Below are 57,076 nucleotides of genomic sequence, written 5' to 3' on the forward strand. Positions count from 1 at the left end.
CATCGTGCCCGTAACTGACGTGAATGGCCTGACCATTCTGGACCGTGACGAATACATGCGCCCCGGCACAGACATGCAGTCGCTTGGCGGCCTGAACCCAGCGTTCCAAGCCATGGGCGAAACCATGCCCGGCTTTGATAAAGTCGCACTGATGAAATACCCGCACCTTGAGCGGATCAACCACATCCACCACGCTGGTAACTCATCCGGTATCGTGGACGGTGCGGCTGGTGTCTTGATCGGTTCCAAAGAATACGGCGAAGCAATGGGGATCAAACCTCGCGCTGTGATCCGTGCCACTGCGAAAATCGGCACAGACCCAACCATCATGCTGACAGGCCCAGTGCCCGTGACAGAAAAAATCATGAAAGACAGCGGCATGTCCATCAGCGACATCGACCTGTTCGAAGTGAACGAAGCATTCGCATCCGTTGTTCTGCGCTTCATGCAGGCGTTCAACGTGGACGACAGCAAGGTCAACGTGAACGGTGGTTCAATCGCTATGGGTCACCCCCTAGGTGCCACTGGCGCGATCATCATCGGCACCCTGCTGGACGAGCTTGAACGCACTGGCAAAGGCACTGGTCTTGCCACGCTTTGCATCGCATCCGGCATGGGTGCAGCCACAATTATTGAACGCGTGTAAGGGGCCACTGTTATGACTGACTTTACAATGAACAAAGGCGCTGACGGCGTCGCAATCATCACTTGGGACGTTCAGGGTAAATCCATGAACGTCATGTCCATGGAGGCTTGGCCCGTTCTAGACGGCCTTGTTGACGACGCGCTGGCCGACGATGCAGTCAAAGGCATCGTGATTACATCCGGCAAAGACACATTTGCTGGCGGTATGGACCTGAACATCATCGCAAAGATGAAAGAAAGCGCTGGCGACAACCCTGCCAAGGGTCTGTTTGACGGTCTGATGGGCATGCACGCCGTCCTGCGCAAAATCGAACGCGCAGGCATGGACCCAAAAACCAACAAAGGTGGCAAACCTATCGCAGCCGCCCTGCCCGGCACTGCGCTTGGCATTGGTCTGGAAATCCCGCTGGCCTGTCACCGTATCTTTGCGGCTGATAACCCCAAAGCCAAAATCGGCCTACCAGAAATCATGGTTGGCATCTTCCCCGGCGCTGGCGGCACAACACGTCTGTCACGCAAGCTGGGCGCAATGGGTGCATCGCCCCTTCTTCTCGAAGGCAAACTAAACGACCCTAAGAAAGCCAAAGCAGCTGGGGTGATCGACGAAGTGGTTCCTGCTGACGAACTGCTGGACGCAGCCAAAGCATGGGTTCTGTCAGAGCCTAAAATCGTGAAACCATGGGATGAAAAGGGCTATAAAATGCCCGGCGGTGCGCCGTACCACCCTGCTGGCTTCATGACCTTTGTTGGCGCATCCGCAATGGTCAACGGCAAGACCCAAGGCGCATTCCCTGCAGCCAAGGCCCTGCTGTCTGCCGTCTACGAAGGCGCATTGGTCCCATTCGACACAGCGCTTAAGATCGAGGCACGTTGGTTCACCAACATCCTGATGAACCCATCTTCATCTGCTATGATCCGCAGCCTCTTCATTAACAAAGAAGCGCTTGAAAAAGGTGCGAACCGCCCAGACGTCGCAGACCAAAAGGTCAAAAAGGTCGGCATCATCGGCGCTGGCATGATGGGCGCAGGCATCGCGCTTGTTTCTGCATTGGCTGGCATTCAGGTTGTCCTGATCGACAGCACACAAGAGGCCGCAGACAAAGGCAAATCCTACACTACGTCCTACATGGACAAAGGGATTTCCCGCAAAAAAGCGACCGAAGAGAAAAAAGAAGCCGTGCTTGGCCTGATCAACGCGACAACAGATTACGCCGCACTGAGCGGCTGTGATCTGATCGTTGAAGCCGTGTTCGAAGACGTGGGCGTCAAAGCCGAGGTCACGAAAAAGGTACAAGCTGTCGTCGGACCTGACTGCATCTTTGCGACCAACACATCGACCCTGCCAATCACTGAACTTGCTAAGGCATCGAACGACGCTGAAAAGTTCATCGGCATCCACTTCTTTAGCCCTGTCGACAAGATGCTTCTGGTCGAGATCATCAAAGGCAAAGGAACTGGTTCCGTGGCTGTGGCCAAGGCGCTCGATTTCGTGCGCCAGATCCGCAAGACACCAATCGTCGTCAACGACGAACGGTTCTTCTATGCGAACCGCTGCATCATTCCATACATCAACGAAGGTATTCGGATGGTGAAGGAAGGTGTCGAACCTGCGCTGATCGAAAACGCGGCGAAACTGCTGGGCATGCCGCTTGGTCCGCTTCAGCTGGTCGACGAAACCTCTGTTGATCTGGGCGTGAAAATCGCCAAGGCGACAAAGGCCGCTATGGGCGACGAATACCCAGATGGCGAAGTCGACGAAATTCTGTTCTGGATGTTTGATCAAAAACGTCTGGGCCGCAAATCTAACAGCGGGTTCTACAGCTACGACGACAAAGGCAAACGTACCGGTCTTTGGGAAGGTCTAGCCGCGCAGTACCCTGTTGCAGACGACCAGCCTGAACTGACCACAGTGCAGCACCGTTTGATGTTCGCTCAGGTACTCGAAGCTGTCCGCGCGCTTGAAGAAGGCGTGCTGGAAGACATCCGCGAAGGTGACGTTGGCGCGATCCTTGGCTGGGGCTTTGCGCCTTGGTCTGGTGGCCCGTTCAGCTGGCTGGACATCATCGGCACACCATATGCGGCAGAACGCTGTGACCAACTGACGACCGAATTCGGCCCACGGTTCACAACCCCTGCCCTGCTACGTGAAATGGCGGACAAGAACCAAGAGTTCTACAAGCGCTTCGCTGCCGCTGAAAAAGCTGCTTAAGACAAACGGCGCATCCTGTTTTTACAGGGTGCGCCAACCCAGTTGGGTTTTGCCCGCCTACTGGTGATTACCGACATGACAATACGTCCGCCCCGCGATATTGTTTTGAAAAAAGGCAGTTCGGGCAATGACAGCACTTGATAAATATGAGCGGCTGGAATGCGACGGCTTGTGGCGCGCTGACAGCGATGCGCAGCGGCGCGACGTCGTCATTTCCTTTGGCAACGCGACACTGGTGATCGCGGATGGCGCAGGGCGTCCGCTGACCCACTGGTCGCTTCCGGCAATCCTACGCACAAACCCCGGCGAAACGCCCGCAATCTATGCCCCCGGCGATGACGCCGACGAAACCATCGAAATCTCAGACGACCTGATGATCGACGCCATTGGCGAAATCCAAAAGGCGCTCGACAAGGCGCGACCAAAACCCGGAAAACTACGTCACCTGACGACAGCTGGCATCACCGCCACAGCACTCGCGCTGGCCGTTTTCTGGCTACCCGGTGCATTGACGCGCCAGACGCTTTCAGTCGTGCCAATTTCAAAACGCACCGAAATCGGCGCAACGATGTTGGGCCACATGCAAGCAACGACTGGCGCAGCATGCCGCGAACCGCGTGCAAACGAAGCGGCAGTAAAGCTCGCTCAGCGCCTGTTTGGGGCAGAAACACGCACCAAAATCGTGGTTGTCCCGCATCTGGACCAAGGTGCGGTTTCCATCCCCGGACGGCTGATTTTGCTGGATTACGGGTTGTTGCAACAGGCGGACGATCCAGCAGCGCCTGCTGGGTTTATAGTGGCTAGCCGCGCAGGAACCGGCGAAAATGACCCACTGGAAACTGTACTGCACAGCGCAGGGCTTGGCGTCACGTTCAAGCTGTTAACAACGGGCGAAATCCCGTCCGAAGTACTGCAAGAAAACGCGCAAGAAATCACCGCAGGAACAGGTTCAACACCGAACCGGGCCAAACTACGCGCTGCGTTCAGCGCCGCACAAATCCCGCATGCGCCTTATCTTGCGCTGCTAGATGAAATGACTGGGAATATGCCTGATTTGGGCGTGGACCCGCTCGAGGGTGAAACACTGCCCGCCATTTTGACGGACAGTGAATGGGTAAGCTTGCAGAACATCTGCAACATCTAAACGTTTATTTGGTGCCGAACATCCGGTCGCCAGCGTCGCCAAGCCCGGGCACGATATAGCCTTTGTCGTTCAGCTTTTCATCGATGGCCGCAGTAACAATCGGCACATCGGGGTGTGCTTCTTTCATGCGGGCGATGCCTTCGGGTGACGCAAGCAAGCACAAGAAACGAATGTTCTTGGCACCCGCCTTTTTCAGTAGATCAATCGCCGCGACTGACGAATTACCTGTGGCCAGCATTGGATCGACGGCAATGACCAAACGGTCTTCTAGCTCGGTTGGGACTTTGAAATAATACTGCACCGGCTCTAGCGTTTCTTCATCGCGGTAAAGCCCGACAAAACCAACACGTGCAGACGGGATCAATTCCAAAACCCCATCCAACAGACCGTTGCCCGCGCGCAAGATCGACACAAGCGCCAACTTTTTGCCGTCAATAACAGGCGCATCCATTGTCTGCAGCGGCGTTTCAATCTGCCTGGTCGTCATCGGCAGACCGCGCGTGACCTCGTACGCCAATAGCTGGCTAATCTCGCGCAATAGCTGCCGGAACACAGCAGTCGATGTATCCTTCTGGCGCATCAGCGTCAGTTTGTGTTGCACCAATGGGTGGGTGACGTGGGTGACATGATCAGTCATTTTTAGGCTCCAATCGTTTTGCCACACGGGCGCGGGTTTCTTCGTCGCAAAAGGCGGCGTTCAAGGCGGTCTCATTCAGAGCCCTGAAATCGTCTTCGCCCCAGCCAAATGTCTTGGCTAGCATTTCGTATTCAGCAGTCATTGTCGTGTGAAAGAACGGCGGATCATCCGTAGATACCGTCACTGGCACACCAGCGTCGCGTAGTTTCGCAATCGGATGCGCCCCCCAGCCAGTGACCGCTTTCAGCACAACGTTTGAACCCGGGCAAACCTCTAGCACGACACCCTTATCAGCGATCTCTTCCACCAGGTTCGCATCATCAATCGCGCCAATGCCGTGGCCGATGCGTTCGACCTTCAGGTCGCGAATAGTCTCGGCAACCATCGAAGGCCCGCCCCATTCGCCAGCATGCGCCGTCAACTGCAAACCCGCCTCGCGCGCCATGTCAAAACTATAGGCATAGTCACGCGGACGCCCGGCCATTTCGCCGCCGGCCATGCCAAACCCGGTGATGAAATCGCCCTTGGTTTCGGCGGCACAACGGGCTGCGACCTTACACTGATCAGGGCCAAAGTGCCGGATCCCCGTTACGATACCACGCAAGGTAATACCCATCGTGCGTTCGGCCTCATCCGCGGCGTCCTTCATCGCCGCCAGATAATCGCGCCATGCGGAAACATCGCCGCCACCGCAGAAATCAGGTGACACGAATGTCTCCATATAGACGACGCCATGCGCGGCGGTTTCTTCCAGCACAGCCATGGTTAGGCGGCGGAAATCCTCGGGCGATTGCAGCGGCTCACATGCGGCTTCATACACTTTTAGGAAATGATCGAAGTCGCGAAATGCGTAGCTGCCATCTGCGTTAAAGATGCCGCTAATATCGATATTCTTTTCGCGGGCCAGCCCAGCGATGAACGCAGGCGGCGCCGATCCTTCAAGGTGCGTATGCAGTTCGACCTTTGGGATATCTTTGAAATTCATAGGAAACTGCGCCCCTCTCCGTTATACTTTACGCCCAAGTGCGCTGCGATGCTCGCTGCAACGTCAGTGAACGCCAATTGGCCAAGTTCCCGCGCACCGATCCCATGGACCAGCACAGGAACCCGCTCGCGGGTGTGGTCAGTCCCGGACCAAGTCGGGTCATTGCCATGATCTGCCGTGACGATCAACAGATCATCGGGGCGCAATCGGGGTAAGATACGCCCAAGTTCCGCGTCAAACCATTCAAGATGCCCGGCATACCCTTGGGGATCACGACGATGGCCAAATTCACTGTCAAATTCGACGAGATTGGCAAAGACCAAAGCACCATCGTCGGCCTCGTCCACCAAATCGCTGATATGCCCCATCAACGCGTCGTCGCGCCCTTTGCGCAGGTCATCGATGCCGCGCATCGAAAAGATGTCGCCAATCTTGCCGACCGCATAAACCTTGCGGCCCGCATCGTGGACGTAGTCACAGATCGTCGGGGATGGCGGCGCAATCGCGAAATCTTTGCGGTTGCTGGTGCGTTTGAAATCACCCGGCTCACCCACGAACGGCCGTGCAATCACACGACCTACTTTCATTTCGTGCAGCAGTGGCGCGATATCGGCACAAAGCTTTAGCAGGCGATCCAATCCAAAATGTTCTTCATGCGCAGCAATCTGCAGAACCGAATCCGCCGAAGTATAACAAATCGGCCATCCGGTTTTCAGATGCGCTTCGCCCTCTTCCTCGATGATCGTGGTGCCAGACGAATGGCGGTTCCCCAAAATGCCGTCCGTACCAGCCGCCGCGCAAATTTGCGCAACAACCTCATCTGGAAACGCTGGCTGCGCGTCAGGGAACACGTGCCAATCCCACGGGACAGGCACACCTGCCAGTTCCCAATGACCTGAGGGCGTATCTTTGCCCTGTGAAACTTCGGTCGCAGCACCCCAGCCACCGGTGGGCGCGGTGCCCATGCCCGGAGCGTCCTCTCCTGATGCCAGCTTAACGGCGGCACCCAGCCCCAGCGCATCCATCACAGGAACCTGTAGTGCCGCTGTCTGCGCAATATGCGCCACTGTATTCGCACCCGTATCGGGCAAGTCACCATTAAAGAACTGATCCGCATCTGGCGCACCGCCAATACCGACGCTGTCGATGACAATCAAAAATGCGCGCGCCATCATGTGATCCTTTCAATAATCAGTGGGCCGGGTTTTGCTGCGTCACCGATGCGCACGGCGGCCTGCACGGCAGCCACAGCCTCTGCTGCGTCGCCATCAGTCGCAGCATGCACCATGCAAAGCGCGTCACCCGCAGCAACGGCACCCCCTAGCGCAATCATATCGGTAAAGCCAACAGACGGATTGATTTTGTCCGTCTCAACGTGACGTCCGCCACCCAAAGCAACCACTGCAAATCCTAGCGCCTCACCATCAATGGCAGCAATGTGCCCCGCTGTGGGGGCCGGAACCGGCTTGACCACCGGCGCTTTGGGCAGATGGGTGTGCCAGTCATCAGCCATGTCAGGCGGGCCACCCAAGGCGGCAACCATCTGGCCAAATTTCTCCATCGCGGCACCGGAACTGATCGCGCGGGTTACCTGCTCCTCGGCATCTTCAACACCGCGCATCGCCAATAGCCGCACACATAGCGCAACAGTCAATTCATAAAGCCGTGGCGCAGCAGCGGCGTTGCCTGATAGAACCTCCATACAGACAGCCACCTCAACCGCATTGCCTAATGCGGGTGCCAGAGGCGCATTCATATCGGTGATCATCGCCTCGGTTTTGCAGCCTGCACCATTGCTGGCATCAACCAATGCACGCGCCAATGCCTCCGCATCTTGCGGCGTTTTCATAAACGCGCCCGAACCACATTTCACATCAAGGATCAGCCCCTCGAGCCCCGCCGCCAGCTTTTTCGCTAGAATTGAGGCCGTGATCAGATCCACGCTTTCAACCGTCGCGGTCACGTCACGGATCGCATAAAGACGCTTGTCGGCTGGGGCAATCTGCCCCGTCGCACTGACAATGGCACAGCCGATATCACGGGTAATCTGATGCAACCGGCGTTCAGTCACATCAACAGACAAACCGGGGATCGCCTCAAGCTTATCCAGCGTACCGCCCGTATGCCCCAACCCACGACCAGAGATCATCGGCACGTAAACACCACATGCGGCCAAAGTCGGCGCAAGGATCAAAGATACGCAGTCCCCCACGCCACCAGTCGAATGTTTATCCAACACGGGACCCGGCAAATCCCAATGCAAAACGTCGCCACTATCACGCATACCTTTGGTCAGCGAAACGCGGCCCTCGTCAGACAGGCCATTCAAGCAAACAGCCATCGCAAAGGCACCGGCTTGCGCGTCGCTGACTTCACCAGTCGCCAGACCTTTGGCAAACCATGCCAATTCTTCTGCACTAGGTGTGTGATGGCGGCGCACCGCAGCTATGATCGCACGGGCATCCATCTTAGACGCGGCTCATGTAATCTGCGTCAAAACTGCCCGGCAGCAAATCAGCAACGGTTGTCTGCGCCGTCACGCCATCCACGGTCGTCAGGGTCACAACTACATCACCATCCGCGAATTCCGCGATCTTTTGACGGCAACCGCCACAGCAACTGATGGGTTTAGGACTATCCGCAATCACGGCAATTTCGGCAATTCGTGTATCGCCTGCGGCAATCATCGCGGCAATCGCACCGGCCTCGGCGCATGTGCCTTCGGGATAGGCGACGTTTTCAACGTTGCAGCCAGCATAGACGGCACCTGACGTCGCCTTAATAGCAGCACCTACTTTGAACTTTGAATAAGGGGCATAGGCGTTTTCACGCACAGCACGCGCTGTTTCGATAAGGGTCATCATTCTCTCCGTATTGGTTCACACAGAGTGATCTTTGACGCTTGCGGATGCAAGACCAGACAATGCGTAAACGAAACCAACAGGCGGCAATTTGACTGTCATTGCGTCGAATGATTTGCCAAATGCCCCTAAACTGTGATTAACGACAGCCAACAACTTCCGTTGCGGCATGAGAATGGTTTAACGTTAAACCATATTTGGAGGAACCGATGACAGACGACGCAAAAGACAGCACGCGGCAGGCAGCGCTGGACTATCACCAGTTCCCAAAACCCGGGAAACTTGAAATTCGCGCAACCAAGCCTTTGGCGAACGGCCGCGATCTGTCACGTGCTTACTCGCCCGGCGTCGCCGAAGCCTGTCTTGAGATCAAAGCAAACCCAGATACCGCCCGCGATTACACAACACGTGGTAACCTTGTGGGCGTTGTGACCAACGGCACTGCGGTTCTCGGCCTTGGAAATATTGGCGGGTTGGCCTCGAAGCCTGTCATGGAAGGCAAAGCAGTCCTATTCAAAAAGTTCGCCAATATCGATTGCTTTGATATTGAACTAAATGAACCCGACCCCGAAAAATTGGCCGATATCGTCTGCGCGCTCGAACCCACCTTCGGCGCGATTAACTTAGAAGACATCAAAGCACCCGACTGTTTCATTGTCGAAAAAATCTGCCGTGAACGGATGAACATCCCCGTGTTCCACGACGATCAGCACGGTACCGCCATCGTTGTTGGTGCTGCCGCAACCAACGCGCTGCGCGTCGCCGGCAAGAAATTCGAAGACATCAAAATCGTTAGCACAGGCGGCGGCGCGGCTGGCATCGCATGTCTGAACATGCTGCTGAAACTTGGCGTAAAGCGTGAAAACGTGTGGCTGTGTGATATCGAAGGTCTTGTTTACAACGGCCGAGAAAAGGACATGACGCCGCAAAAAGCCGAATACGCCCAAGGCACAACACCAGCGACCTTAAACGATGTAATCGCTGGTGCTGACATGTTCCTTGGCCTGTCTGGCCCCGGTGTTTTGAAACCCGAAATGGTCGCGCAGATGACCGATGCGCCAATCATCTTTGCGCTGGCAAACCCCACGCCAGAAATCAGCCCCGATGACGCCCGCGCAGTAAAACCCGACGCGATCATCGCGACCGGCCGCAGCGATTTCCCGAACCAGGTCAACAACGTTCTCTGCTTCCCGTTCATCTTCCGCGGTGCGCTGGACGTTGGCGCAACCGACATCAACGACGAGATGAAGATCGCCTGCATCGAAGGTATCGCCGCCCTCGCCCGCGCAACGACAAGTGCCGAGGCAGCAGCAGCTTACACAGGTGAAAAGCTGACATTCGGTGCCGACTACCTGATCCCGAAACCCTTTGATCCACGCCTTATGGGTGTCGTCGCCAGCTCTGTCGCGAAGGCAGCAATGGAAACCGGCATCGCAACCCGCCCCATCGCGGATATGACCGCATATAAGGCAAACTTGGACGGATCCGTCTTTAAATCCGCCATGATCATGCGCCCTGTCTTTGACGCGGCACGCACTGTGACACGCAGCATTGTCTTTGCCGAAGGCGAAGACGAACGCGTGCTGCGCGCATCCCAAGCAATCATGGAAGAAACGACAGACACGCCAATCCTAATCGGTCGTCCAGACGTGATCGCCCAGCGTTGCGAACGTGCGGGCCTGAAAATCCGCCCCGGCGTAGATTTCAGCATCGTGAACCCGGAAAATGATCCGCGTTACCGCGATTATTGGGAAACCTACCACAACCTGATGGCCCGCAAAGGGGTAACGCCTGATCTGGCCAAGGCGATCATGCGGACAAACACCACCGCCATCGGCGCCGTCATGGTCCACCGTGGCGAAGCAGACAGCCTGATCTGTGGCACATTTGGTCAATTCCGCTGGCACTTGAAATACGTGACCGAGATCCTCGGAAACGAGACCCTTCATCCGGTTGGTGCCCTGTCCCTGATGATCCTTGAAGATGGGCCATTGTTCGTGGCCGATACCCAAGTGCACTCGGAACCAACACCAGAACAAATCGCCGAAACTGTCATCGGGGCGGCCCGCCATGTGCGCCGCTTTGGGGTCGAACCCAAGATCGCGCTCTGTTCGCACAGCCAATTCGGCAATCTTGATTGCGACACAGGCATACGTATGCGTGCCGCAATGGCGATCCTAGACAGCCAACCGCGCGACTTTGCCTACGAGGGCGAAATGCACATCGATGCCGCGCTAGACGTCGAACTACGCAACCGCGTCTTCCCAGACGCCCACCTTCCGGGCGCTGCAAACGTATTGATCTTTGCCAACACCGACGCCGCATCAGGCGTGCGCAACATCCTGAAAATGAAAGGCGGCGGGCTAGAGGTCGGACCGATCCTCATGGGCATGGGCAACCGCTGTCATATTGTCACACCATCCATCACGCCACGCGGCCTGCTGAACATGTCGGCGCTGGCGGGGACACCGGTCGCGCATTATGGCTAACAAATGGAACGCTGTGTAGCTCTATAAACAAGGCCACACAGCGTTTCCCTGCTCCCCCAACCTGTCATCGCATCGCGTCAATCGCCGCGCTGTAAAAAAGTTTACTTTCATCAAACTTCTTCAAGCCAGACCGCTTGCCGGATCGGAAACTGATGCGTAACACTTTCCCATAAGTTGTTTTGGGAGGAACACATGGGATACGCGGACGTTTATGCAGCTTGGAAAGCTGACCCAGAGGCTTTCTGGATGGAACAAGCCCAAGCGATTGACTGGGTAACACCCCCTACTCGCGCCCTGAATGCCGATAACGCACCGCTGTATGAATGGTTCACCGACGCAAAGGTAAATACCTGCTACAACGCCGTCGACCGTCATGTGGAAAATGGCCGAGGCGAGCAAACCGCGATCATCTACGACAGCCCAATCACGCATACAAAGCGCGAGATTTCCTACATCGAACTGCGTAGTCGCGTTGCCAGCCTAGCCGGTGCCTTGCGTGCAAAGGGCGTCGAAAAAGGCGACCGCGTCATCATCTACATGCCAATGATCCCAGAAGCGCTCGAGGCCATGCTCGCTTGCGCCCGGCTGGGGGCAATTCATTCAGTCGTCTTCGGAGGGTTCGCGGCAAACGAATTGGCCGTACGGATCGACGATGCAAAACCCAAAGCCATCATCGCCGCATCTTGCGGGATGGAGCCGGGGCGTGTCGTGCATTACAAACCGTTACTGGACGGTGCCATTGAACTGGCCGACCACAAACCCGACTTCACCGTGATCTTTCAGCGCGAACAAGAGGTCGCCGAACTGATCCCCGGCCGCGACTATAACTGGCACGGCTTCCAATACGGTGTCGCCCCTGCTGAATGCGTTCCAGTAGAGGGCAATCACCCTGCCTACATCCTCTATACCTCTGGCACCACAGGCGCACCTAAAGGCGTTGTACGGCCGACAGCGGGCCATCTGGTCGCTCTCAACTGGACAATGAAGAACATCTACAACGTCGACCCTGGCGATGTCTTCTGGGCAGCGTCAGACGTGGGCTGGGTCGTGGGGCACAGCTATATCTGCTACGGGCCACTGATCCACGGCAACACAACGATTGTCTTCGAAGGCAAGCCCATCGGTACGCCCGATGCAGGCACATTCTGGCGGGTCATCGAGGAACATAACGTCAAATCATTCTTTACTGCACCCACAGCGCTACGTGCCGTGAAACGCGAAGACCCAACCGGCGAATTCTTAAAGGATTACGACCTATCAGGGCTCAACGCGATCTATCTGGCAGGCGAACGTGCCGACCCAGACACGATCAAATGGACCCAAGAAAAGACGGGCAAACCAGTCTATGACCACTGGTGGCAAACCGAAACCGGCTACACAATTGCAGGCAATCCAGCCGGGATCGAAGCGATGCCCGTAAAAATCGGATCACCCACCGTCGCGATGCCCGGCTATGATGTGCAAATCCTGGACGAGGCTGGTCACCCGGTCGCATCGGGTGAGCTTGGCGCGATTGCGGTCAAACTGCCCCTGCCACCCGGCACCCTACCCACCCTTTGGAATGCCGAAGACCGGTTCAAAAAATCCTACCTCAACGCCTTCCCCGGCTACTATGAAACAGGCGACGCCGGGATGATCGACGACGATGGATATCTCTACATCATGGCCCGCACAGACGACGTGATTAACGTCGCCGGTCACCGCCTGTCCACTGGCGCCATGGAAGAAGTCCTTGCCGCCCACCCAGACGTTGGGGAATGCGCTGTGGTCGGGGTGACGGATGAACTCAAAGGCCAACTGCCGCTCGGCTTCATCTGCCTCAACAAAGGCTGCGATCGACCGCACGACGAAATCATCAAAGAGGTCGTAAAATCCGTCCGCGACACCATCGGCCCCGTCGCGGCGTTTAAACTGGCCACGGTCGTAGACCGGCTCCCCAAGACGCGCTCGGGGAAAATCCTGCGCGGCACAATGGTCAAAATCGCCGACAACGCAGACTTCAAAATGCCAGCCACCATCGACGACCCGGCAATCTTGGAGGAAATCAGAGAAGCGTTAAAGCCGTTGGGCTATGCGGGGGCTTGATCTTGCCGCGAAGGGTTAATCAACAATGATAACTTGGCCTGTAATCGCGCCTTCGACACTTTTGGCATAGGCGCGACCAACACGTTCGGACGATACCGGGTTATGGCCGGGAAACCATTCCCCGTATCGCGGAACAGATACATCCAACAAACCGGGACTAACGACATTGACCCTGAGCCGGCGCGGCATTTCGATCGCTGCACCAGTAACAAAACCTGCAAGAGCACCATTCGCGGTCGCGGCGCCTACCCCCATGCGAATAGGATCACGATCCAGCACACCACTGGTTAGCGTGAACGAACCGCCTTCCACGACCGTTTTCAGCCCGGCCATGACCAAATTGATCTGGCCCATCACTTTTTGCTGAAGCCCATACATCAGCGTTTCTTCGGTATGCTCTTCAAACGGGCAGAACTGCACTTCACCTGCGGCTGATACGACAGCATCGATGGGGCCAACCTGTGCATACATTGCATCAATGGAAGCGCGGACCGACATATCGACGCGAATATCACCGCTTGATCGCCCCACACGTATCAATTCGTGGCGCTTGCCCAGTTCGTCACAAGCCGCCTTACCAATGTCACCAGAAGCACCGACAATAATGATCTTCATTATTCTTTTCTCCTCGAATCCAACTATGCGCGATAACCATATACAACATATTGGGCTATTTCGTTTCTTGGCTATCGCTGCTGAAAACGACCTTCCAGCCTCCTCAAACCGCCAATTTGTGAAACGCTAGGCACATTTGACTCGATGAGGCGGTTTTCCGTGTCCGATCAAAGTGCCGCATCAGGCTATATTAGCCCCCATGGCGAGCATATCTGTCTCAAACCAAACCGTCACCGGGGCAAGGGCCGCGGTCGGCAGAGCGAGACAAAGTGTGCTTTCGCCTAAGCTGCACCACTGGCAGCCTTTGAGATAACGGCTTCAGATCGGTTGCAATTCTGACCGTTCAACAAACGGTGGTTTTTGGTGCATTTTTAACGCTCGTATGGACAACTTGAGAGTAGCGTGTTGCTAGGGCAGTAATTGATATGCTTGAGTCGCTCGATTAAAGATGACAGAATTATTTTCAGACGGCATATGTAGTTAAGGGTCGATTTCATCTACTGAAAAAAGTGCCTGTCATTTTGGCAGATGAGGGATACCTATGCGCGACCCCTTTATTGACAACGCCAAGGGTGTACTGATCACCCTCGTAGTACTCGGGCACTATCTTGAGGCCATCAGTGGCTGGAAGAACCCTTATCTAAGCGCTGGCCTCTCGATTATCTACTTGTTCCATATGCCTGCTTTCGTCTTTTTAGCGGGGGTTACCGCCAAGAGAGAGCGCCTCGGGATGCGTGTTGCGAACATTGCGATCATACTTATTTTGTTCCAGTTAGCCTATGGTATTCCAATAATTCTCATTAGCGGTGAATGGCCAACGGGCCTCTCTCAGCCATACTGGATTCTATGGTTCCTTCTGTCACTTATCTGGTGGATGTTATTGATCCCTCTGATAGTAAGGGTTCCCTACGCTTTTACGATATCAATCGTGACTGCTATACTGGGCGGTCTGTACCCGGGTGATGGCTACCAGCTCAGCATCATGAGAACTTTGACCTTTTTGCCTTTTTTTGTCTGGGGGACCCTGCATGGGAACCGTACCATTGCAGCGCTGCAAGCTTGCGCGTGGCGACGGCTCTTAGCGATCGCGCTTTTTGCGACAACTGCTGCAATACTAATTTTTTCCGGCTTGGGACATCGTTGGCTATACGGTTCGTTCTCATATGCGCATATGGGCGTTGGTGACGCGCCTGGCATGATGATTAGAGCTGCACTGCTTATTCTCAGCTCGGCGAGCTTGGTTGCGTTTCTCGGCTGCATGACAACAAAGCGCAGTTATTTATCTGTTGTTGGGCACAATAGCTTGGCCATATTTGTGCTTCACGGTTTCGCGATTATTATCTTTGAAAACATGATTGTGCGAACTGCTCTGCCAGAACTGCCATGGAGCTTTATCCTAGTGGTACTAGCATCCTTGATGACTACGCTGATTTTAGCACACCCTTTTTTCAATACGAGCATTCGTGCGGTAGCCATCAACTTAAGCAGCCTATTTTTAAAGACCACGAGCCGTACCAACTCGTGACGGTGAATGCAGCGTGTGGCGAAAGAAGAGCTTTCTAGGTTACAAATAGAAGTAAGGGGGCTTGGATCATTCTTAAAATTGCTACTTAAAACAGTTCCCCAAACCCAAGTAGTTGTTGAGGGTCTTTGGCTGCCCTTCGTTCGCGAACGTCCATCCGTAGCGTAGCATTTATCATTATGGACAAGTTCCATTGAAAAAATCTTGTTGATTTGAAGACCTTTGGCTGTTTCAATTCCGCTAAGAAAACGGGGGATTTGGCGATGATTGGGCCAAAGTAGGAAGCACAGGCGGCACTGTTTATGAGTTCTTGTTAGAAGATCACGTCCCGCAAGACCACCTGCTGTGTTCGATTGATCGGTTCGTCGATTTGGACGACATCCGCCAGTATTTGGTAGAGTTCTACAGCCACTCATGCCGCCCCTCGATTGATCCTGAGCTACTCATCCGCATGCTTTTGATCGGCTATCGTTTTGCAACGGTGCCTTTGCGAAGAGGTGCATTTGAACCTCGCTTATCGCGGGTTTTGTCGACTTGATCTGTCTGAACCGATCCCCAACCATTCAACCTTCCCAAAGAGACGGCACGTGTGTTTCCGTGAAAGTGCGTTGCTGCGACATCTGTTCGAGAAGACCGTCGCGCGTTGCATTGCGGATGGTTTGGTGAGCGGCCAGCGGCTTGCTACAGATGCCGGCCTGATCGCGACTGATGCAAACAAACGGAACTCCACCCCAAAGGACGATTGGTATCCCAGTGGCGTTGATCCAAACGATGCGCAGCGTGCTGTGAAAGAACATTTAGAGGTCCTTGATGACGCGGCTTTCGGCACGGCATCGGAAGTGGAACTCAAGTTCACATCCCATTCAGACCCGTCGAGCCAATGGACCGCTGCACGCAAAGGCCCCGCATCTTTTGCGTACGCGACCAATTATCTGATCGACACCGACCGCAGCATCATTGTGGACGTCGAAGGGACCAGAGCAATCTGGCGATCCTAACAACCGAACTACCTACAAAACCCCCTATCTTTAGCTCTGCCTCTTTCGTCGCAACCTGGCTACTACGCAGCGCGGCGGGAAGGGGCCGAAATTCAACACCTGCAATTGTTGTATGTGGTATCTTCTGCTTAAGGCGTTCGATTACCGCTCTACCAGAGATAATATCCGTGGCTGTTGCGAACTGACCCGTCACCACAATGAGCTATGCCTATATGGGCGTCGCACCGGTTTGAGAAAACAATCTGGTAGACGCTCCACGACTACATTGAATGCGGTTCCGTTCCGTTCATAATGTGATGCGGCTCTTGCGGCGTCACAACGTTTTCCGTTTTCATCCATTTGGGACTATTCAGCCATCTTACGACTGAATGACACGGATGACAAAATTGACGAATAGTTACGGATGATATCTAACATTTCCTCGTCTGATGGTATTATTCCGTCAACCCCAATGGGCCGTATGGTCCAAGGATCATTTATTTTCGTGTAGTTTCAATCACTTGCATCCGGAAAAGATGACGCATCATGCTCTGAGATGTTCGCAGCATACACTAACGACAATGCACACACGACCAACGCGACGACGTATACGAAAAAGTTCTTCATAGCGGTTAATTAGATAACAGACATGGCAATAACTTGGCGTGGGCCTTTAGGTCAGATTTACTAAGTGCATAGTCGCCTTATTGGACATATCCCATGAGAGTATACAGAAGCCGGCATTCGCGTAAATCGCTGCATCGGTCAAAGTCATCTGACTTTCGGCACAAATGTCAAATTTCGTAAGTACGCGCTTGCCTTTCCATTGAATATGCTCGGATCAACAGATCCTTTGAGGAAACAATTCCTTCAATTCTTATGATACAAAAACCCCGCCGCAGTTTCCTGCGACGGGGTATATTTCTAACGCTTAAGCGGTGACTTATTCGTCGCCCTTCAGCGCGGCACCCAGGATATCGCCCAAGGATGCGCCAGAGTCGGAAGAACCATACTGTTCGACGGCTTCTTTCTCTTCTGCGATTTCGCGTGCTTTGATCGACAGACCCAGCTTGCGTGTCTTGGAGTCGATGTTGGTGACGCGAACGTCGACCTTGTCGCCTACGCCGAAACGCTCTGGACGCTGCTCTGCACGGTCACGGGACAGGTCAGAACGACGGATGAAGGATTTCGCGCCTTCATAGTCAACTTCGATGCCGCCATCTTCGATCTTAGTCACTTCAACAGTGATGATCGAACCGCGCTTCACGCCGCCAACTGCTTCTGCGAACGGATCACCGTCCAGTGCTTTGATGGACAGAGAAATACGCTCTTTCTCAACGTCAACTTCAGCAACCTTGGCTTTCACAACGTCACCCTTGCGGAAATCGCCGATGACGTCTTCGCCGCGGCCTTCCCATGTCAGGTCAGACAGGTGAACCATGCCGTCGATGTCGCCTTCAAGGCCAATGAACAGACCGAATTCGGTGATGTTCTTGACTTCGCCTTCGACTTCAGTGCCCTCAGGGTGTGTCTCAGCAAAGACTTCCCATGGGTTGCGCTGTGTCTGCTTCAGGCCAAGTGAAACGCGACGCTTAGCAGAGTCGATTTCCAGAACCATGACTTCAACTTCTTGCGAAGTAGACACGATTTTGCCTGGGTGTACGTTTTTCTTTGTCCAAGACATTTCAGAAACGTGCACAAGACCTTCAACACCAGCTTCCAGCTCAACGAATGCGCCGTAATCAGTGATGTTCGTCACGCGACCCTGGTGAACAGAACCAAGGCTGAATTTCGCTTCAACAGCATCCCATGGATCGTCCTGCAGCTGCTTCATGCCAAGGCTGATACGGTGGGTTTCTTTGTTGATCTTGATGACCTGCACCTTGATCGTCTCACCAATTGTGAGGATCTCGGATGGGTGATTCACACGGCGCCATGCCATGTCAGTCACGTGCAACAGACCGTCAACACCGCCAAGGTCAACGAACGCACCGTATTCGGTGATGTTCTTGACGACGCCGTCAACTTCTTGGCCTTCAGTCAGGTTGCCGATAACTTCGGCGCGCTGCTCAGCACGAGACTCTTCAAGGATAGCACGACGTGAAACAACGATGTTGCCACGACGACGGTCCATTTTCAGGATCTGGAATGGCTGCTTAAGACCCATCAATGGGCCCGCATCGCGTACTGGGCGTACATCAACCTGAGAACCCGGCAAGAACGCAACCGCGCCGCCCAGATCTACAGTGAAACCACCTTTAACGCGGCCAAAGATTGCGCCATCGACGCGCTCTTCGTCAGCATATGCTTTTTCCAGACGATCCCAAGCTTCCTCACGGCGCGCCATCTCACGAGAGATAACAGCTTCACCTTTGGCATTCTCAACTTGGCGCAAGAACACTTCAACAGTGTCACCAACAGCCAGTTCAGCGTCTTCACCTGGGTTTGCGAATTCTTTTAGATCAACGCGGCCTTCCATTTTGTAGCCTACGTCGATGATAGCTTGGCCAGCCTCGATTGAGATGACTTTGCCTTTGACAACCGAACCTTCAGCCGGTGTGTCCATTTCGAAGCTTTCGTTCAAGAGTGCTTCAAACTCTTCCATTGTATTAGCCATGTGGCGTCGTTTTCCTAACGTTTTGGTTTTATACGGGCCGAGCGGTTGTCTCCGCCGGTCTTTGGATTTCAGTTGGTCTGGGCATCACAACGAACATAAAACAACAGGGCCGGTTAATCCCCGACCCCGCTCAAGTCTCACGCCCGCACCTGTTCCGATACTTCGACAGGGCGGCGTATAGGCCCGTTTTGTTAAGTTTGCAAGGGATTTTGACTCATTCCACCTTATCAATCACGCACCGTGCCCGGACCTCGGGGTGGGTGCGAAGCGCCCGCCCCATGGGGAGGGTGAAGCCCGTCTTGGAAATGGTCCAGTGGACCATTTCAGGGGCGAATGGGCGGGACCCCGGACCGGGCGCTGCCTTTGCATTCGCAAAGGCATATGGTGCGGTTCATTCCAACGGCAGCTTTGAGCCCATTTACCCGAATGCTGCAGTGCAATCGAAGGTCGGCTTTTGCGCTGCCTCGGTCATCGGACTAGTGGCCCAACATCTCTTCTATCACAAGGTTAAAGCGGTTCAGTGCGCCCTCGAAGCGGCCAAAGATGTGCGTGGGGTTACCACGTGATGCAAAACCAGCTTGGATCTCCTCCCCAAGTTCGAAGTCTTCCTTTAGTGCCGTCAGAGAAATGCGGTGGTTCAGCTGCCAGTGTTTTTCCATATCGTCAGTGCGCGGCGCGTCATTTGGCACGACCGTCGCCATTCGGAACCGGGTTTTCGCCTCTGAGACTGGTTCGATATGGAACCACATGAAATGATCCTGCTGCACCAACATTTGAGTATTGGGCAGGACGGTATAGACCATGTTGGCGTCCTTACGCAGGATCCATTGTTCTTCGGGGGTGCCGCCGAGTTCCGGCATGGCGTTACGTGGCAGGACAGCCCGCATGTGCGGTCCGAACTGCTTGTAAGTAAAGAGGTTGTCGGGGAAGTGCGAACCGATCGTCTTCTTATGCGCAACGCGGAAATGATACGCTTCCAACCCGCCCTCGATCAGCACTTTCCAATTCGCATTGATGTCGAGCGTGTCGATAAGTGCGATGCGGTGTTCGTTTAACCCTAGCCAGGCAAAGTCTGGAGCCAAATCAGAAAGCCAGTCGTCTATCTCCGGCATTTCGCCGGCGTCAGGGTTTGCGATGATCCAGACGAATCCGTGCGCTTCGGCGACCGGAAGTCGCCGCAAACCGCGCTCTGCCCGAGGCAGATCGGGAAACCCCTGCGCTTCTTGCGGGACTGCGCGCAGATCGCCGCGGTTCGACCAGCTCCATGCGTGATAGGGGCAGGTGAACACGCGTTTGCATCCGGTTGCCTCGCGTTCGACCTTTGCCCCACGATGGCGGCAGACGTTCAGGAATGCGTGAACTTCTCCGTCTGCGTCTCTCGTGAGCAAGAGCGGTAGGCCTAGGAAATCCCTGGCAATGAAGGCGTTTTGGCCCTCTAGCTCGGAGGAATGTGCCGCAACAACAGGTTTGCGGCGAAAGATCATTGCCATTTCCCGTTCAAACCGTTCAGGGCTTGCGTAGCGCGAGATCGGTGAATGCGTGACTTCCCGGTCTAAAAAAGCTGATTTCTGGTCTTTCAATCCAACGATCTCGCGGATCAGCCCGACTTCTGTTTTACGATCCATACTTGCCTCCCCTCAGGCTACTTACCGATTGGTAAGTTACTTGACGATTGGTAAGTAATCAATCCCATGATATGCAACGTCGCGAGAAAGGAACACTAAGCCAAATGACGACAGACCCCCGGAAAATCTATCTGATGCTTGCGACGCGCCGGTTTGCGCAAGATGGCTTTCACGGGACAAGTCTGGCCAGGTTGGCCAAGGAAGCAGGCGTTTCAAAACAGGCGATTCTCCACTTCTTCGGGACAAAAGAAAGACTTTATGCCGAAGTGCTGAATGCGCTTTGCGAAAGGCTATGCGCCGACATCAAAATCACCCAAACTTCAGATCCGAAGTCCCATCTGACCGCCTATTACGCTCGCATGGCGGCATCTGCTATGGACGACCAACAAGACGTCCAACTGGTTGTACGTGCTTTGCTTGATAGTGATCCAGAGGCACAAATCTGGCCGCTAAAACCCTATTTGGATCGCCTTGCAGACCTTGTTCTGTCGCTGCCCAACTTTGCCGAAACAAACCGCGCATCCGCTTTGGCGGAAGCATATCGCTTTATCGGGTCGGTACAGTACATCGCTTTGTCGCTGCCCACCGTCCAAGGGATCTATGGGGAGGCGACAAGAGCATCTCTTGCTGCGGCAATTGCCAGCAGCGTGGAACGGGAAGTCGAAAGACTCACACAATGCGACGCGATTGATTAAGAGTGCTTCGAGTTCACTAAATCGACCGAGTAGACGCAACAAGCAGACGTTGACAGCAAAAGACTGAATGGCAGGTTCGTCCGCACAGCCGACATTCACTAAATCTTAACAATCCCTAACGCACACCCCATTAACCGGCATCCCCCACCTCAAAACCACACAACCCGCCATACGCTATGCATACGCAAAACATACGCGATGCAGACCGTGTATTTCTCATAATTTTAAGCCAAAAACGCGCGTTAACCCGCCCGCACGTTGCGCGGGCGTGGCTCAGCTCCGTACGGTGTTAACCTAATCGCGCCTGCACGATCTCAATCGCGCGTGCCACGGCCTGTTCAATCGTCATGTCAGACGTATCAATCAGCACTGCATCATCTGCGGGGATTAGGGGGGCTGTTTCACGGCTGCGGTCGCGTGCGTCGCGTTCCTTCACATCCGCCAAAACCTGATCAAGCGTGATGTCCATCCCCTTGCCCGTCAGCTCTTTGAACCGCCGTTCGGCGCGGCATTCCGCGCTCGCCGTGACAAACAGTTTCGCGCCCGCATCAGGACAAATCACCGTCCCAATATCGCGGCCATCCAACACAGCGCCGCCTTCACGACCCGCAAATTTCTGTTGAAAATCAACAAGCGCGCTACGAACCTCGGCAATCACAGCAATCTCGCTCGCCGCTTGTGCAACAGCCGGAGTACGCAGGCTATCGTCCTCTAAATCAACAGGATCAAGCGCACGGGCCGCCGCAATCGGCTCAGCCCCGGCCAGTACTTTTGCACCCACAGCTCGGTACAGCAGGCCAGTATCCAGATGCGCAAAACCAAAATGCGCAGCAACCGCCTTGCTGATAGTACCCTTACCTGCCGCAGCGGGGCCGTCTATGGCGACGGTAAACATCATGCGTTTTCACGCACAAGCTGCGCACCAAGGTTCCCCATCAGTGTTTCAAAAATCGGGAAAGACGTCGCGATAGGCGATCCATCATCAACGGTCATTGGCTTTTGCGTCGCCATCCCCATCACCATGAACGACATAGCAATCCGGTGGTCCAACACGCTGGCCACGGTCACACCGCCCGGCACATTGCCATGGCCCAAACCGGTGACTTTCCACCAATCATCGCCTTCGTCCACTTGGACGCCAGCAGCACGCAACCCCTTGGCCATCGCATCAATCCGGTCGCTTTCTTTGACCCGCAGCTCTTTGACACCCTGCATATCAGTCACACCCTCGGCAAAGGACGCGACGACCGACAGGACAGGGTATTCATCGATCATGCTTGCCGCACGCGCAGGTGGCACAGCGATGCCCTTAAGGTTTGGCGAAAACTTCGCACGCAAATCCGCGACAGGCTCGCCACCTTCTTCGCGCATGTTCTCGTAAGTCAGATCCGCGCCCATTTCCTTTAGTGTGGTGAACAGGCCAGCACGGGTTGGGTTCAGCCCGATATTGGGAATCAGAACATCAGAACCCGGTGTAATAATCGCAGCACAAACTGGGAATGCCGCCGAGGATGGATCACGCGGCACAACGATCGTCTGCGCTTTCAATTCAGGCTGGCCATCCAAGGTAATCACGCGACCTTCATCTGTTTCCTCAACAGTCAAAGTCGCACCAAAGCCCTGCAGCATACGTTCGGTATGGTCGCGGGTGGCTTCTTTTTCGATGACCACAGTCTGACCGGGTGCATTCAAGCCAGCCAACAGAACGGCCGATTTCACCTGCGCCGAAGGCACAGGTACCACATAGCGCACAGGCACCGGATCAGCGGCGCCCACCAGCGTCATGGGCAAACGACCGCCCTGACGACCGACAGTCTGCGTTCCAAACAGTGCCAGCGGATCAGTGACGCGGCCCATAGGGCGGCTGTTCAACGACGCGTCACCAGTGAAGGTTGCGGTGATAGGTGATGTCGCCATCGCCCCCATTATCAACCGCACCCCGGTGCCAGAGTTCCCGCAGTCGATCACATTCTCAGGCTCAGCAAAACCACCAACGCCGACGCCTCGCACAGACCATTCGCCACCACCATGATCTGTCACGGTCGCGCCAAATGCGCGCATCGCTTTTGCGGTGTCCAACACGTCTTCGCCTTCTAACAGGCCAGTCACACGCGTTTCACCAACCGATAACGCCCCCAGAATAAGCGAGCGGTGCGAAATAGATTTGTCGCCGGGCACATTGGCCTCGCCCTTCAATGGGCCACAAGGGCGGGACGTCATGGGAATAGGGGTGCCGTGACCAGACATGCAGTTTTCCTTTGTTAATCTCTGGCGGTTTAACCCAGAGCAGCCAAAGGGTCTATGTCATATCCGCCGGAATGTGAGGTAGTGCGGCGTACGGCCTTCGCGTAGGGCTTTTTGTTCATACCGGGTCGAAATCCAATCGGACCACGGGTCCCGCCAATCTGTCGGACCTTCAGCCAACCATTCAAAGCCTGCAGGCGGCACCTGCTCCAGTGTTTGACGCACGTAATCGGTGATATCCGTCGCGACGCGCAGTTCGGCACCGGGTTTCATCACACTATGCAGGGGCAAGAGATGCTCAGGCGTCACGAAACGACGGCGATGATGGCGCTTTTTCGGCCAAGGGTCAGGGTAGTTGAGGAACACTTTGCTAAGGCTGTTGTCAGGCAGCACATCAAACAAGTCACGCGCATCACCCGGATGGACGCGCAAGTTATCAACGTCTGCCTTCCGAATTTTACCGAGCAGCATCGCAACGCCGTTGATAAATGGCTCGCAACCGATCAGCCCAATGTCAGGATAAGTTTCAGCCATGTGAACAAGATGCTCACCCCCGCCAAAGCCGATTTCCAACCAGACGTCTTTGCCCGGGAACACCTCGTTCAGGTCAAGCGGATTGCGATCGGGGTTTTCTTCCCAGCTAATCGGCCCCGGTGACAACGGCCCAAGATCATTCTCAAGATAATCCTGCTGGCTAGTCCGGATCGTCTTGCCACGAAAGCGACCATAGAAATTGCGCCAAGGAGCGCCCGAGGGATGTCTATCATTTTTCATGGCGCTGCCTTACCAAGCCTGTGGCCACAGCGCAATTACCTCAATCGCGCAGCACCCCAGCGTCTTCGAGTTGCCGGCGCGGCGGATACCACATCGATGATCGCTCGCGCTTTGTCTCAATTGCAAATGCAGGATCAACCCCGCGCGCCAGCATATATACCAAATGATCGTGCACCTCGGTTTGCGTATCTTTATATAGCCAAGCTCCGAACTCAAACGGGCTGTGCCAACTCTCATCGTTCTGCCAATATTTATAGTAGTTTCGCAGCCCTTCTGCCGTCCAAGTATTTTGATGAAACCCAATAGAACTTCCTCGCGCCATTTCACGTCTGGTACCAGCCAAGAACAATGTCACGCAGGAACTGCTACACTCTCCCGTGACGCGGGTGTTGAGGCGGTAATCCATAACAATTCTTGCCATCTCCTCACCCGCCCAAACTGACCCACCAACACTGTTCAGCTGCAAAACTTTGGCATTCGGATTTTGGGCCAACAATGCAGAGAACTGCTCGACATCGCCGCTTTCCATTTCAGCGAAGGAACCGACATGTGCATTATCCGTATTATAAATGATTGTAGTGCCCTGAACCGTGAACTTGCCAGACGCATCGGCTGGCAATTCTGGTGCCTTTTGCGCAAGCGCCGCGCCCGTCAAACCTACGAAAAATATAGCGAACAATAACAACGACTTCATCAAGCACCTCCAAAGCGTTTATCCAGTTGAACGCCATTTTTCGATAGGCTCAAGCTTTTGATGGCGATCAACACGAAAAAGGGCGCCACTGTGGCGCCCTCATCAAACAGTCTGACTGTTCGCTTTATACTGCGGCCTTCAGCGCCTCGACCAAGTCAGTGCGTTCCCAGCTAAAGCCGCCGTCCGCATCTGGCTCACGGCCAAAGTGACCATAGGCCGCTGTCCGTTCAAAAATCGGCTTGTTCAAGCCAAGGTGGCCACGGATGCCACGTGGCGTCAGATCCATGACCTGCGCGATTGCGCGTTCGATCTGTTCGGGGCTGACTTCACCAGTGCCGTGCGTGTCCGCATAGATCGACAGCGGTTTTGCCACTCCGATCGCATAGCTCAGCTGGATGGTGCACCGGTTCGCCATACCTGCAGCCACAACGTTTTTCGCAAGGTATCGCGCGGCATATGCGGCCGAGCGATCAACCTTAGTCGGATCTTTGCCCGAGAACGCGCCGCCACCGTGTGGGGCCGCACCGCCATATGTATCCACGATAATCTTACGCCCAGTCAGGCCAGCATCGCCATCAGGGCCACCGATAACGAATTTGCCCGTTGGGTTAACCCACCATTCAGTTTTTGGCGTGATAAACCCAGCAGGCAGAACCTCGCGAATGTAAGGTTCAACAATCGCACGAATATCGTCGCTGGTCTGGTCTTCGTCGCGGTGCTGCGTTGACAGCACAATAGACGTAACTTCGACAGGCTTGCCGTTTTCGTAGCGAACAGAAACTTGGCTTTTTGCATCCGGGCGCAGTGTTGGCTGTTCGCCAGATTTGCGGACCTCTGCGAGGCGACGTAAAATTGCATGCGCGTATTGGATCGGTGCAGGCATCAATGCTTCAGTTTCGGTTGTCGCATAACCGAACATGATACCTTGGTCACCAGCACCTTCGTCTTTGTCGACGGCCGCATCCACACCCTGTGCAATATGTGCAGATTGTTCGTGCAACAGGTTCGTGATTTTACAAGTCGCGTGGTGAAACTTGTCCTGCTCATAGCCGATGTCTTTGATGCAAGCGCGGGCAATGTCTTCAACGCGGCCCATGTAATCTTTTAGTTTGGACTGATCAGATAGCCCAACTTCCCCGCCGATCACGACATGGTTGGTTGTCGCAAATGTTTCGCAAGCGACGCGCGCTTCGGGTTCTTCGGACAAGAATGCATCAAGAATTGCATCTGAAATCCGGTCGCACACCTTATCCGGGTGCCCTTCGGAAACAGATTCCGAAGTGAATGTGTAGTTTTGTCGTGCCATGGGAAGTGCTCCATTAAATTAACCTGCCACGTCAGGAAGCCGTTGTGACAGAACTGGGATCGGGTCTATGCCTCGGCATAGCTCGCGTCAATCGCTATTACGTCTATAAAATAGGTAGGGCCCTAACGTTAATAAAGTGTTTACCATGATGAGCAACCAATCCCCCCAGCGCGCATATAACGTAATAGGAAGCGCGTGAGGTAGCGACACGTCGATCACCCCATGTGAGTTTAATGGCAAGGCTTCTACAATTTGGCCACGTGCGTCGATCATTGCGCTGACGCCCGTGTTGGCAACGCGCACCATCGGAAGCCCCTGCTCGATTGCGCGCAAACGCGCCTGCGCGAGGTGCTGATAAGGACCCGCGGCCCGCCCAAACCAAGCGTCGTTCGTTATTAAAAGCAACAGACGTGGGCGGTCCGAGGCACCATCAATTTCTTCGGCAAATATTCCTTCATAGCAGATCAAAGGCACTGCATCGCCGATACCCGGCAAGGTAATACGCGCATCTCCAGTGCCCCGTGCAAAACCGGCACCATCGGTTGTCGCCAGCCCACTAATTCCAAAGCGCCCTAGAAGATCGCCGCCAGGAATGTACTCACCAAACGGTACAAGGTGACGTTTGTCGTAAACCCCACGCAGTTCGCCTCCCTGCCCCATGACGACCAGACTGTTAAAATACCGCTGTCCGTCGTCACGTCGCTGAATCCCAAATACCAGCGGCGCGCCTCTTGCCGCTTCAGCTAGCAAACTAAGGTCAGGCTGAACGTAGTTAAGCAAATATGGGACAGCTGTTTCAGGCCAGACAATCAGATCAGGAACATCGCCCTGCCCTGTCATTTCGACCATACGGTTCACGAATACTTCGCGATATTCGGGATCCCATTTCTGATGTTGTGGGGCGTTTGGCTGAACGAGCCGCACCACAGAGGAATCCGGTGGCAGCGTAACAACTGGCGGTACGCACCACCACGTCACAGCCGCCAACATCAATGCCACTACAGCACCGGCAGTTCGCGCCGACCCTATCAGTGCATAGACAGCCCAGGCCGCAGCGGCAGTTATCAACGTTAGTAAATGCGGACCACCATAGGCTGCCATTTGCGCCAAGGGGGTCGGCACCCAGACATGCCCAAGCAACGCCCAAGGAAAGCCCGTCAATATCAGAGACCGTGTGAGTTCCGCCCAAACAAGCGCCAGTGCCAAAGCACATGCCGAACGCGGAACGAGCCTTCCTGCTATATAAGCAAAGACAGCCCAAAACGCCGCGGCACCTGCCGACATAAGAACAATCGCAAAGGGCGCCATCCAGCCATGCCGGGCGATATCAACGAGGAACGGCTCGACAATCCAACGCAAGGAGAAGGCGAAATACCCCACACCAAAGGCCCAAGCATGAAAGGCTGCTTGGCGTGCAGAGGCCCCCAAGGAATGAACCCAAAACAAGAAAGCCAATGCCAAGACAGTGGCGAACCACATGTCATGCGGCGCCTGACCCAACCCACCGATACCGCCAGCCAACGCGAGGATGCACAAACGCATCCTCCACGAAAGGCCCGCGAAATTTGCGATCACGTTAGGCGTCCTGTGCGCTTGGCAAGCGGACACGCAGGCGCTTAATCCGGCGAGGATCAGCATCCACGACTTCGAATTCCGGGCCGTCAGGGTGCACGATGACTTCACCTCGGGCGGGCAGATGGCCGGACAGCATCGAGACCAAACCACCAAGCGTATCGATTTCTTCTTCGTCGATCTCGTCGTGATCAGTCAGCTTCATGCCGATTTCAGCTTCGAATTCTTCAAGTTCGGTTCGGGCTTGGGCCATGTAGACACCTGGCTTTTCCATGAACCAGCTCTTGGCTTCTTCGATGTCATGTTCGTCTTCGATTTCGCCGACAACCTGTTCAATCAAATCTTCAATCGTCAGCAACCCATCGGTCCCGCCGTATTCATCAATAACCAAGGCCATGTGAATACGCTCTGCCTGCATCTTTTGCAGCAAAACACCCAAGGGCATCGATGGCGGCACATAGAGCAAAGGACGCAACATATCGCGCAGATCCATGTCAGGGTTGTCGCCATTAAACCCGTGCCGAAGCGCAAAGTCTTTTAGGTTGACCAATCCGACTGGGGTATCCAAAGTACCATCATAGACAGGTAGCCGTGTCAGGCCACAATCACGAAACACCTGAAGCAGGTCGTCCTTAGAAATAGTCGCAGGAACAGCAACGATATCAGTTGTTGGCACTGCTACATCTTCGACGCGTTTGCGGCGCAGATTAAGCATCCCCAAGACATAGCGCGTAGGTTGGCTATCTTCTGTGGGTGCATCTTCGTGTACTTCGGGAATTCCTTGCGGACGAAATACATTGCTGACGCGGGACCAAAAACCCGGAATAGTAACATTTTGATCCATATGCGCGCTTTGCGCTGCAATAGGTGGACCGTCGTTCGTGTCGTCCATTTCTTCCTTACCTATGTGGGCATGATCGCCCTATTGATCCCTATATGGGTCAGATATACCCAGATTGCCAAGTATTTGTGTCTCTAACCCTTCCATCAGGGCGGCATCTTTATCACGTTCGTGGTCGAAGCCCAACAAATGTAGCGTGCCGTGGACCACTAAATGCATGGTGTGGTCTTCCATCAGTTTACCCGCCTCAGCGGCCTCGCGCATGCATGTTTCAAAGGCGATCGCGATATCGCCCAGCTCTGCATCCATTGGCAATTCTGGGGTGTCAGGCATCGCGCCATCTTCCTCTGCCGCACGTTCATCCGACGGCCAGCTTAGCACATTCGTCGGCGAAGGTTTGCCGCGGAAGTCCGCATTCAAGGTGGCGATCCGCGCATCATCGCAGGCTAAAATGCTTATTTCAAACTTCTCTGGATCAAACCCAAGGTGGGCCAAGGTCGCGTCGGTACCCCGTTTGGCAACAATTTCAATGTTCGCCCAACGGATATCTTCAATTACACAATCAACTGTCACTTTGTTTCGTCTTGTTCGTAAGCTTCAATAATAGCGGCGACCAATGGGTGTCGCACAACATCTTTAGCCGAGAAGTAGTTAAAACTAATTTTCGGGATATTCTTTAGCAGGCGTTCTGCATCCCATAGGCCGGAATTCACACCGCGCGGCAAATCAATTTGGGTTCGGTCGCCCGTAATCACCATACGTGAACCTTCGCCTAAACGGGTCAGGAACATCTTCATCTGCATTGTCGTCGCGTTTTGGGCCTCATCAAGCACGACAAAAGCATTCGACAGTGTGCGCCCGCGCATAAAGGCCAAAGGTGCGATTTCAATCACCTTTTCCTCCATCATCTTCGCGGCTTGTTTTCCGGGAAGAAAATCATTCAGCGCATCGTAAAGCGGCTGCATATAAGGATCGACTTTGTCCTTCATGTCGCCGGGCAAATAGCCCAGTTTTTCACCTGCCTCGACCGCTGGACGAGACAGAATGATCTTATCAACATGACCAGAGATCAACATATTCACGCCAACTGCAACGGCGAGATACGTCTTACCCGTGCCCGCAGGGCCAATGCCAAACGCAAGTTCGTTGTCAAACAGCGATTTCACATAGGCCTTTTGCGCATCGGTACGCGGTTCAACCAGCTTCTTACGTGTCTTAATCTCGACCCGGGCGGTTTCTGTCTTAAAAAGCTCTTCCTGATCACCGGGGCCAGCAGGGCCGCGCACAGTTTCCGGCCCCATGCGTAGCTCGCGATCGATGTCACCAGGATCAAGGCTACGACCAGCTTCGAGCCGCCCATACAGCGACTTTAGAATACCCTCAGCTGTCTGTCGCGATCCATCCTCGCCATGTACGACAAGCTGGTTCCCACGGCGCGCAATCTGCACGCCTAGACTATCTTCTATAGTCGTTAGGTTGCGGTCATATTCACCGCAAAGATCAATCAGCAGGAAGTTGTCAGGAAACTCCAATACGGTTTCAGTGACAGTGTCGGCGGGTTGGGTCAGCGCACCTGTGGCCAAACGGCTCTCCTTTGAGTCTTTATAAGACCATCGTGGCAAGGGAATGCTGCGGGCGCAAGAAGAGTCCGCAGATTGTCACGGAAATGATAAGAAAATGATTGCTGATGGCGATTGTTTCGACGTGGCTTTAGGCGACTAACTCACCTTTTAGCGAGTTCGCACTATCATCAACAATCTTCACGCGGCGTACGGTGCCTAGTACATCGGCTGGTGCTTCTGCGTAAACGGCATGAAGATATTCCGATTTGCCGATCATTTGCCCTGCTTCACGACCCGCCTTTTCAAACAGAACCTTCACTTCACGGCCAACCATCGATGCCTGTGTGGCCTGCTGTTGTTCACGCAACAGCCCCTGCAGTCGCTGCAAGCGGTCATTCATCACATCGTCAGGCAACTGCGGCTTTTCAGCGGCTGGCGTGCCGGGGCGGGTCGAATACTTGAAAGAATAGGCTTGTCCATAATGCACATCACGGACCAACTGCATCGTGTCTTCGAAATCTTCTTCAGTTTCACCGGGGAAGCCTACGATAAAATCGCCAGACAACAGCAGATCGGGGCGCGCCGTCCGGATGCGTTCGATCAGGCGCAGGTAACCTTCAGCGGTATGTTTGCGGTTCATCGCCTTCAGGATGCGATCAGACCCGGATTGCACTGGAAGGTGCAGGTACGGCATGAGCTTTTCGCAGGTACCGTGGGCCTCAATAAGCGCGTCATCCATGTCGTTGGGGTGACTTGTGGTAAAGCGAATGCGTTCCAACCCGTCGACCTTATCCAGTTCCCAAATCAGACCAGCCAAACCGCCGTCATGACCGTGATAGGCGTTGACGTTCTGACCAAGCAAAGTGATCTCGCGCACGCCTGCTTCGACCAACTCTTGCGCTTCACGAATGATGCGGTCAGCCGGGCGCGATACTTCGGAACCACGCGTATAAGGCACGACGCAAAACGCGCAAAATTTGTCGCAGCCTTCTTGCACTGTCAAAAACGCGGTGGGCGCGCGTTTCGCTTTGCTACGCCCCTTGAGGGATGCGAATTTATCGTCTTCCGGAAAATCGGTATCCAGTGCTTTGGCACCAGTTTGCAGCGCATCATCCATCGCTGGCAGGCGATGATAGCTTTGCGGACCAACAACCAGATCGACCATCGGCTGGCGGCGCATGATCTCTTCGCCTTCGGCCTGTGCCACGCAACCCGCAACACCAATTTTCAGATCAGGTTTTTCCGCCTTTAGCCCCTTATAGCGGCCAAGTTCTGAATAGACCTTTTCAGCAGCCTTTTCACGAATGTGACACGTATTCAGCAGAATCATGTCCGCATCCTCGGGCGTCTGGGTTTCGACATATCCTTTGCCGCCCAGCGCTTCGGCCATGCGTTCGCTGTCATAGACGTTCATCTGACAACCGTAGGTCTTAATAAATAGCTTTTTAGGCGCGGACATGGCGGACTCTTGGCTTGGGTGGGTTCAAGGCCTTCTAGCGACTTGTCGGTTTGCTTGCAATGCAAGGCGATTTAGCACAGTTTGCAGCCACAAAAACTGGATGCCACCATATGCACTTTTCCGACCTGCCCACCCTTATATCCGATGGTAAGACCGCGCTCTCAAAAGGGCCGATTGCGCTGATACTGGTCGAAGACGGCATCGAAATTGAAAGCACGATTTCGCATCACATTGCGCTTGGCTTTGGTCAATTGGTGCTGTTTTGCCCGGCGGACTTTCACCTACCCGACGAAATGCCGGCAAACGTTCACAGGGTCGACTTCGACGTCACAGCGGACGGCGCATTAGCGACCATCGTAAACGCAATTATCAAAGCCGCACCCGGGCAATGGATCTATTACTGCTACAACGCAGAATACCTGATATTCCCCTTCTGCGAGACACGAAGCATCGGTGAGATGTTAAGCTTTATGGCCGAAGAACGTCGTGACTGCGTGTTATCATACACGATTGACCTTTACGCGCGCGACTTGGGCGAAACGCCAAGTGCAGTCGATCGCAACGCGGCCTATTTCGACCGGACTGGGTATTTTGCGCTGGCCCGGCAAGACTCCATGGGTGAAACCCTAGAACGACAACTCAACATTTTTGGCGGCCTACGCTGGCGTTTTGAAGAACACATCGTGCCGACGCGTCAACGGCTAGACAGATCCTCACTGTTTCGGGCCACGCATGCGCTAAAGATGTTAGACGACGGCAGCTTTTCAGAGTTCGAACATAACACGATCTCTTGCCCTTGGCATAACAACATTACCGCTGCGACGGCATCCTTTCGGACAGCAAAAGCACTGCGCCGAAACCCCGGCAGCCGCCACCAGATTGATACGTTTTATTGGGAAAACTCAGAGCCGTTCAAATGGACATCACAACAGCTCATGGATCTGGGACTAATTGAACCGGGGCAATGGTTCTAAGGGGCGGCGGATCAAGATCCACCCTACGCCCTTTCAACGATGAATAGGGCCAGTCGAGGGGTTTACGGACCAGCCGGGCTGTAACAGGTGCCGTGATAATCAGGTGCATATGCAGGTCAAAGTCGGCCTGATCTCGAATGATATGCTCCCTGAAGCGTCGTTGCCAAACGCCCTTCTCTCCCGGTCGCAATTGGTCCCTTACTGGTGGAGCCGGTACCGCAATGTGCCGCGAGAACGTTGATTTGATGAGCCGCCATCGTTTCGAATACTCATCATCACCCGGTGGCAAGGTCCAGATCATGTGCATTTTGGCAGGCAGGATCACAGCCGCGTCGATGGTGAACGGCCAACGCTTTACGCACAGACCCGTCGCTGTTCGCAGCAGATCAATTTGATCGACTAAAAGCGATGACTGCTTATCCAACAGTTCAACCGTAAAGAAATAGGTGCCTCCGGGCACAAAGCGTCGGCGATAATTTGACATGGCTGGTAGGTTGCACAGTAACGGTTAACGGCCCGTAAACCGTAGGGTGGATCTTGATCCACCGCGCTTAAGAGCGCACCTGGCCTTCTTGATCACGCGTGACACGCCCCGCCAAACGGACCAGCGCAATATCCGCCTTTCCCTTGACCAACCAAGACAGCCCAAAGGCCCAGATGCCGATAGCCTCAAACCAAAACACGAGGTTATACGCGATCACCGCCTCTTGGGGGCTACCTGTCCCTAAAATTTTCACCGCCGATGCGACGGCAATACCGATCAATGATCCGACAATCACCCATCCACATGCCAAATACACTCGTCTTCTTTGCAGATTTTCTGTTCGGGCGAACTTGACCAAACAAAACACGGCCAGCGAACTAAAAAACACCAGTGCCGACGAATAGTGGAACAATGGGCTTGCCCCGATGCCCACAATCTGTTGCGTCATTGTTGCGATTTGGTCTGTTGGGCTCTCATTCGGAAACAAAGCAACGCCGAACGCTGATACACCGGCAATTGTCCCCAGCCAATCATCGTTAATCACGTCGCCCGAGCGCCGACCATATCCGCGATAACAGATCAAAAAAACACCAATGGAGCAAAGCGTGCCAACGAAAATGTCGCGGTAAGTCGTGTGGTAGAAATCACTGATGGATGGCTCAATCCGGTGGAAATCAAACATCCCCCCCATGAGCAAAACCATCGGCAATGCCATACCCAAAACACCCAGCGCCGTCCGGACCCTATGGTAAGATAAAACCATTTCGTGTCGTTGTTCATCTGGCATGCTGTCGTGCCTTATGACTTAAAATAATGGGCACAGCATGGTTGAGTGCAGCCAAAGCTGCAAGGTCAGCGATTCCTGACTAGATAATAGTGTTGCTTACTTGCGGCGCAGCCGGATAACGACATCGACTGACGCAATCTCTGCACCTTCAGGTGCATGCGGCACACGCGCGATTTCAAGCTGGTCAGCAGGAGCATCCGTCAGATGCGCCGTATCCTCCCAATAGAAATGCGGGTGGTCGGTCATGTTCGTATCGAAATAGCTTTTCGCACCATCAACGGTAATCTCGCGCATCAACCCCACATCACAAAACGCACGCAGCGTGTTGTATACGGTTGCGAGGGATACTTTTTCACCGGCAGTAGATGCAGCATCGAACAGGCTTTCGGCGGTGACATGCCTGTCCTGACCGTCCCCTACCAAGAGGCTCGCCAACGTCATGCGCTGACGCGTTGGACGTAGTCCCGCCCCTGAGAGCCAATCTGTACTGCGCTGTGTTACGATATCTGTCATGGTTGCCTGTCTGCTGCCCCTCCCTTTATATGGTAAGAAATAGCCAATTATCAAATGAAATTACGTAACAACCCGCCAGACTTGCCCTTATAAACCTCTGGGTGGTAAAGGTCGTGCGATGTAGCAGACAAGAATGAGACCACGCAAATGGCCGACTACCCAACAAGTTTTGACAAAGACGACCTGCTGAAATGCGCCCGCGGAGAGCTATTTGGCCCCGGAAATGCGCAGCTTCCTGCCCCACCGATGCTAATGATGGATCGCATTACCGAAGTATCCGGTGACGGCGGTGCACACGGCAAAGGGCATATTGTCGCAGAATTCGATATCACCCCTGATCTGTGGTTTTTTGACTGCCACTTCCCCGGCAACCCAATCATGCCCGGCTGTCTGGGCCTCGATGGCCTCTGGCAGCTGACTGGCTTTAACCTCGGCTGGCGCGGCTGGCAGGGGCGCGGATACGCATTGGGCGTTGGCGAAGTCAAACTGACTGGCATGGTCCGCCCTGACCGCAAAATGCTGACCTACAAAATCGACTTTACCAAAGCGATCCAGACCCGCCGCCTGACAATGGGCGTCGCCGACGGCATCGTCGAAGCCGACGGCGAAGTGATCTATCAAGTCAAAGACATGAAAGTCGCACTGAGTGAGAGTTAATGACACGGGCCTAACGCGGGTCGGTATGATCGGCGTTAGGCGTTTTTTTTTGTAATGCCTAAGTGCCTGCTTTGCAGACAAAGCTTCCATTAACCAAGTACGTCCAAATATCCACGCTCGCCCGCGAGACCCAAGTGGCGATTACGACTTTCGCTGGGGAAGTATTCGAAATGGCCCTTCAGACGAACCTACCTGAATTTCGACACGTTGCCGTATGTACTCGTCTTCATGACTTCGCGCTGTCGCAACTACCTGCGTGAATAGCGGCTCAACCTCACCTGAAATCGGCTCGAGTTTCGAGATTATAGACCGCTGCAGCGGAAGAAAATCTGTCTCAAGAAAGAGCCTAATCATGTTCTGACGAAGTGAAGCTCGTTCATCGGCAAGATCTTCGTTCTTGGGATTAGAGTTCACCCAGTACAACGCGTCTACCGCTCCCGCCTGTTCGGATACGCTTCCTTCTTCCATCGTTTCACGTATTACCTTGAGTAGGTCAAGCGCACCGAGACTACGAACGCAAGGCTCAATGAATTGCCGGTTTGTCGATGGACATTCCACCTCAATTGCAGCCTGAACCATTGAAGATAATAGCCGTCTTGGCACAGGAACTTTTGCGAACAGGCTAGCAACGAACCAACGTTTTCTGGGGTGTTTGAGAGCTTCACGGCACCACTCCCAATCCTCGTGTGATCCGCGCATAGTAGACCGCGCGTCTTGCACTAGACTGTCAACGTGCTTCGGGCGTCTCGGCCACTCGCTGATGTACTCGTCACAGATGCGATCCAATGAACTCATAACAATCCTTCCATAGTAGGTTTGCCGATGGGATAGCGGACATCCGCAACTCTTGCAGCATCGGTTAGGGCCCAACCCAGACATTCGCCCAAAAGCTATTAATCCCTATCAAACTTATCACCTACAACCCAACAAACCATACCTGCTTGCCCCCGCCCCCACTGCTGCCGTACAAAGCGGTAGCAGTATACAGGGAGAGCGCTAATGCGTCGCGTCGTCATCACAGGTTTGGGAATTGTATCCCCGATTGGGAATAACGCCGAAGAGGTCAAAGCCTCTCTTATGGCTGGTAAATCCGGGATCGAGGCTTCGCCCGAGATGGCCGAACATGGCTTCCGTAGCCAGATTGCAGGCACCGTCAAAATCGACATCAAAGAACACGTCGATAAGCGCGCATTGCGCTTCATGGGCCCGGGTGCTGCCTATGCCTATATCGCGATGGGGCAAGCTATTGCCGATGCGGGTCTTGATGATGACACCGTGTCCAATGTGCGCACTGGCCTTGTTGCTGGCTCTGGTGGCCCATCGACATCAGCGATGTTCGCAGCGCATAACGTGGTAACAGAAACTGGCGCGACCAAACGCATTGGTCCGTTTGCTGTGCCTAAATGCATGTCCTCGACGATCTCGGCGAACCTGTCGACACAGTACAAGATCAAGGGCATCAACTACTCCATCACATCCGCCTGCTCGACCAGCCTGCACTGCATCGGGAACGCCGCCGAACAGATTATGATGGGCAAGCAGGACGTGATGTTTGCTGGTGGCGGCGAAGAATTGGATTGGACTTTGTCCTGCCTATTCGACGCGATGGGCGCGATGTCTTCGAAATATAACGACACCCCTGAAAAAGCGTCCCGCGCGTTTGACGCAAACCGCGATGGTTTTGTGATCGCAGGCGGCGGTGCGATGCTGGTGCTCGAAAGCCTTGAGCACGCCCAAGCACGCGGCGCGAAAATCTACGCCGAAGTCACAGGCTATGCCGCGACATCCGACGGCCACGACATGGTTGCCCCATCGGGCGAAGGCGGCGAACGCGCGATGCGCTTGGCACTTGAAACCCTGCCAGAAGGCCGCAAGGTCAGCTACATCAACGCACATGGCACATCGACACCTGTAGGTGATGTGGGCGAAATCGAAGCTGTCCGCCGCGTATTCGGCGAAGGCAGCACACCGCCTGTTTCGTCCACCAAATCAATGACGGGCCACAGCCAAGGCGCCACAGGCGCATCAGAGGCCGTCTATTGCCTGTTGATGCTTCAGGACGACTTTATCGCACCATCAATTAACGTCGAAACGCTTGACCCGGCGCTGGCCCCTGCTGAAATCGCGACATCGCTTGTCGAAAACGCCGGGCTAGACACCGTAATGACAAACTCATTTGGGTTTGGCGGAACGAACGGTTCAATGCTGCTATCAAAATTCAAAGGCTAAACGTATGACAATTTCTTTGCAGGGCAAACGCGGCCTGATTATGGGTGTCGCGAACGAACGGTCAATTGCTTGGGGTATCGCCAAAGCGATGTCAGAGGCAGGCGCAGAACTCGCGTTCACCTACCAAGGCGAAGCATTTGGCAAACGGCTGGAGCCGCTAGCGGCTTCGGTTGGTTCTGACATCCTTGTTGATGTGGACGTGACCGATGACGCTAGCATGGATACCGCATTCGCCTTGCTCAAAGAAAAATGGGGTAAGCTGGATTTTGTCGTTCACGCGATCGCCTATTCAGACAAGAACGAACTGGCCGGAAGGTTCACAGACACTAGCCGCGCGAACTTCCAGAACTCGCTGACGATTTCGTGCTATTCGTTCATCGATGTTGCAAAACGTGCGGCAGAGCTGATGCCCGATGGCGGAACGCTTTTGACCCTGACCTATCAGGGTGCGAACCGTGTGACCCCATTCTACAATGTCATGGGCGTCGCTAAAGCAGCGCTCGAAAGCGCAACGCGTTACTTGGCCAATGACCTTGGCCCACAAGGCATCCGCGTCAATGCGATCAGCCCCGGCCCGATGAAAACACTGGCCGGTGCTGCGATTGCAGGCGCACGCCGGACATTCAAACACACAGAACAAAACGCGCCAATGCGTGAAAACGCAACGCTTGAGGCCGTAGGTGGCACTGCTGTCTATTTGGCGTCAGACGCTGGAGCGTTTACTTCCGGAGAGATCATCCGCGTTGATGGCGGCTTCCACGTGCTAGGAATGCCGCAGCCAGATAACTTGGTCATGCCGGTCGCTGACAAGACTAAGTAAGCTCGGGCAGGTCACGAACTGATTAGATTTGCACCGACATACTGGAATAAAAAAGGCCCGTTCACCACATCTGGTGAACGGGCCTTTTTTATTGAATGACAGCGATTAAGCCGCGTCAATGCCGACCATTTCGATCGCAAAGATCAGGTCTTTACCAGCAAGCGGGTGGTTCGCGTCCAGTGTGACTTCGGCGTCAGTTACTTCGGCAACGGTCACGTGTACGACTTGGCCCTGCGGTGTTTGCATCTGCAGCTGTGTGCCGATTTCAAGGGGGATATTATCAGGGATTTCACCGCGTGGCACGGACTGGCGCGCTTCTGAATTCGTCTCACCGTAGGCATCGGCGCAAGGCACCTCGACGGTCTTCTTATCGCCAACAACCATGCCGGGGATCGCAACATCAAGACCGGGAATAATCTGACCAGAACCAACAACAAATTCCAACGGATCACGTCCGTCCGAACTATCAAAGGTTTCACCTGACTTCAGTGTACCTGTGTAGTGGATGCGGACTGTGTCACCTGATTTTGCTTGGCTCATTGAATATTCTTCCGTTTGGTATTTCAGATTTACCCACGCTACGCGCCCGCCACCTGCAATGCAAACCGCTTTCCCCCTTTCCGTTCCGTAACTCACGTGACACGATACCCTAAAAGCGGGGGAAAACATGGCTATAACGACCTGTGTTTTTGATGCCTATGGCACAATATTTGATGTGAACGCAGCCGCCCAAGCGGCAGCCAACGAACCGGATCATGCCGCCTTGGCTGATGTTTGGCCTGCAATCGCACGTGATTGGCGCGCCAAGCAACTGGAATACAGCTGGCTGCGGGCGGTTGCAGATCGTCACTGCGACTTTTGGCAGGTCACCCAAGACGGGCTGGACTGGGCGCTAGAGGCCAACGGCATTGCCAGCGATGCGACCCGCACCCGGCTGCTTGAGCTATATTGGGAATTATCAGCCTACCCCGAAGCGCCTGCCGTACTGGAAACCCTGAAATCACGCGGCATGAACACGGCCATCTTATCAAACGGAAGCCCAAAGATGCTGAATGCAGCCGTGACTTCGGCAGGGATAGATCGCCTTTTGGACGATACATTGTCGGTCGAAGACGTCGGTATTTTCAAACCCTCAGATCGGGTCTACGATATGGTTGGTGACCGATTTGGCGGCACCAAAGATTCAGTTTTATTTGTATCCTCAAATGGTTGGGATGCGGCTGGCGCAGCTGGCTATGGCTTTCGTACGGTCTGGGTTAACCGCACCGGCGCACCTGTAGATCGGCTATACGCGCGACCGCATCATGTTGTTTCAGACCTGACTGCAATACCGGAGCTTATCTGATGCCATACTACACCTCGAAAGACGGATTAACCTTACACTACACAGACGAAGGTGCAGGCCTTCCAGTGATCGCATTGGCAGGCTTAACCCGTAATGGTGCGGATTTTAATCATATCGCGCCGCGCTGGCCGACCCGGCTTATTCGGCCTGACTATCGCGGACGTGGGCAATCAGCGTGGGCTGATCCCGCGACCTATACGATTGAACAAGAAGCATCCGACGTCCTGACGCTGATGGATCATCTGGGCCTAGAAAAGGCTGCGATTTTGGGGACCTCGCGCGGTGGTTTCATTGGAATGACCCTAGCCGCGACGGCAAAGGACCGGTTACTTGGTGTTGCGCTGAATGACATTGGCCCAGAACTGCAAAATGAGGGCCTATCTGCGATCATGGAATATGTCGGTCGCAACCCGGTTCAAAAGACCTACGCCCAAGCCGCCGATGCCCGTGCGCGCATGTGGACCCAGTTTGAGGGCGTGCCCATGTCACGCTGGTTGGCCGAAGTACAAGGCCACTATCAGGAAACGCCCGAAGGTTTGGTCATTCGTTATGATCCAAAACTGCGCGACGCGATCCTTGCGGCGGGGGCCCAACCCCTGCCCGACCTTTGGCCACTATTCGACGCCACCGCAGACCTGCCGTTGGCATTGATACGTGGTGCCAATTCAGACCTGCTTGCCCCCGCAACAGCAGACGAAATGGCACGCCGCCGCCCAGATATGATCCGCACAGATGTTCCCGGTCGCGGGCATGTTCCATTCTTGGACGAGCCCCAATCACTTACTGCGCTACTTGCTTGGCTGGAGAAAATGAAATGAATATCGAGATGATCCGTGCCGCGACAAAACGACTGGACGGACACGCGCGGCGGACGCCAATTCTGACTTCGCCATTTCTGGACGAGATCGCCGGCAGGCGGGTCTTCGTGAAGGCCGAGTGCCTGCAACACACTGGTTCGTTTAAGTTTCGCGGTGGGTGGTCAGCCGTGTCTGCGCTTTCGGACGATGAATTGAAATCGGGTGTGATCGCGTTTTCAAGCGGCAACCACGCACAAGGCATCGCGCTTGCTGCCCGCGAACATGGTACGCCCGCCGTGATCATAATGCCATCAAACGCCCCAGCGATTAAAATCGCCAACACCCGCGCATTGGGTGCCGAGGTCGTGCTGTATGATCGTGCGACCGAGGACCGTGACGCGCTTGGCGCAAAGCTTGCCAATGAACGCGGGCTGACACTGATTAAGCCATTTGACGAACCGCTTGTGATCGCGGGCCAAGGCACCTGTGGTCTTGAGATCGCGCAAGAGCTTGGCGATCTGAACGCCGACGTGATGGTCTGTTGTGGCGGCGGCGGCTTGACTTCTGGTATCGCGCTTGCGCTGGCCGCTGATGCGCCCGGTCTGCGCGTCCGTCCGGCAGAGCCCGAGGGTTTCGACGATGTCACTAGGTCGCTTTCCAGTGGTACGATTGAACGCAATGCCCAGTTAGATGGGTCAATTTGCGATGCCATCATCACCCCGCAACCCGGCAATATCACCTTTCCGATCATGCAGGCCCATTGCGGGACCGGCGTGGTCGTCACCGAAGACGAATGCCTGCGTGCGATGGGTGTTGCCTTTGAACGGCTTAAGATCGTGATCGAACCGGGCGGCGTGGTTGGGTTAGCAGCAGCACTTTATCATCCAGACGAATTTACCAGTGACGCGGTTGTCGCTGTTGCCACAGGTGGTAACGTAGACCCCGCCATCTTTAAACGCGCATTGGATACGCTTGCATGACCCGCTTTACGATCGCCAGCTTCAACGTCAAAAACCTGATCGAACCCGAACAGGAATACTACCGTTTCGAAGAATACACCCCAGAAGAATACGCTTGGAAACGCGCTTGGCTGGCGGACCAACTGCTGACGATGAACGCTGATGTTGTCGGCTTTCAGGAAATTTTTAGCGAAAATTCACTACGCGATGTTGTGATCGAAACCGATGAGCTGGGACTGGCCGCGAATGCCGCGAACATCCCCGACCGTTCGAAACGCTACGCCCGCAAGGCGATTTTCCGCAAGCTGGCCTATGAGCCTTATACGGAATCCGCGCTCGCTTATGCCCCCAACAGCTTTGACGGCGGTCCGGGTGAACGTCGCCCCGGTGTCGCGATCCTGTCGCGGTTTGGCTTTGTCGGTTTACCAGAGGTGATCCAAGACCTGCCCGAACCGCTGGATATTCCATTTAGCGATATCGACGGCACGGATGGCGGCAGCTATCAAATCAAACGGCTTAGTCGACCGATCCTTAAGGTCCGTATTCCAATTGGCGATTCCGTGGTTACGGTGTTCAACTGCCACCTTAAATCCAAGCTGGGCGAATTGCCGCGCCCTGCTGGTGCGCCCTTCCCGCCTGCCGCTGATCTGGTGAACTATGATCCCGCAACCCGCGCTATGGGTTCATTGCGTTCAGCGCTACGTCGTATGGCCGAGGCTTGGGTCCTACGTAAAGCAATCCTTGATGAACTAGAGGCCGGGCACCCTGTCATGGTTCTGGGTGATTTTAACGATAGCGAAACTGCCGTATCGTCCGAGATCATCACTGGTGAAGCCCCGTTCAAGAACTACGCATGGATGCGCCGCCACGATGCCAAGACAAAGCGTGACCGCTATTCCGACGAAGATAACGAGATCATCCAAGAGAAGATCAGCAAGGTGCGCCTGTTCTCGGCGGAAAAGCTGTTCGTGCGCAAATCGCTACGCGACATGGTTTATACCTCAGCCTTTGGCGGTGTGTTTGAAAGCATCGACCAAATCCTGATGTCTCGTCATTTCCATCCGGAATATCCCGGCAAGATCGGCGAAATGGAATACTTCAGCGCGCTGAATGACCACCTGACAGATGGGTCCCATCCAGAGGCGCCTTATAACAAACTTGCGTCCGACCACGGTCAGATCATGGCGCATATGGTGCTTGGCGATCCTGATGCCTGAAACGACGCAAGTCGTTCGGGACGACGTTAAACTTCATGTGGTCGTTGATGGCCCGGCCACAGGTCCGGCCATTGTCTTTGCCAATTCGTTGGGGACGGACCTGCGCCTTTGGGATGCCATTGTGCCGCTGTTGCCCGCAGAATACAGGGTCATCCGCTATGACATGCGCGGCCACGGGCAATCTGACGTGCCCGATGCGGCCTACACCATGGGTCAGCTGGTCAGCGATGCCGAGGCCGTCTGTGACGCTCTAAATGTCCGCGACGCATTATTTGTCGGGCTATCGGTTGGCGGCATGGTCGCCCAAGGGCTTGCTGTTAAGCGACCAGAGATGATCCGCGCGCTTGTCCTATCCAACACAGCAGCCAAGATCGGCAACAAAAAGCTGTGGCAAGATCGTATCGACGCCATCCGCAAACACGGCTTGGATGCAATGGCCGATGAGGTGATGAAGCGCTGGTTTTCGCGGGCCTTCAACGCATCGCCTGCCGTGAAACCGTGGCGCGACATGCTGAGCGCCACCCCAGTTGAAGGTTACACTGGCATTTGTGCCGCTATCGCCGGCACTGATTTCTACACCCCAACAAGCGGGCTACGCATCCCCACGCTGGGCATCGCAGGATCAGAGGATGGTGCCACGCCTCCCGATTTGGTGCGTGAAACGATCGACCTGATCCCCGGATCCCAATTTGCACTGATGCGCCGCGTTGGGCACCTTCCTTGCGTCGAAGACCCAGAAGGCTATGCTAACCTTTTGAATCAGTTCATTAAGGACACCGGCCATGCCTGAATTTTTGTTGATCCATGGATCATGTCACGGGGCATGGTGTTGGGAAGATGTGATCCCTCATCTCATTGCCGCAGGTCACAAGGCACGAGCAATTGATTTGCCGTCACATGGGGCTGACACGACGCCTGCGGGCGATGTGACGCTTGACCTATATGCGAAAGCAATTGTCGATGCGATTGATACGCCGGTCGTTTTGGTCGGGCACTCGATGGCGGGTTACCCGATTACGGCTGCAGCGAACCTCGCGCCCGACAAGATCAGCAAGCTGATCTATCTTTGCGCCTATGTTCCGATGGATTGTAAGTCGCTTGCTGACATGCGGCGCATGGCACCCAGCCAGCCACTGCTTGATGCGATTATCGTCGACGAAGACCGCGTGACATTTTCCGTTGATCCGACGCAAGCTGTCGCAAAATTCTATCATGACGTAAAACCTGAACGTGCTGAATGGGCGGTTAGCAAACTTGGCCCACAACCGATTTTGCCGCAGGAAACGCCGCTATCATCGGCACATAACCTTCCGCGCCACTACATTCGCTGTACCGACGACCGGACAATTCCACCTGCGTTTCAGGTCACTATGACGGCAAATTGGCCGCAAGGCACAGTCACGGAAATGGCAACATCGCATTCACCATTTCTATCCAGCCCCAAAGCACTGGCCGAGCAACTGATCGCCGCAGCGGGTTAGTCGCAAACAAAGCTTGCAAACGGACCTGTTCCGCCTAATCCTATCCGGCATGCAAAACCGTCTGCCGCTTACGTTCATTCTGATTACCGTGGTGATCGACAGCATGGGTATCGGGCTGATCCTGCCCGTCATGCCCGACCTGATCCAAGAGGTCGAAGGCCATGATCTGGGAATGGCCGCTGTTTGGGGTGGTATCCTCACCACGATCTTTGCCGCGATGCAGTTCCTGTTCGGCCCGACCGTAGGCAACATTTCGGACCGATTTGGGCGACGCCCTGTTTTGCTGTGGTCACTGGTCTTCATGTCGCTTGATTACGTGCTTATGGCGGTTGCTGGCACAATCTGGCTGCTTGTCATTGGGCGCATCATCGGTGGGATCACGGCCGCGACGCAATCAACCGCGGCGGCCTATGTCGCAGATATTTCGACGCCTGCCGAAAAGGCCGTCAACTTTGGCCGCATTGGCGCAGCCTTTGGAATTGGCTTTGTGTTTGGGCCTATGCTAGGCGGGGTGCTGGCCGAATTCGGAACACGAGCCCCATTTTGGGCCGCTGCCGTTCTTGCTGGTGCAAATGCTATCTTTGGCTATTTTGTTCTGCCCGAGACCGTAACCGACCGCATTCGGCGCAAGTTCGAATGGCGTCGCGCCAATCCACTGGGCGCTTTCAAGAACATTGGACGGTTGCCCGGGCTAAAGCGGCTAATGCTGATCCACTTTGTCTATACGATTGCGTTTTTCGTCTATCCCGGCGTCTGGGCCTATTTCGGAGTCGCACGATTTGGCTGGGGTCCGGGCATGATCGGGCTGTCGCTGGGTATCTTTGGGATCGGCATTGCGATCGTTCAGGGTTTCTTGATGAAACCGCTGCTGGATCGGATCGGGGAACGACGTGCCGTCATCCTTGGACTTGGGATTGATACGCTGGCGTTTGGTATCTTGGGGTTCATCACGAATGGATGGGTCGCACTAGCACTCATCCCGCTGACCGCACTGGGGTCAATCGCTGGACCAGCCCTACACGGGATCATGGCGCGCACAGCATCCGATGACCAACAAGGCGAGCTACAAGGCCTCATTGCGTCTATTGCCGCGGTCGCGACGATCATTGCACCGCTGATCGTGACCCAGACATTCTATTATTTCACGGGCGACCGGTCCCCGTTCTATATGCCCGGAGCGCCCTTCTTGGTGTCGGCGGTACTTACCATCGGGTGCATTATGGTCTTCGTCCAAACACCGCGCCCGCAGAAAAGCCGGGCATCGTAACCACCAGTCGGGGTTTTCTTGGCTCTATACCGCTGCTATCATGAACCCCGTTCAGTAGGGGGTAGGCATGGCTGGTAAAGTAGCAGAGCGCCGCGCGGCATTGCGCGAGAATCTTATCATCATCGCAGAAAAGCGGATCGCGTCCGATGGCCTAAGCGCGTTACGGGCACGTGACCTTGCTTCTGACGCGGGCTGTGCCTTGGGCGCTATCTATAACGTCTTTGGCGATTTGACCGATATTGTGTTGGCCGTGAATGCGCGGACCTTTCATCGGTTAGGTGCCGACGTTGCTGCGGCCCTTGCTGATGCCCCGCAAGACCCTGTCGAACAGCTTGTGGTTATGGCACAGGCCTATCACTGCTTTGCAGCGGCGAATTTGCATAGCTGGCGTGCCCTGTTCGATGTCGAACGCGCCCCCGGCGAAGCAGCCCCCGATTGGTACCTTCAGGAAATGGGCCAGCTATTCGCGTATATCTCTGACCCGCTGGCCGTCATTTTCCCGAATCGAGATCCGCAAGAACTAGCTCTTTTGACGCGTGCATTGTTTTCCTCCGTCCATGGCATCGTTCTTTTGGGACTAGATGGCGCAAGCGCGGGTGTACCATCCGACGATATTGATAAGATGATTGCCCTTGTTTTAAGGCAATTCGCAAGCAATCCCTAAAAATATGAACATTGTTCAATATTTTTCTTGATTCAAAAATACACACTCGCTATCAATAATTCATGAACAGCGTTCATACGCTGAATGAAAGGAAGAAAGCGATGTTCAAGACACTAGCGACGTTAATCAACGGACAGAACGCGCGTGCCGAAGACCGGGTACGTGACGCCTTTGCGATCGAACTGATCGACCAGAAAATTCGTGAATCCGAAAGCAGCCTGCGCGCAGCGAAATCAACGCTTGCCAGCTTGATCCAGCGCCAACGCGCCGAGGAAAAACAACACAGCGCACTGAAGTCACGTATTTCTGACCTTACGAAGCGCGCTAAAGAGGCGCTCGATAGTGACCGCGAAGATATGGCCGCAGAAGCAGCCCGCGCTATCGCGACGATGGAAAATGAATTGACCGTACGTACGGAAACGCTGAACCGCCTTGAACAAAAGGTAATTCGCCTGCGCTCATCCATAGAAAGCGGCCACCGCCGCATCATCGACCTGAAACAAGGTGCTATCCAAGCACGTGCCGTGCGCCGTGAACAGACGATCCAGATGCAGATGGTCAAAACAGGCGCCAACCACGGTAGCGTCGAAGAGGCCGAAGAATTGATCCAACGTGTGTTGGGTGGCGATGATCCATTTGAACGCAGTGAAATTCTGGCCGACATCAACCGTGACCTTGATGGAGACAGTATCACCGACCGCATGTCCGACGCAGGCTTTGGTTCTGCAACGCGATCAACGGCTGACGATGTTCTGGCACGACTGAAGTCCGCTAAAAAATAACCCAAATTAAGATACAAGAATTGAAGGAATAACAAAATGGCTCGTATGAAATCTGATAACTCGCTGATTATGATTGTGAATGGTGCCGGTGTTGCCGTCGCATATGGGATGCTTGGTATTTCACTTTGGCTATCCACCGAAGTCCCCCTATCCACCAAAGGTTTTTGGGCAATGTCGGTGATGATGCTGACGCTCGCTTTGGTCAACTTTGTCAAATACCGCTTTGACGAAAAAATGTCCGAAGACCGCGTACAGCGTATCGAAGACGCCAAGAACGAAAAGCTTCTTTCCGATTACGTCGGCGAAAGCATCTAAGACATCCAACGCCCTGCCTGCAGTCGACTGTGGGCAGGGTATTTTCCTTTGCAAAATCGCTGACATCCGCCAAGGTTGGTTCCATGAAATTTCTACGTCACTTCGCTGCCCGTATCGTGGGCCACGCCATCCGGATTTTTGCACGCGCAATCACTGCAGTGCGTGCTGATTGGCAAGGGATTGAACCGATCCCGCGCCAGCGCGTCTATTTTGCGAACCACACAAGCAACGGCGACATGCCCATGATCTGGGCCTCATTACCCCCCGCATTGCGCCGCGAGGTCCGCCCAGTCGCCGCCGCTGATTACTGGTTGAAAAACAAGCTGCGCGCCTTTGTCGGCCCCGAAGTTTTCAACTGCGTGCTGGTCGACCGCCGCCCCGAAGTAAAAGACAAACCGATGGACAAGATTATCGCGGCACTGGACGAAGGATCATCGCTGATCATCTTTCCCGAAGGCAACCGCAACATGACAGACGACCCGCTGCTGCCGTTCAAAGCAGGATTGTATAATATGGGCGTCGCCCGGCCAGATGTTGACCTTGTGCCGACTTGGGTCGCGAACCTAAACACGATCATGCCCAAAGGCGAGGTCATCCCCCTGCCCCTGATCTGCACCGTTACCTTTGGTGCGCCAATTCACGTGGAAGACGGCGAAACCAAAGACGCATTCCTTGAGCGCGCCGCAAATGCGTTGTCATCGCTCGCCCCTGAGGTGCAGTCATGAGCAACACAACCGTTGATATTCTGCTGCTTGCCTTTGGTAGCTTTGGCATCCTGATCGCACTGACGTTTTTAGGTGAGGTTCTACGCGCCCGCCAAGAACCCGGCACGCAAAACCCAGTACTCGAAACCTACATGACCCGCATCCAAAGCTGGTGGGGCATGGTCGCCTTTGTCGGAACAGCGCTGCTGGTCGGGAAACTAGGCGTCATGGTGCTGTTCGCCTTTTGCTCTTTCGCAGCCCTTCGCGAATTTCTGACCCTCACGACCAAAGCGCAGGCCGATCACATCTCGCTCGCGCTCGCGTTCTTTGTCGTACTGCCACTGCAATACGTCTTTGTCGGGATGGGTTGGACCGGCATGTATACAGTGTTCATCCCTGTATACGCGTTCCTGCTGCTGCCGATCGTGTCGGCCCTACGCGGAAACTCCGAAAAATTCCTGATCCGTGTTGCTGAAACCCAGTGGGGCCTGATGATCGCCGTTTTTTGCGTCAGCCACGTGCCTGCGCTTATCAACCTCGAAATCACCGCGAACAGTGATCGCGCAGTCCTGATGATCGCTTTTTTGGTGATGGTCGTGCAGTTCGGCGACCTGCTTGAATACTTCTTTGGACGCCGTATCGGACGCCGCAAAATCGCACCCGGCCTATCCCCCAAGACATGGGAAGGCGTCACCTGTGGTGTCTTGGCTGCAATGCTGACTGGCGCACTGCTAAGCTGGATCACCCCATTCGGTTTGTTCGGCGCCGTGGCGCTTGCCGGTGCCGCGTCATTGGTGGGGATGCTGGGCAGTTTGGTCTTTGCTGCGATCAAGCGCGATCGCGGCGTAAAAGACTGGTCGCACCTTATCCCCGGCCAAGGCGGATTTGTAGATCAGTTGGACAGCGTGATTTTCGCTGCGCCAATCTTTTACCACCTTGTCCGGTTCTTTTACGGATGATTGAAAAACTGGGGTAACTTCGACAGGTTTTTTGCGATTAGCGTGCCGACACCACCGACCCGATGGCGGCGGATCGCGCGATAATCCTCTCGGCTTTTGCGCATCATCTGAGAAACCGAACAGTTACTTGCGCCACCCACCTGCATGCGCACCATGACCTGAGGAATGTGGGCCAACCGGATATTGCCCCGAACCAGATACCGCAGCATGGCATCGTAATCGCCAGAAATTCGAAAGCTAGTGTCATACATGCCCTGTCGATCAAACACCTCACGCCGCAGATAAAGCGTGGGGTGTGGCGGCATCCATCCCCATTTCAGGCGGCTGCGCGAATACGATCCAGCGTTCCAATGACGAACAATCGGCGCGGGGTCACCCTGCCCGATATATTGCAGATCACCATAAACGCCGTCGATCTCTGGATCACGCATCGCGCGGGCCACCTGTTCAAGGGTATCGGCACGCGCCAACTGATCATCCGCATGAAGTAAGCCAATCACATCGCCCTTTGCACGTGAAATTCCAGTGTTTATCGCATCATAAATCCCCGCATCTTTTGCAGACACAACCGCCATATTCGGGTGGCCATGATCGCGCAGAAATTCGAGAGTACCGTCAGTTGATCCACCATCTTGGACGATATGTTCGACATTTCCATAGGTCTGCTCTCGTAGGCTCTTGATCGCGCGCGGAAGGGTATCGCACCCATTCATCACAGCGGTGACAACGGATATCTTCATGGGGTGGGTTCTTCTTTCAATTCAATCCCCAACACGGCCTTTATTGCCTCATTGGGTGTGTCGCCGGTTTCATCCATATACCGCCGGACCTCCGCCAATTTTGCGTCAACAAGGTAGCGGTACCAAAACCCTTGCAGCACATGGAATGACCGGGCCTGCGGCCCATCCAAAAACCCAAGGCGCAAGACATAACGGTAAAAAAAATACGCACCTGCGCGAAAGCCACCGGGAAGGTGGGCGTAGATATTGTCTTTGATCCAGCGCTTTGCGCCACTGCTGGCCAACGTGGCCTCCGCCGATTGTTCGCGGTTCAGCATGTCGATCACTTCTCGGCCAGCATAAGCATTGTGTTTGCTAATCCACCAATCGAGCGGCTTACGATTGTCATCTATGATCGCCCCCTTCAGGTCGGCAGTCACCCCGTTGACGACAATATGTTCATCCATCCATCGATCTTCGGCGCGCCCAGAGCCATTCCGAAACAGGCGAAGAATACGGATCGGGAACACGCCGCCATAGCGGACGTCCTGCCCCAAAAACCGCATGCTGCGTCGCAGGTATAACCCTTCGACGTTGGGCAAACCGGCAGCGATTTCATTCGCCAGTGCTGGCGTCACAAATTCATCCGCGTCAAGCCGCAGCACCCAACCGCCCTGCCCCTTGATCTGATCGAGCGCCCAGTTGAATTGCTGCGCATGGGTCGTCCATGGGTGAAACAAGACCTCTGCCCCCGCATCACGCGCGCGCGCGACAGTATCGTCCTTTGATCCACTATCGACCACCAGCACTCGTGTCGCGATGCCACGCACCGACGCGACGGCGCGTTCGATGTGCAGCGCCTCATCCTTACAAAGAATTATAACAGTCAGGTCAGTCATGTCTTACCTGCACCACCATCGGATTACCGACACCGACCTTCCCTTCAGGCAGGTCCTTCATAGCAACCGCGCGCGCTCCTAAAATCGCGCCCTTTCCAATGTGCACACCCGGCCCGACAAACGCATCGGCGCAAATCCAAGCGTCTTCACCAATGCAAATTGGCGGGGTCATCAGCGGGCGTGCCAAGTCACGTATGTCGTGGCTACCCGCACATAGATGCGCATATTGTGACACGGTCGTACGTGCTCCGATCTGAATTTCACCCAAGGCATACAGAATCGCATGGTCACCAACTGCGGCCTGATCCCCTATGCACAAATTCCAAGGCATCGTGATCCGAACACTTGGGTAGACATGTACGCCCTGCCCAATCTGTGCGCCGAACATACGCAACATCCAAACGCGTAGCGCCCAACAAGGTCGCGGAATGCATCGAAAAATAGGCCAGCATAACGCCCAAGCGACACGCCTTGCTTGGGTACGGCGGTCATATTTACGGTTCCGCCGATTGGCGCTTACGTCAATACGCGAGGTCAAGATGATGCCTCATGCTTCATCGCGAGGCGGGCATAGAGTTGCGCAAAGCGTCGCGTCATAACTTCGGCCGAGAAATCCTGGGCCATCCACGCGCGCCCCTTTGCACCCATCGCAGGCAGATCGCATTTCATCAGCGCCTGTATTTCATCGGCGAGATCAGCGTGGTGCAGGTCTATGCAGCGCCCACATCCTTTTACATCAAGCGCCTGCCAAGGTGTGCCAGTTGTCGTCAAAACAGGTACGCCATGGGCCAATGCCTCGGCCACTGCGATCCCAAAGTTCTCTGAATTGCTTGGCAGGACAAACAGGTCAGCGTTCGCAAACGCCGTAGCCTTTGCTGCCCGGCCAATATGACCATGCATCCGAATGCGCGACGTACAACGCGCCTTCACTTGCGCCACATCTTCCGGCGCGCCAGTTCCAAAAATATCAAGCGTGACATGATCTGGAAGCTGCGCCATCCCGTCGAACAGCCGCTCAATTCCCTTTTTGGGATGAATGCGCCCCAAATAGATCAGGCGAATATTGTCGCTCGGTACTTTTGGCAGCAACGGCGGGATTTCAACCGAATTTGGGATCAGCGCTGTTTCAATACCCTTAAGCCGGGTCACACTCAGGTCGGCTTCGGCTTGACTGGTCACGTGCAGCACCACGCGATCGGATCGCAGCAATTGTACAGCACGTTCAAACTGACCCTTCGCCCCCCGACGTGGCGCTTCAGCCCATTCAGCTGTCGCCAGCAACGCCCCTCGCGGCGACCAGACAACTGGTTTACGTTTTAGCCGCGCAAGGGCGATCGTCGGCAACGTCGGAAAACTATAGGTGCCAGTCAGATGCACAACATCAGCCCAATCGATTGCCTTTGGAAGCTGTGCCAGCAGCCCAGGCGAAATGCTATGTCCCGCGATCCGTCGTGCATAATGGACCGGATATTGTAGCGCGGCAGGCGCAACGTGATCACCGCGTTTGGGGCTCGCCGCATCGGTGGTTAAGACCCGAACGGACATTTGGGGCAAGGCATCGATGCCGTCGCAAATAGCTTTGGTCGACCAAATCGGACCACCCCAATATGTCGCTGGAAAGAATGACGGGGTGACGTGTAGGATGTTCATGCCACCTCCTGCGCCACGGGAAGGCGTTGCCCAATAACCCGCGCCGGATTTCCGGCAACCACGGCGTAGACGGGCACATCACGGGTCACAATCGCACCTGCGCCAATGACCGCACCATGCCCGATATTTTGGCACTGTGGTAAGATCACGGCACGCATTCCGATCCAAACATCAGCTTCGATCGTTTTAGGTAGCGCCATTGCGGCGGAGTGCGGATCCAACCCATGATCATGCGTGTAAACCACGACATTCTCCGAGATCGTCACCCCATCACCAATGTTTAGCCCGCCAGTAATATCGAGATGAACATCACGGTTGATTTGCGCTTTATCGCCAATCACGAGTTGAGCATTGCGGCGTTCAGACGATACATCGCAGCCCCGCCAAAAATAGCAGTCGCGGCCAACCGATACGGAACTTGGGTCAGCAAACCTCACGCCCAATTGAAAACGGCTACCACGGCCCATTCGTTTCAAAGTCGCGCGGTGCATCGTTGTCGCGACAACAATGCCACCACGGCGATAGACCACCGCGATAACCCGACAAAACCAGTAGATCACAGCAATCGGATTACACCGCATACCGCTCCCTCGCCATAACCTGCATGTGAAGCGTGAAGCGGGTCACGAACAGCGCCACCATTATCGCCATCAGCGCGCATTGCGCAGTTGCGCCGACGATAAAGGCACTGAACGACGACTGCAGCGTTGCCTGTACAAACGGATAAAACAGGATCGGATAGAACAGAAACGACCCATATCGCAGCACGTGCATGGGGTTCAATAAAACCACTTCGATCTTGCGATATATCCAGCCTAGAACAAAACCAACGCCAATCCCGGCCCATCCAAAGTTGATAAATGCCTCACCCGGACCAGTCACATTAAACGCGCCGCCCGTATAGATTTGCATAATGTCGCGTTTAAAAAACACGCCCAAATCTATCGCAGGCTTTTCAGGCCATATCGCGCGCGGCACCCAACCAAAGCTCCACCAAGTATAGCTTTGTCCGAGTAGAAATTGATCTGCACCAACCCGGTCAGTGACCATAGTGGCCGCGTTAATATCTAGGAAATATGTGGACCCAACAATCTGGGCCAGCAACGATGCATCTGCAGTCCTGAGCTGCGTCATGTGGGCAGAAACCACCACCAGGCCAGCAACGGCAACGCCACCGACGAACAGTGCTTTGCCAGCGATCCTCTCGTCAAGGATCAGATAGGTCGTAAGGGCAAATACGAGCATCTCGACCAATTCAAATCGGTCGCCTGACACCAACGCGATCAGGACTAACAATCCGCCAAGTGCGCATGCCGCCGCCAACACGCTCCGCGACCGCAAAGTAACCCCATTAGCCAGCAACAGAACAAAGGCGAATTTTGGAACCACAAAGAAGGTCTTGATTCCCGCCAACGTCGCGCCGACGCCATCTGCATTCACGTTGATTTGCTTGGCGTTGTTCAGCCCAGCCAAAAGCGATGCGTCGAATGCACCGACGCCACGTGCCTGCATGATCAGCGCAAAGGTTAAGGCAGCAAATCCGAAGGCCGCAGCAAACAGCCAACCGCGCCGCGTAATGCGCGCGGCCAGCATCCGCGCCTCGGCATGCGACTGCCGAACAGGTCTGATCGCGACCAGATAACCAAGGCAAATCAGCAAAATGAATAGCCCGAGATAAATCGCCCCCAGCAGTTCCGCCGAAGGCGTCATTATAAACCGCCGATAAAACGCCATCTCAGGGGCGTAACTGTATACGATAAGCTTCAACAGAAAGCCAAACGCGCAAAAGTAGCTCAGCAAATGCATCGGCGATACAAGCCTGATTGCCCCATGCCGCTGCCCAATTCCAAAAGGCAGCACGGTGCAAAGCCCCGCAAGCATGATAATCAAGAAGGCTTCCATGCAACCCTCGTGTTCAAGAACAATGCAAAGGCAGATGTGTCCACGCGCGTCCGTTGCCAAAGAAGAAACCATAGGACCACGCTGCCCGCAGTGATCGACGTCACATAAGCAACCGCGTTGGAAAGCGGTCCTATCACCCAGGCTGCAAGGCCGACGTAAACCAGAACGCTAACCGCCCGCGACATCGCCGCGACATGCGCAAAACCGCAAAGCGTCGCGACCGGAAATCCAGAGACAAAGACGACCTGTAGGAATGCACCTAGCGACAGCACGGCAAACACGACACCGCCCTCCTTGGCACCAACGGCAGCGAATAGCATCGCGCCTATGAACAAGATCGTACCGGGCAAAAGCGCTATACGACTTCCCTGTCGGCTCGCGTTTTGAAGCGCGCTAAGGTCGCCGATTGCGAAGCTTTTTGAAATATCCGCCGCACTAACCCAAGTTGCCACGCTCACCGGCAAGGCTACCAGATTTGCAACCCGTTTTAGCAACGCGTAAAGGCCCATATGCGCAGGCGATAGAAGTGCCCCGCCAACAATTATGTCGACCTGTGCAAGTGCTACGCCAAGCACCGAAGTGCCCCATAGCGCCGGTGAAGCCCCAATCGCCCCACCAGTACGGCCGACGATATCACCACGGCGCTGATGCCTCCACGTCCAAACCGCAGCAATCAAAGTAAAGCCCGCCATCCACAGTGCGGCATGATCTAAGATGTCCGCACCCTGCGCATAGATTGCAGCAGCGCCCAGCGCCGCTTGCGGACCACAATCTCGGATCGCCATGGACGCATGAACACTGCCTAGCCCCCGCATGAGACTGGACAAACAGGTCAGCAAGTTGATGGCAAATGCACAGAAAACAACTGCGACCCATGGCATCCTTGGCCACAACGCCTCTGCGCATATGTAGAAAACCAAACCAAGCATCATTGGCATGATCACGGCGTGCACAAACAACGTGCGATATGACACGCCACGACCATCAGTCAGCACACGCAAAAGCAAAAGGGGCCCGCCAAGCGAAATGACCGGCGCCACGACCAAAGCGAGCCCCCAAGTGACAGCAAGCTCACCAAATGCAGCAAGCCCAAGCCACGCCGTAAGCCCCACCATCACGCCAAAGTTGATACCAACCATGCCGGCACGCAAGATCATTGGAATGATCGCCTGCTGTTGAAAGATATTTCCTATGCGCTGGCCGAACATTGACGTGACACCCGTTCTTGATGCGTTAACCACATCACTCATTAGGTTTAGTCGTCGTTCATTGAGATTAATTTTCGGTTAACCCTGATGTGGTCAAGTAACGGTGTATTCACACGGCCAAAGGGCACCATGTTGCAGACCAACTTACAATTAGATCCGCGACCAGACAGCGCATATCAGTTGCAGCTTATCGAACCTTTTGATGTCGCCGCTCTGTTTCGCAGCCTTTGGCAAGGGAAATGGATCATCATGGCGACCGCGATCTTTGCTGTGATTGCTGCTGGTTACTATGCATTCTTTATCGCAACGCCCCAATTCGCCGCGACTGCGACGGTCCAAGTCGAACTAAACCAAAACCAAGCGGCAGAAGCATATTCACAAGGCTTCGACCCTGCTCAGATCAATACCGAAGCCGCGATATTACGTTCAAAACACGTCCTTGAACAGGTCGTTCAGGACCTCGACCTCATCAACGACCCGGAATTCAACCGCTATCTCACACCAATTGCGCCATGGTCATTTGACGGGCTGCGCGCCCGCATTCGTGTGATCATTAGCGGTGAAACCATTGTGCGGCCTAGCGAAAATGCAATTTTGGCAAAGACAGTAGAAAACTTAGCCTCTGCGCTAACCACGGGACCTGAACGGGACACCTACATCTTTGCAGTAACAGCCACGACCGAAACGCCCGCAAAATCTGGGCTGATCGCAAATACCTTAGTTAGCACTTATTTGGCTGAACAATTCGCCGCTAAGACCGCACAAACAGACGCGGCAGTGCAGCACCTAAGTGATCGTGTCGCAGAGCTTCAGCAGGCTCTGAAGGAGAAAGAGACGGCGATCAATGCTCTCATCTCTGGCGGACAACTGCAGGATAATGCTTCTTTTGATGCGCTTAGTCGGCAAGCAATCGACGCGGAAGAGCGATTGGCCGAAGCACAGCGAAGCCTTTCGTTATCGCCAGAAAACGCCGCACATCTGGCTGATCAGATTCCAGGGCTGGAACGCTTTCGCGCACGACTAACCGCGCAAATCGCTGATCAATCCTCAGGGCTTGTCGCACTACACCAACTACGCCGCGAAACAGAAAGTACGCGTATTCTATACACCAACCTTTTGACGCAGCTTCAGCACACACAGATGCAACGGGGTCTGCACGCACCAAGCGCACGCATCTTATCACCCGCAGGCGATGGGCGGCATGTTGGGCCGCGCAAACTAATAATCCTTGCGGTCGCCCTCATTCTCGGGGCCGCAGCCGGTGTTGGAATTGTCGTGTGGCGACGCAGCCATTTCGTTCAGCGTGACACGGTCGGCACGATCATGGGAACCGATGTTCTTGCCACCCTGCCCTACACACCCAAATCGCGTTTACTGAACAGCATCGCAAATAGCCCAACGGGTAAACTGGCCGAGGCAACATGCCATCTGCGCACAGCATTAATGCTAGGTAAAGCGAATGCTAATGCGCAGGTTATCGTCGCCACCTCAAGCGACAGACAGGACGGCCAGACAATCGCCACCTTGGCGCTTGCTGCGTCTTTGGCGCGGCTCGGTAAATCGGCGCTCGTGATAGATGCCAATATGCGGGGCGGTCAACTCAGCGGATATTTCACGTCAAATCCGCGACCTATGCTCGAACACCTTATAAGTGGCAGCGTGGCGTTATCCGAAGCGGTCATATCCGATCCGAGAATAGCCGCCGATATTATCTGCACAACAAGAACGGATCAAAACCCCGCTGACTTATTCAGCAGCACAGGCTTTGCGCAGCTTATCCATGCTGCTCGCAACAGCTATGACTATGTGATTATTGACGCCCCGCCAGTAGTGCCCTTTTCAGACAGCCAAATCATCGCTGGGCATGCGGATTACATCCTATTCTGTGTTCGCCAAGGCAAGACACCAACGCGCACAGCACTTGCCGGACAATCGGCACTCCGATCCGTCGAAGCACCGATTACCGGGATCATCGTTATCACTTAGGACTTGCCCACCTTCAGCACATGACGGTTATAAAATCCTAGCGTATCGCCCGCCTGAAATTGAAAGGCCCCCGTCGTCGCATAGACCTTGGCCATCCAATCACTGCCGCCGCTGGCAGAAGACCCATTCAGGTTAGGCCGGACAATGGTATCAAACTGGCCAATCGCATTGCCAGCCACCTGCAGTGTCCCGACTTCTTG

The 57,076-nt window shown here is 54.7% G+C and carries 54 protein-coding genes, 1 pseudogene and 1 riboswitch (2 of these 56 only partly in view); of the genes and pseudogenes, 25 read left to right on the top strand and 30 right to left on the bottom strand.

Features of this window, described 5'->3' with window-relative positions; all coding sequences use genetic code 11:
* The 3 genes from ACHUEV_RS03190 to ACHUEV_RS03200 form a co-directional block, all read left to right on the top strand.
* Nucleotides 1-646, top strand: the 3' portion of a protein-coding gene (locus ACHUEV_RS03190) for an acetyl-CoA C-acetyltransferase (protein WP_106745739.1). It extends 566 nt beyond the left edge of the window; only the last 646 of its 1,212 coding nucleotides appear in the window; its start codon lies off the left edge, out of view; the stop codon is at nt 644-646.
* A 12-nt stretch (nt 647-658) separates the two neighbouring features.
* Entirely contained in the window at nt 659-2,854 is a 2,196-nt protein-coding gene (locus ACHUEV_RS03195) for a 3-hydroxyacyl-CoA dehydrogenase NAD-binding domain-containing protein (protein WP_394177608.1), read from the top strand.
* A 127-nt stretch (nt 2,855-2,981) separates the two neighbouring features.
* Entirely contained in the window at nt 2,982-3,998 is a 1,017-nt protein-coding gene (locus tag ACHUEV_RS03200; protein ID WP_394177609.1) for a hypothetical protein, read from the top strand.
* Between the two features lie 4 nt (nt 3,999-4,002).
* On the opposite strand, the gene upp is transcribed toward ACHUEV_RS03200, so the two are convergent.
* Genes upp through ACHUEV_RS03225 form a run of 5 tightly spaced genes read right to left on the bottom strand, consistent with a single transcriptional unit; the run spans nt 4,003 to nt 8,481 of the window.
* Entirely contained in the window at nt 4,003-4,635 is a 633-nt protein-coding gene (gene upp, locus ACHUEV_RS03205; protein WP_394177610.1) for a uracil phosphoribosyltransferase, read from the bottom strand.
* Nucleotides 4,628-5,620, bottom strand: coding sequence for an adenosine deaminase (locus tag ACHUEV_RS03210; RefSeq protein ID WP_394177611.1), 993 nt, complete (start codon nt 5,618-5,620; stop codon nt 4,628-4,630). The genes upp and ACHUEV_RS03210 overlap by 8 nt, the downstream gene beginning before the upstream one ends.
* Nucleotides 5,617-6,792, bottom strand: a complete 1,176-nt coding sequence (locus ACHUEV_RS03215; RefSeq protein ID WP_394177612.1) for a phosphopentomutase — start codon at nt 6,790-6,792, stop codon at nt 5,617-5,619. The genes ACHUEV_RS03210 and ACHUEV_RS03215 overlap by 4 nt, the downstream gene beginning before the upstream one ends.
* Nucleotides 6,792-8,087, bottom strand: a complete 1,296-nt coding sequence (locus tag ACHUEV_RS03220; protein ID WP_394177613.1) for a thymidine phosphorylase — start codon at nt 8,085-8,087, stop codon at nt 6,792-6,794. The genes ACHUEV_RS03215 and ACHUEV_RS03220 overlap by 1 nt, the downstream gene beginning before the upstream one ends.
* Before the next feature lies 1 nt (nt 8,088).
* Nucleotides 8,089-8,481 (bottom strand): cytidine deaminase, encoded by a 393-nt coding sequence (locus tag ACHUEV_RS03225; protein WP_394177614.1) that lies wholly within the window; start codon nt 8,479-8,481, stop codon nt 8,089-8,091.
* A 209-nt stretch (nt 8,482-8,690) separates the two neighbouring features.
* Between ACHUEV_RS03225 and ACHUEV_RS03230 the strand changes: the two genes are divergently transcribed.
* Together ACHUEV_RS03230 and prpE are read left to right on the top strand one after the other, a co-directional pair.
* Nucleotides 8,691-10,970 carry an NADP-dependent malic enzyme gene (locus ACHUEV_RS03230; protein WP_394177615.1) on the top strand — a complete coding sequence of 760 codons (2,280 nt, stop codon included), beginning with the start codon at nt 8,691-8,693 and terminating at the stop codon, nt 10,968-10,970.
* Nucleotides 10,971-11,162: 192 nt separating this feature from the next.
* Complete coding sequence (gene prpE / locus ACHUEV_RS03235) at nt 11,163-13,055, top strand: propionate-CoA ligase PrpE (protein WP_394177616.1); 1,893 nt, start codon at nt 11,163-11,165, stop codon at nt 13,053-13,055.
* A gap of 15 nt (nt 13,056-13,070) precedes the next feature.
* Here the strand turns inward: prpE and ACHUEV_RS03240 are convergent, their stop codons facing one another.
* Nucleotides 13,071-13,670, bottom strand: coding sequence for a short chain dehydrogenase (locus tag ACHUEV_RS03240; protein WP_394177617.1), 600 nt, complete (start codon nt 13,668-13,670; stop codon nt 13,071-13,073).
* Between the two features lie 541 nt (nt 13,671-14,211).
* Between ACHUEV_RS03240 and ACHUEV_RS03245 the strand changes: the two genes are divergently transcribed.
* Both ACHUEV_RS03245 and ACHUEV_RS03250 read left to right on the top strand, forming a co-directional pair.
* Complete coding sequence (locus ACHUEV_RS03245; protein WP_394177618.1) at nt 14,212-15,195, top strand: acyltransferase family protein; 984 nt, start codon at nt 14,212-14,214, stop codon at nt 15,193-15,195.
* A gap of 293 nt (nt 15,196-15,488) precedes the next feature.
* Nucleotides 15,489-16,178, top strand: a pseudogene (locus tag ACHUEV_RS03250) (transposase); the annotation flags it as partial.
* A 934-nt stretch (nt 16,179-17,112) separates the two neighbouring features.
* Here the strand turns inward: ACHUEV_RS03250 and rpsA are convergent.
* On the bottom strand, nt 17,113-18,786 hold the full coding sequence (gene rpsA / locus ACHUEV_RS03255) for a 30S ribosomal protein S1 (protein WP_394177619.1): 1,674 nt from the start codon (nt 18,784-18,786) through the stop codon (nt 17,113-17,115).
* A 476-nt stretch (nt 18,787-19,262) separates the two neighbouring features.
* On the bottom strand, nt 19,263-20,411 hold the full coding sequence (locus ACHUEV_RS03260; protein ID WP_394177620.1) for an aromatic ring-hydroxylating oxygenase subunit alpha: 1,149 nt from the start codon (nt 20,409-20,411) through the stop codon (nt 19,263-19,265).
* A gap of 104 nt (nt 20,412-20,515) precedes the next feature.
* Here ACHUEV_RS03260 and ACHUEV_RS03265 point away from each other — a divergent pair, with 104 nt between their 5' ends.
* Complete coding sequence (locus ACHUEV_RS03265; RefSeq protein WP_394177621.1) at nt 20,516-21,106, top strand: TetR/AcrR family transcriptional regulator; 591 nt, start codon at nt 20,516-20,518, stop codon at nt 21,104-21,106.
* 289 nt (nt 21,107-21,395) lie between these two features.
* On the opposite strand, the gene cmk is transcribed toward ACHUEV_RS03265, so the two are convergent.
* From cmk to miaB, 10 genes are all read right to left on the bottom strand, one after another.
* Nucleotides 21,396-22,004, bottom strand: a complete 609-nt coding sequence (gene cmk, locus ACHUEV_RS03270) for a (d)CMP kinase (RefSeq protein WP_394177622.1) — start codon at nt 22,002-22,004, stop codon at nt 21,396-21,398.
* Nucleotides 22,001-23,353 carry a 3-phosphoshikimate 1-carboxyvinyltransferase gene (gene aroA, locus ACHUEV_RS03275; RefSeq protein ID WP_394177623.1) on the bottom strand — a complete coding sequence of 451 codons (1,353 nt, stop codon included), beginning with the start codon at nt 23,351-23,353 and terminating at the stop codon, nt 22,001-22,003. The genes cmk and aroA overlap by 4 nt, the downstream gene beginning before the upstream one ends.
* Nucleotides 23,354-23,410: 57 nt before the next feature.
* A complete protein-coding gene (gene trmB, locus ACHUEV_RS03280) occupies nt 23,411-24,124 on the bottom strand; it encodes a tRNA (guanosine(46)-N7)-methyltransferase TrmB (RefSeq protein ID WP_394177624.1) in 714 nt (237 codons plus the stop codon).
* Between the two features lie 40 nt (nt 24,125-24,164).
* Nucleotides 24,165-24,818 (bottom strand): COG3904 family protein, encoded by a 654-nt coding sequence (locus ACHUEV_RS03285; protein ID WP_394177625.1) that lies wholly within the window; start codon nt 24,816-24,818, stop codon nt 24,165-24,167.
* A 124-nt stretch (nt 24,819-24,942) separates the two neighbouring features.
* The gene (gene metK / locus ACHUEV_RS03290; protein WP_394177626.1) at nt 24,943-26,124 is read right to left on the bottom strand and encodes a methionine adenosyltransferase; all 1,182 of its coding nucleotides are present in this window, start codon (nt 26,122-26,124) and stop codon (nt 24,943-24,945) included.
* Between the two features lie 6 nt (nt 26,125-26,130).
* Nucleotides 26,131-26,178, bottom strand: a riboswitch (SAM-SAH riboswitch).
* Between the two features lie 33 nt (nt 26,179-26,211).
* Nucleotides 26,212-27,699 (bottom strand): apolipoprotein N-acyltransferase, encoded by a 1,488-nt coding sequence (gene lnt, locus ACHUEV_RS03295; protein ID WP_394177627.1) that lies wholly within the window; start codon nt 27,697-27,699, stop codon nt 26,212-26,214.
* Nucleotide 27,700: 1 nt separating this feature from the next.
* Nucleotides 27,701-28,588, bottom strand: a complete 888-nt coding sequence (locus ACHUEV_RS03300; RefSeq protein ID WP_394177628.1) for a transporter associated domain-containing protein — start codon at nt 28,586-28,588, stop codon at nt 27,701-27,703.
* A 30-nt stretch (nt 28,589-28,618) separates the two neighbouring features.
* The gene (gene ybeY / locus ACHUEV_RS03305) at nt 28,619-29,110 is read right to left on the bottom strand and encodes an rRNA maturation RNase YbeY (protein WP_394177629.1); all 492 of its coding nucleotides are present in this window, start codon (nt 29,108-29,110) and stop codon (nt 28,619-28,621) included.
* A complete protein-coding gene (locus tag ACHUEV_RS03310; RefSeq protein WP_394177630.1) occupies nt 29,107-30,120 on the bottom strand; it encodes a PhoH family protein in 1,014 nt (337 codons plus the stop codon). The genes ybeY and ACHUEV_RS03310 overlap by 4 nt, the downstream gene beginning before the upstream one ends.
* 127 nt (nt 30,121-30,247) lie before the next feature.
* Entirely contained in the window at nt 30,248-31,558 is a 1,311-nt protein-coding gene (miaB, locus tag ACHUEV_RS03315) for a tRNA (N6-isopentenyl adenosine(37)-C2)-methylthiotransferase MiaB (RefSeq protein ID WP_394177631.1), read from the bottom strand.
* 110 nt (nt 31,559-31,668) lie between these two features.
* On the opposite strand from miaB, the gene ACHUEV_RS03320 reads away from it, so the two are divergent.
* Nucleotides 31,669-32,532, top strand: a complete 864-nt coding sequence (locus ACHUEV_RS03320) for a glycosyltransferase family protein (protein ID WP_394177632.1) — start codon at nt 31,669-31,671, stop codon at nt 32,530-32,532.
* On the opposite strand, the gene ACHUEV_RS03325 is transcribed toward ACHUEV_RS03320, so the two are convergent.
* From ACHUEV_RS03325 to irr, 3 genes are all read right to left on the bottom strand, one after another.
* A complete protein-coding gene (locus tag ACHUEV_RS03325) occupies nt 32,492-33,016 on the bottom strand; it encodes an REP-associated tyrosine transposase (RefSeq protein ID WP_394177633.1) in 525 nt (174 codons plus the stop codon). The two genes, ACHUEV_RS03320 and ACHUEV_RS03325, sit on opposite strands and share 41 nt — an antisense overlap.
* 67 nt (nt 33,017-33,083) lie before the next feature.
* Complete coding sequence (locus ACHUEV_RS03330; protein WP_394177634.1) at nt 33,084-33,803, bottom strand: hypothetical protein; 720 nt, start codon at nt 33,801-33,803, stop codon at nt 33,084-33,086.
* A gap of 96 nt (nt 33,804-33,899) precedes the next feature.
* Entirely contained in the window at nt 33,900-34,316 is a 417-nt protein-coding gene (gene irr / locus ACHUEV_RS03335; protein ID WP_106356494.1) for a Fur family transcriptional regulator Irr, read from the bottom strand.
* Nucleotides 34,317-34,463: 147 nt separating this feature from the next.
* Here irr and fabA point away from each other — a divergent pair, with 147 nt between their 5' ends.
* The 3 genes from fabA (at nt 34,464) to ACHUEV_RS03350 (ending at nt 38,022) form a co-directional block, all read left to right on the top strand.
* Nucleotides 34,464-34,973 carry a bifunctional 3-hydroxydecanoyl-ACP dehydratase/trans-2-decenoyl-ACP isomerase gene (gene fabA / locus ACHUEV_RS03340; protein WP_093923168.1) on the top strand — a complete coding sequence of 170 codons (510 nt, stop codon included), beginning with the start codon at nt 34,464-34,466 and terminating at the stop codon, nt 34,971-34,973.
* A 999-nt stretch (nt 34,974-35,972) separates the two neighbouring features.
* Entirely contained in the window at nt 35,973-37,202 is a 1,230-nt protein-coding gene (gene fabB / locus ACHUEV_RS03345; protein WP_394177635.1) for a beta-ketoacyl-ACP synthase I, read from the top strand.
* Between the two features lie 4 nt (nt 37,203-37,206).
* The gene (locus tag ACHUEV_RS03350; protein ID WP_394177636.1) at nt 37,207-38,022 is read left to right on the top strand and encodes an enoyl-ACP reductase FabI; all 816 of its coding nucleotides are present in this window, start codon (nt 37,207-37,209) and stop codon (nt 38,020-38,022) included.
* A gap of 105 nt (nt 38,023-38,127) precedes the next feature.
* On the opposite strand, the gene ACHUEV_RS03355 is transcribed toward ACHUEV_RS03350, so the two are convergent.
* The gene (locus ACHUEV_RS03355; protein ID WP_394177637.1) at nt 38,128-38,562 is read right to left on the bottom strand and encodes an FKBP-type peptidyl-prolyl cis-trans isomerase; all 435 of its coding nucleotides are present in this window, start codon (nt 38,560-38,562) and stop codon (nt 38,128-38,130) included.
* Between the two features lie 127 nt (nt 38,563-38,689).
* Between ACHUEV_RS03355 and ACHUEV_RS03360 the strand changes: the two genes are divergently transcribed.
* From ACHUEV_RS03360 to ACHUEV_RS03415, 12 genes are all read left to right on the top strand, one after another.
* Nucleotides 38,690-39,367, top strand: a complete 678-nt coding sequence (locus ACHUEV_RS03360) for a haloacid dehalogenase type II (RefSeq protein WP_394177638.1) — start codon at nt 38,690-38,692, stop codon at nt 39,365-39,367.
* Nucleotides 39,367-40,185: an alpha/beta fold hydrolase gene (locus ACHUEV_RS03365; RefSeq protein WP_394177639.1), complete on the top strand. Its 819-nt coding sequence runs from the start codon at nt 39,367-39,369 to the stop codon at nt 40,183-40,185. Before ACHUEV_RS03360 ends, ACHUEV_RS03365 begins: the two co-directional genes overlap by 1 nt.
* A complete protein-coding gene (locus tag ACHUEV_RS03370; protein ID WP_394177640.1) occupies nt 40,182-41,144 on the top strand; it encodes a threonine ammonia-lyase in 963 nt (320 codons plus the stop codon). Before ACHUEV_RS03365 ends, ACHUEV_RS03370 begins: the two co-directional genes overlap by 4 nt.
* On the top strand, nt 41,141-42,340 hold the full coding sequence (locus tag ACHUEV_RS03375) for an endonuclease/exonuclease/phosphatase family protein (protein ID WP_394177641.1): 1,200 nt from the start codon (nt 41,141-41,143) through the stop codon (nt 42,338-42,340). The genes ACHUEV_RS03370 and ACHUEV_RS03375 overlap by 4 nt, the downstream gene beginning before the upstream one ends.
* Nucleotides 42,333-43,130 (top strand): 3-oxoadipate enol-lactonase, encoded by a 798-nt coding sequence (pcaD, locus tag ACHUEV_RS03380; protein WP_394177642.1) that lies wholly within the window; start codon nt 42,333-42,335, stop codon nt 43,128-43,130. The genes ACHUEV_RS03375 and pcaD overlap by 8 nt, the downstream gene beginning before the upstream one ends.
* On the top strand, nt 43,123-43,821 hold the full coding sequence (locus ACHUEV_RS03385; protein ID WP_394177643.1) for an alpha/beta fold hydrolase: 699 nt from the start codon (nt 43,123-43,125) through the stop codon (nt 43,819-43,821). The genes pcaD and ACHUEV_RS03385 overlap by 8 nt, the downstream gene beginning before the upstream one ends.
* 49 nt (nt 43,822-43,870) lie before the next feature.
* A complete protein-coding gene (locus ACHUEV_RS03390) occupies nt 43,871-45,088 on the top strand; it encodes a TCR/Tet family MFS transporter (protein WP_394177692.1) in 1,218 nt (405 codons plus the stop codon).
* 67 nt (nt 45,089-45,155) lie between these two features.
* The gene (locus tag ACHUEV_RS03395) at nt 45,156-45,752 is read left to right on the top strand and encodes a TetR/AcrR family transcriptional regulator (protein ID WP_394177644.1); all 597 of its coding nucleotides are present in this window, start codon (nt 45,156-45,158) and stop codon (nt 45,750-45,752) included.
* Between the two features lie 101 nt (nt 45,753-45,853).
* Nucleotides 45,854-46,534, top strand: a complete 681-nt coding sequence (locus ACHUEV_RS03400) for a PspA/IM30 family protein (protein WP_394177645.1) — start codon at nt 45,854-45,856, stop codon at nt 46,532-46,534.
* 36 nt (nt 46,535-46,570) lie between these two features.
* Nucleotides 46,571-46,849 carry a YiaA/YiaB family inner membrane protein gene (locus ACHUEV_RS03405; RefSeq protein ID WP_394177646.1) on the top strand — a complete coding sequence of 93 codons (279 nt, stop codon included), beginning with the start codon at nt 46,571-46,573 and terminating at the stop codon, nt 46,847-46,849.
* 83 nt (nt 46,850-46,932) lie between these two features.
* A complete protein-coding gene (locus ACHUEV_RS03410) occupies nt 46,933-47,574 on the top strand; it encodes a lysophospholipid acyltransferase family protein (protein WP_394177647.1) in 642 nt (213 codons plus the stop codon).
* Nucleotides 47,571-48,512, top strand: coding sequence for a phosphatidate cytidylyltransferase (locus ACHUEV_RS03415; RefSeq protein WP_394177648.1), 942 nt, complete (start codon nt 47,571-47,573; stop codon nt 48,510-48,512). Before ACHUEV_RS03410 ends, ACHUEV_RS03415 begins: the two co-directional genes overlap by 4 nt.
* Here ACHUEV_RS03415 and ACHUEV_RS03420 read toward each other — a convergent pair.
* The 7 genes from ACHUEV_RS03420 to ACHUEV_RS03450 all read right to left on the bottom strand — a co-directional run bounded on the left by ACHUEV_RS03420 (nt 48,503) and on the right by ACHUEV_RS03450 (nt 54,932).
* The gene (locus tag ACHUEV_RS03420) at nt 48,503-49,252 is read right to left on the bottom strand and encodes a glycosyltransferase family 2 protein (RefSeq protein WP_394177649.1); all 750 of its coding nucleotides are present in this window, start codon (nt 49,250-49,252) and stop codon (nt 48,503-48,505) included. The two genes, ACHUEV_RS03415 and ACHUEV_RS03420, sit on opposite strands and share 10 nt — an antisense overlap.
* Nucleotides 49,249-50,130 (bottom strand): glycosyltransferase family 2 protein, encoded by an 882-nt coding sequence (locus ACHUEV_RS03425; protein WP_394177650.1) that lies wholly within the window; start codon nt 50,128-50,130, stop codon nt 49,249-49,251. The genes ACHUEV_RS03420 and ACHUEV_RS03425 overlap by 4 nt, the downstream gene beginning before the upstream one ends.
* The gene (locus ACHUEV_RS03430; protein ID WP_394177651.1) at nt 50,123-50,518 is read right to left on the bottom strand and encodes an LbetaH domain-containing protein; all 396 of its coding nucleotides are present in this window, start codon (nt 50,516-50,518) and stop codon (nt 50,123-50,125) included. Before ACHUEV_RS03430 ends, ACHUEV_RS03425 begins: the two co-directional genes overlap by 8 nt.
* A 146-nt stretch (nt 50,519-50,664) precedes the next feature.
* Entirely contained in the window at nt 50,665-51,780 is a 1,116-nt protein-coding gene (locus tag ACHUEV_RS03435; protein WP_394177652.1) for a glycosyltransferase, read from the bottom strand.
* Entirely contained in the window at nt 51,777-52,361 is a 585-nt protein-coding gene (locus ACHUEV_RS03440; RefSeq protein WP_394177653.1) for an acyltransferase, read from the bottom strand. The genes ACHUEV_RS03435 and ACHUEV_RS03440 overlap by 4 nt, the downstream gene beginning before the upstream one ends.
* Nucleotides 52,351-53,682 carry an oligosaccharide repeat unit polymerase gene (locus ACHUEV_RS03445; RefSeq protein ID WP_394177654.1) on the bottom strand — a complete coding sequence of 444 codons (1,332 nt, stop codon included), beginning with the start codon at nt 53,680-53,682 and terminating at the stop codon, nt 52,351-52,353. The genes ACHUEV_RS03440 and ACHUEV_RS03445 overlap by 11 nt, the downstream gene beginning before the upstream one ends.
* Complete coding sequence (locus ACHUEV_RS03450) at nt 53,667-54,932, bottom strand: lipopolysaccharide biosynthesis protein (protein WP_394177655.1); 1,266 nt, start codon at nt 54,930-54,932, stop codon at nt 53,667-53,669. Before ACHUEV_RS03450 ends, ACHUEV_RS03445 begins: the two co-directional genes overlap by 16 nt.
* Before the next feature lie 45 nt (nt 54,933-54,977).
* Here ACHUEV_RS03450 and ACHUEV_RS03455 point away from each other — a divergent pair, with 45 nt between their 5' ends.
* A complete protein-coding gene (locus tag ACHUEV_RS03455) occupies nt 54,978-56,876 on the top strand; it encodes a GumC family protein (protein ID WP_394177656.1) in 1,899 nt (632 codons plus the stop codon).
* Here ACHUEV_RS03455 and ACHUEV_RS03460 read toward each other — a convergent pair.
* Nucleotides 56,873-57,076 carry the 3' portion of a hypothetical protein gene (locus ACHUEV_RS03460; RefSeq protein ID WP_394177657.1) on the bottom strand. Its footprint extends 1,389 nt past the window's final position, so only the last 204 of its 1,593 coding nucleotides appear in the window; its start codon lies beyond the right edge, outside the window; its stop codon occupies nt 56,873-56,875. The two genes, ACHUEV_RS03455 and ACHUEV_RS03460, sit on opposite strands and share 4 nt — an antisense overlap.

Source organism: Yoonia maritima (genome assembly GCF_043641945.1).
GTDB lineage: Bacteria > Pseudomonadota > Alphaproteobacteria > Rhodobacterales > Rhodobacteraceae > Yoonia > Yoonia maritima_B.

Excerpts from the sequence above, each read along its gene's own strand:
- ACHUEV_RS03195 (WP_394177608.1), top strand. The coding sequence starts at position 659 with ATGACTGACTTTACAATGAACAAAGGCGCTGACGGCGTCGCAATCATC.
- ACHUEV_RS03200 (WP_394177609.1), top strand. The coding sequence starts at position 2,982 with ATGACAGCACTTGATAAATATGAGCGGCTGGAATGCGACGGCTTGTGG.
- upp (WP_394177610.1), bottom strand. The coding sequence starts at position 4,635 with ATGACTGATCATGTCACCCACGTCACCCACCCATTGGTGCAACACAAA.
- ACHUEV_RS03210 (WP_394177611.1), bottom strand. The coding sequence starts at position 5,620 with ATGAATTTCAAAGATATCCCAAAGGTCGAACTGCATACGCACCTTGAA.
- ACHUEV_RS03215 (WP_394177612.1), bottom strand. The coding sequence starts at position 6,792 with ATGGCGCGCGCATTTTTGATTGTCATCGACAGCGTCGGTATTGGCGGT.
- ACHUEV_RS03220 (WP_394177613.1), bottom strand. The coding sequence starts at position 8,087 with ATGGATGCCCGTGCGATCATAGCTGCGGTGCGCCGCCATCACACACCT.
- ACHUEV_RS03225 (WP_394177614.1), bottom strand. The coding sequence starts at position 8,481 with ATGACCCTTATCGAAACAGCGCGTGCTGTGCGTGAAAACGCCTATGCC.
- ACHUEV_RS03230 (WP_394177615.1), top strand. The coding sequence starts at position 8,691 with ATGACAGACGACGCAAAAGACAGCACGCGGCAGGCAGCGCTGGACTAT.
- prpE (WP_394177616.1), top strand. The coding sequence starts at position 11,163 with ATGGGATACGCGGACGTTTATGCAGCTTGGAAAGCTGACCCAGAGGCT.
- ACHUEV_RS03240 (WP_394177617.1), bottom strand. The coding sequence starts at position 13,670 with ATGAAGATCATTATTGTCGGTGCTTCTGGTGACATTGGTAAGGCGGCT.
- ACHUEV_RS03245 (WP_394177618.1), top strand. The coding sequence starts at position 14,212 with ATGCGCGACCCCTTTATTGACAACGCCAAGGGTGTACTGATCACCCTC.
- rpsA (WP_394177619.1), bottom strand. The coding sequence starts at position 18,786 with ATGGCTAATACAATGGAAGAGTTTGAAGCACTCTTGAACGAAAGCTTC.
- ACHUEV_RS03260 (WP_394177620.1), bottom strand. The coding sequence starts at position 20,411 with ATGGATCGTAAAACAGAAGTCGGGCTGATCCGCGAGATCGTTGGATTG.
- ACHUEV_RS03265 (WP_394177621.1), top strand. The coding sequence starts at position 20,516 with ATGACGACAGACCCCCGGAAAATCTATCTGATGCTTGCGACGCGCCGG.
- cmk (WP_394177622.1), bottom strand. The coding sequence starts at position 22,004 with ATGATGTTTACCGTCGCCATAGACGGCCCCGCTGCGGCAGGTAAGGGT.
- aroA (WP_394177623.1), bottom strand. The coding sequence starts at position 23,353 with ATGTCTGGTCACGGCACCCCTATTCCCATGACGTCCCGCCCTTGTGGC.
- trmB (WP_394177624.1), bottom strand. The coding sequence starts at position 24,124 with ATGAAAAATGATAGACATCCCTCGGGCGCTCCTTGGCGCAATTTCTAT.
- ACHUEV_RS03285 (WP_394177625.1), bottom strand. The coding sequence starts at position 24,818 with ATGAAGTCGTTGTTATTGTTCGCTATATTTTTCGTAGGTTTGACGGGC.
- metK (WP_394177626.1), bottom strand. The coding sequence starts at position 26,124 with ATGGCACGACAAAACTACACATTCACTTCGGAATCTGTTTCCGAAGGG.
- ACHUEV_RS03300 (WP_394177628.1), bottom strand. The coding sequence starts at position 28,588 with ATGGACGACACGAACGACGGTCCACCTATTGCAGCGCAAAGCGCGCAT.
- miaB (WP_394177631.1), bottom strand. The coding sequence starts at position 31,558 with ATGTCCGCGCCTAAAAAGCTATTTATTAAGACCTACGGTTGTCAGATG.
- ACHUEV_RS03320 (WP_394177632.1), top strand. The coding sequence starts at position 31,669 with ATGCACTTTTCCGACCTGCCCACCCTTATATCCGATGGTAAGACCGCG.
- ACHUEV_RS03325 (WP_394177633.1), bottom strand. The coding sequence starts at position 33,016 with ATGTCAAATTATCGCCGACGCTTTGTGCCCGGAGGCACCTATTTCTTT.
- ACHUEV_RS03330 (WP_394177634.1), bottom strand. The coding sequence starts at position 33,803 with ATGCCAGATGAACAACGACACGAAATGGTTTTATCTTACCATAGGGTC.
- irr (WP_106356494.1), bottom strand. The coding sequence starts at position 34,316 with ATGACAGATATCGTAACACAGCGCAGTACAGATTGGCTCTCAGGGGCG.
- fabA (WP_093923168.1), top strand. The coding sequence starts at position 34,464 with ATGGCCGACTACCCAACAAGTTTTGACAAAGACGACCTGCTGAAATGC.
- fabB (WP_394177635.1), top strand. The coding sequence starts at position 35,973 with ATGCGTCGCGTCGTCATCACAGGTTTGGGAATTGTATCCCCGATTGGG.
- ACHUEV_RS03350 (WP_394177636.1), top strand. The coding sequence starts at position 37,207 with ATGACAATTTCTTTGCAGGGCAAACGCGGCCTGATTATGGGTGTCGCG.
- ACHUEV_RS03355 (WP_394177637.1), bottom strand. The coding sequence starts at position 38,562 with ATGAGCCAAGCAAAATCAGGTGACACAGTCCGCATCCACTACACAGGT.
- ACHUEV_RS03360 (WP_394177638.1), top strand. The coding sequence starts at position 38,690 with ATGGCTATAACGACCTGTGTTTTTGATGCCTATGGCACAATATTTGAT.
- ACHUEV_RS03365 (WP_394177639.1), top strand. The coding sequence starts at position 39,367 with ATGCCATACTACACCTCGAAAGACGGATTAACCTTACACTACACAGAC.
- ACHUEV_RS03370 (WP_394177640.1), top strand. The coding sequence starts at position 40,182 with ATGAATATCGAGATGATCCGTGCCGCGACAAAACGACTGGACGGACAC.
- ACHUEV_RS03375 (WP_394177641.1), top strand. The coding sequence starts at position 41,141 with ATGACCCGCTTTACGATCGCCAGCTTCAACGTCAAAAACCTGATCGAA.
- pcaD (WP_394177642.1), top strand. The coding sequence starts at position 42,333 with ATGCCTGAAACGACGCAAGTCGTTCGGGACGACGTTAAACTTCATGTG.
- ACHUEV_RS03385 (WP_394177643.1), top strand. The coding sequence starts at position 43,123 with ATGCCTGAATTTTTGTTGATCCATGGATCATGTCACGGGGCATGGTGT.
- ACHUEV_RS03390 (WP_394177692.1), top strand. The coding sequence starts at position 43,871 with ATGCAAAACCGTCTGCCGCTTACGTTCATTCTGATTACCGTGGTGATC.
- ACHUEV_RS03395 (WP_394177644.1), top strand. The coding sequence starts at position 45,156 with ATGGCTGGTAAAGTAGCAGAGCGCCGCGCGGCATTGCGCGAGAATCTT.
- ACHUEV_RS03400 (WP_394177645.1), top strand. The coding sequence starts at position 45,854 with ATGTTCAAGACACTAGCGACGTTAATCAACGGACAGAACGCGCGTGCC.
- ACHUEV_RS03405 (WP_394177646.1), top strand. The coding sequence starts at position 46,571 with ATGGCTCGTATGAAATCTGATAACTCGCTGATTATGATTGTGAATGGT.
- ACHUEV_RS03410 (WP_394177647.1), top strand. The coding sequence starts at position 46,933 with ATGAAATTTCTACGTCACTTCGCTGCCCGTATCGTGGGCCACGCCATC.
- ACHUEV_RS03415 (WP_394177648.1), top strand. The coding sequence starts at position 47,571 with ATGAGCAACACAACCGTTGATATTCTGCTGCTTGCCTTTGGTAGCTTT.
- ACHUEV_RS03420 (WP_394177649.1), bottom strand. The coding sequence starts at position 49,252 with ATGAAGATATCCGTTGTCACCGCTGTGATGAATGGGTGCGATACCCTT.
- ACHUEV_RS03425 (WP_394177650.1), bottom strand. The coding sequence starts at position 50,130 with ATGACTGACCTGACTGTTATAATTCTTTGTAAGGATGAGGCGCTGCAC.
- ACHUEV_RS03430 (WP_394177651.1), bottom strand. The coding sequence starts at position 50,518 with ATGTTCGGCGCACAGATTGGGCAGGGCGTACATGTCTACCCAAGTGTT.
- ACHUEV_RS03435 (WP_394177652.1), bottom strand. The coding sequence starts at position 51,780 with ATGAACATCCTACACGTCACCCCGTCATTCTTTCCAGCGACATATTGG.
- ACHUEV_RS03440 (WP_394177653.1), bottom strand. The coding sequence starts at position 52,361 with ATGCGGTGTAATCCGATTGCTGTGATCTACTGGTTTTGTCGGGTTATC.
- ACHUEV_RS03445 (WP_394177654.1), bottom strand. The coding sequence starts at position 53,682 with ATGGAAGCCTTCTTGATTATCATGCTTGCGGGGCTTTGCACCGTGCTG.
- ACHUEV_RS03450 (WP_394177655.1), bottom strand. The coding sequence starts at position 54,932 with ATGAGTGATGTGGTTAACGCATCAAGAACGGGTGTCACGTCAATGTTC.
- ACHUEV_RS03455 (WP_394177656.1), top strand. The coding sequence starts at position 54,978 with ATGTGGTCAAGTAACGGTGTATTCACACGGCCAAAGGGCACCATGTTG.